Annotated in this window: 47 protein-coding genes; 25 read left to right on the top strand and 22 right to left on the bottom strand. The window is 61.5% G+C overall.

All coding sequences use genetic code 11. The features are described 5' to 3' along the window. Nucleotide 1: 1 nt before the first annotated feature. Entirely contained in the window at nucleotides 2-742 is a 741-nt protein-coding gene (ompR, locus tag LUU92_RS01265) for an osmolarity response regulator transcription factor OmpR (RefSeq protein WP_016979041.1), read from the bottom strand. 358 nt (nucleotides 743-1,100) lie between these two features. Here ompR and LUU92_RS01260 point away from each other — a divergent pair, with 358 nt between their 5' ends. The 7 genes from LUU92_RS01260 (at nucleotide 1,101) to tauD (ending at nucleotide 9,254) form a co-directional block, all read left to right on the top strand. Then, nucleotides 1,101-3,425, top strand: coding sequence for a Tex family protein (locus LUU92_RS01260; RefSeq protein ID WP_071492497.1), 2,325 nt, complete (start codon nucleotides 1,101-1,103; stop codon nucleotides 3,423-3,425). Beyond that, nucleotides 3,425-3,808, top strand: a complete 384-nt coding sequence (locus LUU92_RS01255; RefSeq protein WP_071492498.1) for a PaaI family thioesterase — start codon at nucleotides 3,425-3,427, stop codon at nucleotides 3,806-3,808. Before LUU92_RS01260 ends, LUU92_RS01255 begins: the two co-directional genes overlap by 1 nt. A gap of 214 nt (nucleotides 3,809-4,022) precedes the next feature. Next, nucleotides 4,023-5,606 carry a glutamate--cysteine ligase gene (gene gshA, locus LUU92_RS01250; RefSeq protein ID WP_071492499.1) on the top strand — a complete coding sequence of 528 codons (1,584 nt, stop codon included), beginning with the start codon at nucleotides 4,023-4,025 and terminating at the stop codon, nucleotides 5,604-5,606. Between the two features lie 189 nt (nucleotides 5,607-5,795). Beyond that, nucleotides 5,796-6,773, top strand: coding sequence for a taurine ABC transporter substrate-binding protein (gene tauA, locus LUU92_RS01245; protein ID WP_071492500.1), 978 nt, complete (start codon nucleotides 5,796-5,798; stop codon nucleotides 6,771-6,773). A gap of 16 nt (nucleotides 6,774-6,789) precedes the next feature. After that, complete coding sequence (gene tauB / locus LUU92_RS01240; protein ID WP_071492501.1) at nucleotides 6,790-7,569, top strand: taurine ABC transporter ATP-binding subunit; 780 nt, start codon at nucleotides 6,790-6,792, stop codon at nucleotides 7,567-7,569. Continuing rightward, nucleotides 7,566-8,402, top strand: coding sequence for a taurine ABC transporter permease TauC (tauC, locus tag LUU92_RS01235; protein WP_093121671.1), 837 nt, complete (start codon nucleotides 7,566-7,568; stop codon nucleotides 8,400-8,402). The genes tauB and tauC overlap by 4 nt, the downstream gene beginning before the upstream one ends. A gap of 15 nt (nucleotides 8,403-8,417) precedes the next feature. Then, entirely contained in the window at nucleotides 8,418-9,254 is an 837-nt protein-coding gene (gene tauD / locus LUU92_RS01230) for a taurine dioxygenase (protein WP_071492503.1), read from the top strand. Nucleotides 9,255-9,325: 71 nt separating this feature from the next. On the opposite strand, the gene mgrA is transcribed toward tauD, so the two are convergent. From mgrA to LUU92_RS01215, 3 genes are all read right to left on the bottom strand, one after another. After that, on the bottom strand, nucleotides 9,326-10,363 hold the full coding sequence (mgrA, locus tag LUU92_RS01225; RefSeq protein WP_071492504.1) for an L-glyceraldehyde 3-phosphate reductase: 1,038 nt from the start codon (nucleotides 10,361-10,363) through the stop codon (nucleotides 9,326-9,328). Nucleotides 10,364-10,471: 108 nt separating this feature from the next. After that, on the bottom strand, nucleotides 10,472-11,800 hold the full coding sequence (locus LUU92_RS01220) for an OprD family outer membrane porin (protein ID WP_093121675.1): 1,329 nt from the start codon (nucleotides 11,798-11,800) through the stop codon (nucleotides 10,472-10,474). 161 nt (nucleotides 11,801-11,961) lie between these two features. After that, on the bottom strand, nucleotides 11,962-12,852 hold the full coding sequence (locus LUU92_RS01215) for a LysR family transcriptional regulator (protein WP_257103043.1): 891 nt from the start codon (nucleotides 12,850-12,852) through the stop codon (nucleotides 11,962-11,964). Between the two features lie 120 nt (nucleotides 12,853-12,972). Between LUU92_RS01215 and LUU92_RS01210 the strand changes: the two genes are divergently transcribed. Further along, nucleotides 12,973-13,704, top strand: a complete 732-nt coding sequence (locus LUU92_RS01210) for an SDR family oxidoreductase (protein ID WP_071492507.1) — start codon at nucleotides 12,973-12,975, stop codon at nucleotides 13,702-13,704. 44 nt (nucleotides 13,705-13,748) lie between these two features. Next, the gene (locus LUU92_RS01205) at nucleotides 13,749-14,204 is read left to right on the top strand and encodes a DoxX family protein (protein ID WP_256575669.1); all 456 of its coding nucleotides are present in this window, start codon (nucleotides 13,749-13,751) and stop codon (nucleotides 14,202-14,204) included. A gap of 97 nt (nucleotides 14,205-14,301) precedes the next feature. On the opposite strand, the gene betT is transcribed toward LUU92_RS01205, so the two are convergent. Then, on the bottom strand, nucleotides 14,302-16,263 hold the full coding sequence (betT, locus tag LUU92_RS01200) for a choline transporter BetT (RefSeq protein ID WP_165447923.1): 1,962 nt from the start codon (nucleotides 16,261-16,263) through the stop codon (nucleotides 14,302-14,304). A 342-nt stretch (nucleotides 16,264-16,605) separates the two neighbouring features. Here betT and LUU92_RS01195 point away from each other — a divergent pair, with 342 nt between their 5' ends. Beyond that, nucleotides 16,606-21,687, top strand: a complete 5,082-nt coding sequence (locus tag LUU92_RS01195) for an NEL-type E3 ubiquitin ligase domain-containing protein (RefSeq protein WP_257103042.1) — start codon at nucleotides 16,606-16,608, stop codon at nucleotides 21,685-21,687. 5 nt (nucleotides 21,688-21,692) lie between these two features. Here LUU92_RS01195 and epsC read toward each other — a convergent pair whose 3' ends face one another. Beyond that, complete coding sequence (gene epsC / locus LUU92_RS01190; RefSeq protein ID WP_257103041.1) at nucleotides 21,693-22,619, bottom strand: serine O-acetyltransferase EpsC; 927 nt, start codon at nucleotides 22,617-22,619, stop codon at nucleotides 21,693-21,695. Between the two features lie 165 nt (nucleotides 22,620-22,784). Here epsC and LUU92_RS01185 point away from each other — a divergent pair, with 165 nt between their 5' ends. The 12 genes from LUU92_RS01185 to LUU92_RS01130 all read left to right on the top strand — a co-directional run bounded on the left by LUU92_RS01185 (nucleotide 22,785) and on the right by LUU92_RS01130 (nucleotide 34,663). Beyond that, a complete protein-coding gene (locus LUU92_RS01185; protein ID WP_071492511.1) occupies nucleotides 22,785-23,780 on the top strand; it encodes a D-cysteine desulfhydrase in 996 nt (331 codons plus the stop codon). Nucleotides 23,781-24,070: 290 nt separating this feature from the next. Further along, on the top strand, nucleotides 24,071-24,865 hold the full coding sequence (gene tcyJ / locus LUU92_RS01180) for a cystine ABC transporter substrate-binding protein (protein ID WP_071492512.1): 795 nt from the start codon (nucleotides 24,071-24,073) through the stop codon (nucleotides 24,863-24,865). Next, on the top strand, nucleotides 24,865-25,530 hold the full coding sequence (gene tcyL / locus LUU92_RS01175; protein ID WP_010214112.1) for a cystine ABC transporter permease: 666 nt from the start codon (nucleotides 24,865-24,867) through the stop codon (nucleotides 25,528-25,530). The genes tcyJ and tcyL overlap by 1 nt, the downstream gene beginning before the upstream one ends. 3 nt (nucleotides 25,531-25,533) lie before the next feature. Next, nucleotides 25,534-26,280 carry an L-cystine ABC transporter ATP-binding protein TcyN gene (gene tcyN, locus LUU92_RS01170; protein WP_071492513.1) on the top strand — a complete coding sequence of 249 codons (747 nt, stop codon included), beginning with the start codon at nucleotides 25,534-25,536 and terminating at the stop codon, nucleotides 26,278-26,280. A gap of 367 nt (nucleotides 26,281-26,647) precedes the next feature. Continuing rightward, nucleotides 26,648-27,412, top strand: coding sequence for a hypothetical protein (locus LUU92_RS01165; RefSeq protein ID WP_071492514.1), 765 nt, complete (start codon nucleotides 26,648-26,650; stop codon nucleotides 27,410-27,412). Between the two features lie 187 nt (nucleotides 27,413-27,599). After that, the gene (locus tag LUU92_RS01160) at nucleotides 27,600-28,841 is read left to right on the top strand and encodes an SfnB family sulfur acquisition oxidoreductase (protein ID WP_257103040.1); all 1,242 of its coding nucleotides are present in this window, start codon (nucleotides 27,600-27,602) and stop codon (nucleotides 28,839-28,841) included. A gap of 24 nt (nucleotides 28,842-28,865) precedes the next feature. Beyond that, complete coding sequence (locus LUU92_RS01155) at nucleotides 28,866-30,059, top strand: SfnB family sulfur acquisition oxidoreductase (protein WP_257103039.1); 1,194 nt, start codon at nucleotides 28,866-28,868, stop codon at nucleotides 30,057-30,059. Further along, nucleotides 30,059-31,438, top strand: coding sequence for an LLM class flavin-dependent oxidoreductase (locus LUU92_RS01150; RefSeq protein ID WP_071492517.1), 1,380 nt, complete (start codon nucleotides 30,059-30,061; stop codon nucleotides 31,436-31,438). Before LUU92_RS01155 ends, LUU92_RS01150 begins: the two co-directional genes overlap by 1 nt. Further along, on the top strand, nucleotides 31,435-32,250 hold the full coding sequence (locus LUU92_RS01145) for a MetQ/NlpA family ABC transporter substrate-binding protein (RefSeq protein WP_257103038.1): 816 nt from the start codon (nucleotides 31,435-31,437) through the stop codon (nucleotides 32,248-32,250). The genes LUU92_RS01150 and LUU92_RS01145 overlap by 4 nt, the downstream gene beginning before the upstream one ends. After that, nucleotides 32,247-33,362 carry a methionine ABC transporter ATP-binding protein gene (locus LUU92_RS01140; protein ID WP_257103037.1) on the top strand — a complete coding sequence of 372 codons (1,116 nt, stop codon included), beginning with the start codon at nucleotides 32,247-32,249 and terminating at the stop codon, nucleotides 33,360-33,362. The genes LUU92_RS01145 and LUU92_RS01140 overlap by 4 nt, the downstream gene beginning before the upstream one ends. Continuing rightward, a complete protein-coding gene (locus LUU92_RS01135; RefSeq protein ID WP_071492519.1) occupies nucleotides 33,352-33,996 on the top strand; it encodes a methionine ABC transporter permease in 645 nt (214 codons plus the stop codon). The genes LUU92_RS01140 and LUU92_RS01135 overlap by 11 nt, the downstream gene beginning before the upstream one ends. 40 nt (nucleotides 33,997-34,036) lie before the next feature. Then, nucleotides 34,037-34,663 (top strand): class I SAM-dependent methyltransferase, encoded by a 627-nt coding sequence (locus tag LUU92_RS01130; RefSeq protein ID WP_071492520.1) that lies wholly within the window; start codon nucleotides 34,037-34,039, stop codon nucleotides 34,661-34,663. Between the two features lie 116 nt (nucleotides 34,664-34,779). Here the strand turns inward: LUU92_RS01130 and LUU92_RS01125 are convergent, their stop codons facing one another. From LUU92_RS01125 to LUU92_RS01110, 4 genes are read right to left on the bottom strand one after another with little or no spacing between them, the layout of a single operon-like run. Further along, nucleotides 34,780-36,963 (bottom strand): glycoside hydrolase, encoded by a 2,184-nt coding sequence (locus tag LUU92_RS01125; protein WP_257103036.1) that lies wholly within the window; start codon nucleotides 36,961-36,963, stop codon nucleotides 34,780-34,782. 2 nt (nucleotides 36,964-36,965) lie between these two features. Beyond that, on the bottom strand, nucleotides 36,966-40,019 hold the full coding sequence (locus LUU92_RS01120) for an efflux RND transporter permease subunit (protein ID WP_093513589.1): 3,054 nt from the start codon (nucleotides 40,017-40,019) through the stop codon (nucleotides 36,966-36,968). Then, nucleotides 40,016-41,086 carry an efflux RND transporter periplasmic adaptor subunit gene (locus LUU92_RS01115; protein ID WP_071492523.1) on the bottom strand — a complete coding sequence of 357 codons (1,071 nt, stop codon included), beginning with the start codon at nucleotides 41,084-41,086 and terminating at the stop codon, nucleotides 40,016-40,018. Before LUU92_RS01115 ends, LUU92_RS01120 begins: the two co-directional genes overlap by 4 nt. Next, on the bottom strand, nucleotides 41,083-42,165 hold the full coding sequence (locus tag LUU92_RS01110) for an efflux RND transporter periplasmic adaptor subunit (protein ID WP_071492524.1): 1,083 nt from the start codon (nucleotides 42,163-42,165) through the stop codon (nucleotides 41,083-41,085). The genes LUU92_RS01115 and LUU92_RS01110 overlap by 4 nt, the downstream gene beginning before the upstream one ends. Nucleotides 42,166-42,286: 121 nt before the next feature. Here LUU92_RS01110 and LUU92_RS01105 point away from each other — a divergent pair, with 121 nt between their 5' ends. Then, nucleotides 42,287-43,447 (top strand): AAA family ATPase, encoded by a 1,161-nt coding sequence (locus LUU92_RS01105; RefSeq protein WP_214498294.1) that lies wholly within the window; start codon nucleotides 42,287-42,289, stop codon nucleotides 43,445-43,447. A gap of 134 nt (nucleotides 43,448-43,581) precedes the next feature. Here LUU92_RS01105 and LUU92_RS01100 read toward each other — a convergent pair whose 3' ends face one another. The 11 genes from LUU92_RS01100 to LUU92_RS01050 all read right to left on the bottom strand — a co-directional run bounded on the left by LUU92_RS01100 (nucleotide 43,582) and on the right by LUU92_RS01050 (nucleotide 52,851). Next, nucleotides 43,582-44,433, bottom strand: coding sequence for a transporter substrate-binding domain-containing protein (locus tag LUU92_RS01100; RefSeq protein ID WP_257103035.1), 852 nt, complete (start codon nucleotides 44,431-44,433; stop codon nucleotides 43,582-43,584). Continuing rightward, a complete protein-coding gene (locus tag LUU92_RS01095; RefSeq protein ID WP_257103034.1) occupies nucleotides 44,430-45,206 on the bottom strand; it encodes an amino acid ABC transporter ATP-binding protein in 777 nt (258 codons plus the stop codon). Before LUU92_RS01095 ends, LUU92_RS01100 begins: the two co-directional genes overlap by 4 nt. Next, entirely contained in the window at nucleotides 45,203-45,862 is a 660-nt protein-coding gene (locus LUU92_RS01090; protein ID WP_071492527.1) for an amino acid ABC transporter permease, read from the bottom strand. The genes LUU92_RS01095 and LUU92_RS01090 overlap by 4 nt, the downstream gene beginning before the upstream one ends. Next, entirely contained in the window at nucleotides 45,843-46,508 is a 666-nt protein-coding gene (locus tag LUU92_RS01085) for an amino acid ABC transporter permease (RefSeq protein WP_003187615.1), read from the bottom strand. Before LUU92_RS01085 ends, LUU92_RS01090 begins: the two co-directional genes overlap by 20 nt. A gap of 490 nt (nucleotides 46,509-46,998) precedes the next feature. Continuing rightward, entirely contained in the window at nucleotides 46,999-47,781 is a 783-nt protein-coding gene (locus LUU92_RS01080; RefSeq protein WP_071492528.1) for a MetQ/NlpA family ABC transporter substrate-binding protein, read from the bottom strand. A 128-nt stretch (nucleotides 47,782-47,909) separates the two neighbouring features. Next, a complete protein-coding gene (locus LUU92_RS01075; protein ID WP_058424836.1) occupies nucleotides 47,910-48,836 on the bottom strand; it encodes a sigma 54-interacting transcriptional regulator in 927 nt (308 codons plus the stop codon). A 49-nt stretch (nucleotides 48,837-48,885) separates the two neighbouring features. After that, the gene (locus tag LUU92_RS01070; RefSeq protein WP_071492529.1) at nucleotides 48,886-49,467 is read right to left on the bottom strand and encodes an alpha/beta hydrolase; all 582 of its coding nucleotides are present in this window, start codon (nucleotides 49,465-49,467) and stop codon (nucleotides 48,886-48,888) included. Between the two features lie 305 nt (nucleotides 49,468-49,772). Next, nucleotides 49,773-50,174: an ExbD/TolR family protein gene (locus tag LUU92_RS01065; RefSeq protein ID WP_010565408.1), complete on the bottom strand. Its 402-nt coding sequence runs from the start codon at nucleotides 50,172-50,174 to the stop codon at nucleotides 49,773-49,775. Between the two features lies 1 nt (nucleotide 50,175). After that, entirely contained in the window at nucleotides 50,176-50,898 is a 723-nt protein-coding gene (locus tag LUU92_RS01060; RefSeq protein WP_130898165.1) for a MotA/TolQ/ExbB proton channel family protein, read from the bottom strand. A gap of 51 nt (nucleotides 50,899-50,949) precedes the next feature. Further along, complete coding sequence (locus LUU92_RS01055; protein WP_071489784.1) at nucleotides 50,950-51,759, bottom strand: energy transducer TonB; 810 nt, start codon at nucleotides 51,757-51,759, stop codon at nucleotides 50,950-50,952. A 240-nt stretch (nucleotides 51,760-51,999) separates the two neighbouring features. Next, on the bottom strand, nucleotides 52,000-52,851 hold the full coding sequence (locus LUU92_RS01050; RefSeq protein ID WP_071489783.1) for a LysR family transcriptional regulator: 852 nt from the start codon (nucleotides 52,849-52,851) through the stop codon (nucleotides 52,000-52,002). A gap of 109 nt (nucleotides 52,852-52,960) precedes the next feature. Here LUU92_RS01050 and LUU92_RS01045 point away from each other — a divergent pair, with 109 nt between their 5' ends. After that, entirely contained in the window at nucleotides 52,961-54,145 is a 1,185-nt protein-coding gene (locus LUU92_RS01045) for a CynX/NimT family MFS transporter (protein ID WP_071489782.1), read from the top strand. On the opposite strand, the gene LUU92_RS01040 is transcribed toward LUU92_RS01045, so the two are convergent. Next, nucleotides 54,142-56,490 carry a TonB-dependent receptor gene (locus tag LUU92_RS01040; RefSeq protein ID WP_257103033.1) on the bottom strand — a complete coding sequence of 783 codons (2,349 nt, stop codon included), beginning with the start codon at nucleotides 56,488-56,490 and terminating at the stop codon, nucleotides 54,142-54,144. The genes LUU92_RS01045 and LUU92_RS01040 overlap by 4 nt on opposite strands. 155 nt (nucleotides 56,491-56,645) lie before the next feature. Here LUU92_RS01040 and LUU92_RS01035 point away from each other — a divergent pair, with 155 nt between their 5' ends. Further along, nucleotides 56,646-57,590 (top strand): LysR family transcriptional regulator, encoded by a 945-nt coding sequence (locus tag LUU92_RS01035; protein WP_092248643.1) that lies wholly within the window; start codon nucleotides 56,646-56,648, stop codon nucleotides 57,588-57,590. Nucleotides 57,591-57,671: the final 81 nt, after the last annotated feature.

The following is a 57,671-nucleotide window of genomic DNA, read 5'->3' as shown; positions in this document are numbered from 1 at the left end:
GTCAACTGGTTTTGTTGCCATCCGGCACAAACACATAACCTACGCCCCACACCGTCTGGATATACCGTGGCTTGGACGGGTCGGGCTCGATCATCCGACGCAGTCGGGAGATCTGCACGTCGATGGAGCGCTCCAGCGCATCCCATTCCCGGCCACGGGCCAGGTTCATCAGCTTGTCGCGGGTCAGCGGCTGTCGAGCGTTCATCACCAGGGCCTTGAGCACGGCGAATTCGCCGGTGGTGAGCATGTGCACTTCATCGCCACGCTTGAGCTCACGGGTCGCCAGCGACAGTTCGTAGTCGCCAAAGGTGACACTTTCATCTTCGCTGCCCGGTGCACCCGGTACCGGTGGGGCCTGCCGACGCAGTACGGCCTTGACCCGCGCCATCAGCTCGTCGGGGTTGAAGGGTTTGGCCAGGTAGTCATCAGCGCCCAGTTCCAGGCCCTTGATGCGACTCAGCTCATCGCCCTTGGCGGTGAGCATGATGATTGGAATCTGGTTGTTCGCGCCGCGCAGGCGCTTGCAGGCGGTCAGGCCGTCTTCACCGGGCAGCATGAGGTCGAGTACGACCAGGTTGAAGACTTCGCGCCCCAGCAGGCGGTCCATCTGCTCGGTGTTCGGCACCGCGCGGGCACGGTAACCCTTGGAGTTGAAGAAACGCTCCAGCAGGCTGCTGAGCCCCGGATCGTCATCAACGATGAGAATTTTTTCGCCTTCAGCAGTTTGTGCAGTGCTGCTCATTGGATGCTCCTCTTATCTCGGCGCGCATTATGGCCTAGCTGCCGTTATACGCACCGTGTGCATTGTTAGCAGATTTTTCCTCTACCGCCAGCGAACCCGCGCCCTACAACCGTTGGCGCAATCCCCCCCCAAGGACAGAACGCTGGTTATAATGCGCCGCCGCCGTGCAGGGCAACGTCAGATCGTTACCGTTTGCTGCCGAGGCTTTTTTCACCCGCTTGTCGCGAATTTTTCGATTTCGAGGGTCAATAGGCTGCCTCTTGACCCAGGCAGCGGCGCCAGTCGGGCCGCTCAACCAGCCTCCCAGGGCCTTGTTTTCCGGGCCTGCGAGCTGCTTTTCAGAATTTCAGGTGGTTTTATGGACAGCATCAACAGCCGCATCGCCGAGGAACTCGGTGTACGCCCACAACAGGTCGAAGCGGCCGTCGCTCTACTGGATGAAGGCTCCACGGTGCCGTTCATCGCCCGTTACCGTAAAGAAGTAACCGGCAGCCTCGACGACACCCAACTACGTCACCTGGAAGAGCGCCTGCGCTATCTGCGAGAACTCGACGAACGGCGCATCAGCATCCTCGCCAGCATCGAGGAACAGGGCAAGTTGACCCCGCAACTCGAGCGCGACATCAAGCTCGCCGACACCAAGACCCGCCTCGAAGACCTCTACCTGCCTTACAAACAGAAGCGTCGCACCAAGGGCCAGATCGCCCTGGAAGCCGGCCTGGGCGAGCTGGCCGACGGTCTGTTCAACGACCCGTCGCTGACCCCGGAAACCGAAGCCGCCCGTTTCATCGACGCCGAAAAAGGCGTCGCCGACGTCAAGGCCGCCCTCGAAGGTGCCAAGTACATCCTCATGGAACGCTTCGCCGAAGACGCCAGCCTGCTGGAAAAGCTGCGCAGCTACCTGAAGCAGGAAGCCATCCTCAGCGCCCGTGTCATCGCCGGCAAAGAGGAAGAGGGCGCCAAGTTCCGCGATTACTTCGAACACGACGAGCCGCTCAAGAGCATGCCGTCCCACCGCGCGCTGGCGATTTTCCGTGGCCGCAACGAAGGTATTCTCAGCTCCGCGCTGAAGGTCGGCGACGAATTGCCGGGCACCATGCACCCCTGCGAAGGCATGATCGCCCAACAATTCGGCATCCAGAATCAGAACCGTCCTGCGGACAAGTGGCTCGGTGAAGTGGTGCGCTGGACCTGGAAGGTCAAGCTCTACACCCACCTGGAAACCGACCTGCTGGGCGAGCTGCGCGACGGCGCCGAAACCGAGGCGATCAACGTGTTCGCCCACAACCTGCACGACCTGCTGCTGGCCGCCCCGGCCGGCCCGCGTGCCACCCTGGGCCTCGACCCGGGCCTGCGTACCGGCTGCAAGGTCGCCGTAGTCGACGCCACCGGCAAACTGCTGGACCACGCCACGGTGTATCCGCATGTGCCGCACAACAAATGGGACCAGACCCTCGCGATCCTGGCCGCCTTGTGCGCCAAGCACGCGGTGGACCTGATCGCCATCGGCAACGGTACCGCCAGCCGCGAGACCGACAAGCTGGCCGCCGAACTGATCAAAAAATACCCAGCCATGAAGATGACCAAGGTCATGGTCTCCGAAGCTGGCGCTTCGGTGTACTCGGCGTCGGAACTGGCGTCCAAGGAATTTCCGGACCTCGACGTTTCGATCCGTGGCGCGGTATCCATCGCCCGTCGCCTGCAGGATCCGTTGGCCGAGCTGGTGAAAATCGACCCTAAATCCATCGGTGTCGGCCAGTACCAGCACGACGTGTCGCAGCTGAAGCTGGCGCGCGGCCTGGATGCAGTTGTGGAAGACTGCGTAAACGCCGTGGGCGTCGACGTGAACACCGCCTCCGTGGCACTGCTGGCGCGAATCTCCGGCCTCAACGCCACCCTGGCACAGAACATCGTCAGCCACCGTGACGAAAACGGCGCGTTCAAAACCCGTGCCGCGCTGAAAAAAGTCGCGCGCCTGGGTGAAAAAACCTTCGAACAAGCCGCCGGTTTCCTGCGCGTCATGAATGGCGACAACCCGCTTGACGCGTCTGCGGTCCACCCGGAAGCCTACCCGCTGGTGCAGCGCATCGCCGCCGAGACCGACCGCGACATCCGTTCGCTGATCGGCGACGCCGCTTTCCTCAAGCGCCTGGATCCCAAGAAGTACACGGACGAAACCTTCGGTGTGCCGACCATCACCGACATCCTGCAAGAGCTGGAAAAACCTGGTCGCGACCCACGCCCCGAGTTCAAGACCGCCGAGTTCCAGGACGGTGTCGAAGACCTCAAGGACCTGCAACCGGGCATGATCCTCGAAGGCGTGGTGACCAACGTGACCAACTTCGGCGCCTTTGTGGACATCGGCGTGCATCAGGACGGTTTGGTGCATATCTCCGCGCTTTCGGAGAAATTCATCAAGGATCCCCGCGAAGCGGTCAAGGCCGGTGACGTGGTCAAGGTCAAGGTCATGGAAGTCGACATCCCGCGCAAACGCGTCGGCCTGTCGATGCGCATGAGCGACACCCCCGGCGAGAAAATCGACGGTGCCCGTGGCGCGCGCCCAGGCTCGGCACCGCGCCAGTCGCAAAACACTACGGCTCGCAAGGAAACCGCCACCGCAGCCCCAAGCAACAACGCCATGGCCTCGTTGTTCGCCAACGCCAAGCAGTTGAAGAAGCGCTGATGGAGATCCCGGCCGGCTTGACCCAGAGCGCCTTCAGCGAACTGATCGGCTGCCGCCTGCAACGCCTTGAAGAAGGCGTTGCCGAGGTGGCCCTGACCCTGGAGCCGCAACTGCGCAACCGCGCGGGCAAGCTCCATGGGGGGGCGATTTTCAGCCTGGTGGACATTACGATGGGGCTGGCCTGTTCCAGCGCCCATGGTTTCGACCAGCAGAGCGCGACCATCGAGTGCAAGATCAATTACATCCGCGCCGTGTCGGACGGTGACGTGCTGTGCACCAGCCGGGTGATTCATGCCGGCCGCCGCACGCTGGTGGTCGAGGCGGAGGTGTATCAGGACGAAAGACTTGTCGCAAAAGCACAGGGCACGTTCGCTGTCCTATAGCTCCCCACCCCCGATTTGAGTTAATTTCGGCGCTGCACTAACGGCGTCGGAATTTTCTCGCTGCGCTGTAGCCAAATTCATGGAGTGAAGTCGGCATATTCAGAGCGGGTCAAATCGACTCAAAACCAGGCGATCACGCCAGTTTCAACTTCACCCTTGTAGACCGTCCTGCCCACCCCCATATTGGGGCGACTGACGCGTGAAGGAATCCAACTTGAGCGAACTTCTCAACCGCCGCCTGGCTCTGCTCGGCAAGCGCGAACACCTCTCCCTGCTAGAGCAGTGCTTGCACGGCATCGAGCGCGAATGCCTGCGTGTCACCGGTGAGGGTCGACTGGCGCAAACGCCGCACCCCGAAGCCCTGGGCGCCGCGTTGACCCACGAACAGATCACCACCGACTACTCGGAATCGCTGCTGGAGTTCATCACTCCCGCCCTGCCCGACCCGGCCGATACCCTGAGCAGCCTGGACAAGATCCATCGCTTTGCCTATACCAAGCTCGGCAGCGAATACCTGTGGAGCCCCTCCATGCCGTGCCCGCTGCCGGCCGAGGAAGATATTCCGATTGCCTACTACGGCACCTCCAATATCGGCCAGCTCAAGTATGTGTACCGCAAGGGCCTGGCCCTGCGTTACGGCAAGACCATGCAGTGCATCGCCGGCATCCACTACAACTTTTCCCTGCCGGAGCAGCTGTGGCCGCTGCTCAAGGAAACCGAAGGGTTTGTCGGCACTGACCGCGACTACCAGTCCAACGCCTATATCGCGCTGATCCGCAATTTCCGCCGCTACAGCTGGCTGTTGATGTACCTGTTCGGTGCTTCGCCGGCCCTGGACGCCGGGTTCCTGCGTGGTCGTTCGCACCAGTTGGAAGTGCTCGACGCCGACACGCTGTACCTGCCCTACGCCACCAGCCTGCGCATGAGTGACCTGGGTTACCAGAGCAACGCCCAGGCGGGCCTCACGCCGTGCTACAACGACCTGGCCAGCTACACCGACAGCCTGCGCGAAGCGGTGGCAACGCCCTACGCGCCCTACGTCGAAATCGGTACGCACAAGGACGGTGAGTGGGTACAGCTCAACACCAACATCCTGCAGATCGAAAACGAGTACTACTCCAACATCCGCCCCAAGCGCGTGACCTATACCGGCGAGCGGCCGATCCAGGCGCTGATGGCCCGTGGCATCCAGTACATCGAAGTGCGCTGCCTGGACATCAACCCGTTCCTGCCCATGGGCATCGACTTGCAAGAGTCGCGCTTCCTCGACGCCTTCCTGCTGTTCTGCGCACTGAACGACAGCCCACTGTTCGCCAACAACGAGTGTGGCAACGCCACCTCCAACTTCCTCAGCGTGGTCAAGGAAGGTCGCCGTCCGGGCCTGCAATTGCAACGCCAGGGCCAGCCGGTGGACATGAAGGAGTGGGCGTCCGAGTTGCTGGAGCAGATTGCACCGCTGGCTGCCTTGCTGGACGAGAGCCACGGCATCACTGAGCACAGCCAGGCGCTCGACGCCCAGTTGGCCAAGGTCAACGATTCGTCCCTGACCCCGTCGGCCCAGGTGCTGGCGGCGATGGCCGAGCGTAAAGAGAGTTTTGCGCAATTCTCCCTGCATCAGAGCCAGTTGCACGCCGAGCATTTCCGCAAGGAGCCGCTGGCGGCTGAAGAGCAGGCGCGCTTTGAAGAGCTGGCGCGGACGTCGCTGGCGCAACAAGCAGAGCTGGAGCAGAACGAAGTGGGCGATTTCGATGTGTTTGTTGGGTCGTACCAGGCCAGCATCCTCGCCATCAGCAACTAAGTAAGCTCAAACCGGGGCAAATGTGGGAGAGGGCAAGCCCCTTCTCACATTTCACCTCATTTCAATTGACGATCAGCGCTCACGGTTCTTCTCATAAGCTAATTCGAAAATGTTATTTATTTTCGGGTTCTTAGATCATTTAGTCTCCTCGCACGCCGACCCTCGGCCGCCTGATTGAGGAGCTTCCCCTTGAAACTGTTAACCCCTCTGCGTCTCCTGGCCGCATTGTCCCTGGCCGGTGCCAGCCTGTTTGCCCAGGCGGCGGACGTGACCATCGCTTACCAGACCACCGTGGACCCGGCCAAAGTCGCCCAGGCCGATGGCGCCTATGAAAAAGCCACAAACGCCAAGATCAACTGGCGCAAATTCGACAATGGCGCCGACATCATCGCCGCCATCGCTTCCGGCGACGTGCAGATCGGCTACCTCGGTTCCAGCCCGCTGACTGCCGCGATCACCCGCAAGGTACCGGTGGAAACCTTCCTGGTCGCCACCCAGATCGGCGGCGCCGAAGCCCTGGTAGCGCGCAACGGTTCGGGCATCAACAGCCCGCAGGACCTGGTCGGCAAGAAAGTCGCCGTACCCTTCGTGTCCACCGGGCACTACAGCCTGCTGGCCGCGCTGAAGCACTGGAACATCGACCCGTCCAAAGTGACCATCCTCAACCTCGCGCCACCGGCGATCATCGCCGCCTGGAAGCGCGGTGATATCGACGCCACCTACGTATGGGATCCTGCCCTGGGCGTGGCCAAGGAAAACGGCAAGGTGCTGATCACTTCGGGCGAACTGGCCAAGTTCGGCGCGCCGACCTTCGATGCCTGGATCGTGCGCAAGGACTTCGCCGAGAAACACCCGGAAATCGTCACCGCGTTCGCCAAAGTCACCCTGGATGCCTACGCCGCGTACCGCAAAGACCCACAAGCCTGGCTCGCCGACAAAGGCAACGTCGACAAACTGGTGAAACTCTCCGGCGCCAAGGCCAGCGACATCCCACTGCTGCTGCAAGGCAACGTCTACCCACTGGCCGCTGACCAGGTGACCCTGCTGGGCGCACCGACCACCAAGGCTGTGACCGACACCGCCGCGTTCCTCAAGGAACAAGGCAAGGTCGACGCCGTGCTGCCGGACTACGCCCCTTACGTCAGCGCCAAATTCATCACTCACTGATCGGGAGTTCATTGCGATGGCCTTGCTACAACTGGAGCGCATCAGCGCACAGTACCCAGGCGCCACAGAACCGGTACTGTCAGACATTTCACTCGACCTGGGGCCCCAGCAGTTGCTGGTGGCTCTCGGCCCGTCCGGCAGTGGCAAGACTTCGCTGTTGAACCTGATTGCCGGTTTCGTCGAACCTTGCGCCGGGCGCATCACCCTCGATGGCGTGCCGGTCAAAGGCCCCAGCGCTGAACGCGGCGTGGTGTTCCAGGACGACGCCCTGCTGCCCTGGCAGGATGTGCTGGCCAACGTCGGCTTCGGCCTGGAGCTGGCCGGCGTGCCCAAGGCGCAACGCGAAGTACGCGCCCGGGAAATGCTCGCGCTGGTCGACCTGGCCGGGTTCGACAACCGACGCATCTGGCAGCTTTCCGGCGGCCAGAAGCAACGTGTCGGCCTGGCCCGCGCCCTGGCCGCCGACCCTCGTGTACTGCTGATGGACGAGCCCTTCGGCGCCCTCGATGCCTTTACCCGCGAACAGATGCAGGAGCTGTTGCTGCAAGTCTGGCGGCGCACGGCCAAGCCGGTGTTCCTGATTACCCACGACATCGAAGAGGCGGTATTCCTCGCCACCGATTTGATCCTGCTGGCGCCCAACCCCGGCCAGATCGTCGAACGCCTGCACCTGGACTTCGGCCAACGCTACGCCGCCGGTGAGTCGGCGCGGGCGATCAAGTCCGACCCACGCTTTATCGAAACCCGCGAACACGTGCTGGGCAAAGTGTTCTCCCAACGGCAGGTGTCCGCATGAGCAGCTACGAACTTCCCGCCACGGTGACCAAACCGGTGGCGCACGCAGTGGCCCCGGTACGACGCAGCCTGAGCACGCGCTGGATCAGCGTGTTGACCCTGGTCGCCTTGCTGGCCCTCTGGTGGGCCGTGACCGCCAGCGGCTTGATCGAACCGCTGTTCCTGCCGCCGCCGTCCGCCGTGCTGCAAAAGGGCTGGCTGCTGGCGACCACCGGCTATATGGACTCCACCTTGTGGCAGCACCTTGGCGCGAGCCTCAGCCGTATCGGCCTGGGCCTGGGCTTCGCGGTGCTGACCGCCGTGCCCGTGGGGATCGCCATCGGTTCCAACCGAATCGCCCGTGGCATCCTCGACCCGCTGATCGAGTTCTACCGGCCGATCCCGCCGCTGGCCTACCTGCCGTTGATCGTGATCTGGTGCGGCATCGGCGAGCTGTCCAAGGTGCTGCTGATCTACCTGGCAATCTTCGCGCCGATAGCCATCGCCACCGCCACCGGCGTGCGCACCGTCGACCCGGCCAGACTGCGTGCGGCGCAGTCGCTGGGTGCCACCCGTGCCCAGTTGATTCGCCATGTGGTCCTGCCGAGCGCCCTGCCCGACATCCTGACCGGCGTGCGCATCGGGCTGGGTGTGGGTTGGTCCACGCTGGTCGCCGCCGAGCTGATCGCCGCCACCAGCGGCCTGGGCTTCATGGTGCAGTCGGCGGCGCAGTTCCTGGTCACCGATGTGGTGGTGCTGGGGATTCTGGTGATCGCCCTGATCGCCTTCGCCATGGAAATGGGCCTGCGTGCCCTGCAGCGTAAACTGGTGCCGTGGCATGGCCAGGCACACTGAGTGAATGAGAACCGCATGAGCAGCCTGACCGTTACCCCATTAAGCACCGCCCTGGGCGCCCAGATCAGCGGTGTCGATATCACCCAGCCGCTACCCCCTGAACAGCGCGACGCCATCGAACAGGCGTTGCTCACCCACTCGGTGCTGTTCTTCCGCGGCCAGTCGATCACCCCGCAGCAGCAAGCGCGGTTCGCGGCGAATTTCGGTGACCTGCATATCCACCCGATCTACCCCAACGTGCCGGACCAGCCCGAAGTGCTGATCCTCGACACCGCCGTCACCGACGTGCGCGACAATGCCGTGTGGCACACCGACGTGACCTTCCTGCCCACTCCGGCGCTCGGTGCAGTACTCAGCGCCAAGCTGCTGCCGGCGTTTGGTGGCGATACGCTGTGGGCCAGCGGGATTGCAGCCTATGAAGCATTGTCCGAACCGCTGAAGCGCTTGCTCGACGGGCTGACGGCGACCCATGACTTCACCAAGTCCTTTCCGCTGGAGCGCTTTGGCAACACCGCCGAAGACCTGGCACGCTGGGAAGAAACCCGCAGGAAGAACCCGCCGTTATCGCACCCGGTGGTGCGTACGCATCCGGTGAGTGGGCGCAAGTCACTGTTCGTGAGTGATGGGTTTACCACCAAGATCAATGAGCTGGAACCGGCGGAGAGTGAAGCCATCTTGAAGCTCTTGTTCGCCCACGCGACACGCCCGGAATTTACCATTCGCTGGCGTTGGCAGGAAAACGATGTGGCGTTCTGGGATAACCGCGTGACACAGCACTACGCGGTGGATGACTACCGGCCGCAGCGGCGGGTGATGCATCGGGCGACGATTCTCGGGGATGTGCCGTTCTAAGGCCAGGCCCGTTAGTCATCACACCAGAAATCAAATGTGGGAGGGGGATTGCTCCCTCCCACATGGACTGTTTATTCAGCCGTGGATGGCTTTTCCCACAGGTTGATCCCGCCTTCCTGGGCAAACCGATCGATCTCCGCCAGTTCTTCCACGCTAAAGCTCAAGTTCTTCAACGCACCGACGTTCTCGATAATCTGCTCCGGCCGGCTTGCACCGATCAGCGCACTGGTCACCCGTGGATCACGCAACGTCCAGGCCAGTGCCAGTTGGGCCAGGCTCTGACCACGACGCTGGGCGATCTCGTTCAGCGCACGCACATGGGCGATGTTGGTTTCGGACAGGTGCTTGGCCTGCAACGAACCACCGCCCGGGCGATTCACCCGTGCATCCGCCGGTACGCCATTGAGGTACTTGTCGGTCAGCAAACCCTGGGCCAGCGGCGTGAAGGCAATCACCCCGGCGCCGAGCTCTTCGGTGGTGTCCAGCAGGTCTTTCTCCACCCAGCGGTTGAGCAGGTTGTAGGCCGGCTGGTGAATCAGCAGCGGCACTTTCCACTCTTTGAGCAGGGCGGCGATTTCGCGGGTTTTTACCCCTGAGTAGGACGAGATACCGATGTACAACGCCTTGCCTTGTTGCACAGCAGTGGCGAGGGCACTGGCGGTTTCTTCCAGGGGGGTGTCGGCGTCAAAACGGTGGGAATAGAAGATATCCACATAGTCGACACCCAGGCGTTGCAGGCTCTGGTCGAGGCTGGCCAGCACGTACTTGCGCGAACCGCCGCCCTGGCCGTAAGGGCCGGGCCACATGTCCCAGCCGGCCTTGCTGGAGATGATCAGTTCGTCGCGGTAGTGCTTGAAGTCTTCACGCAGCAAACGGCCGAAGTTGATCTCGGCGCTGCCGTAGGGCGGGCCATAGTTGTTGGCCAGGTCAAAGTGGTTGATCCCCAGGTCGAACGCGGTGCGCAGCAAGGCTCGCTGGGTGTCGATCGGGGTGCTGTCGCCAAAGTTGTGCCACAGGCCCAGGGACAGTGCGGGCAGCACCAGCCCACTGCGGCCTACGCGGCGATACGGGATAGATTCATAGCGGTTTTCGGCAGCAATGTAAGTCATCGAATCCTCTCTTGGACGTCGGCAAATAAGGCCTGGGAATAAGGGTATTCCCAGGCCTTTTAACCAGCTGAATCGCTTAAGTCTGCCGTTCCGTTCTACAGCAATTGCCTACCAGAGTGGAACGACATAACTCACATAGAAGCGGTTTTCATCTTGCACGGTGGCACCGCTGATGTCCGGGCTGGCGTGGGCGTTTTTCCAGGTGACACCCAGGCCTTTGAGGGTGCCGGTAGGCACTTGATACGCCACGGCGACGTTACGTTCCCATTCGCTGGTAGTGCCTTGCGCCGTGCGGATGTCATCGCCGTGGGCATAGGCGGCGGAGAACGTCAGGCCCGTGAGGCCAAGCTTACCGAAGTCATACTTGTACTGCGCAAGCCAAGTGCGCTCACCGGCGTGTTGAAATTTATTCAACTGCATGTTGGTCAGCGCCGGCGTGTCGGCGCCTGAGCCTGGGCCCTGGCGGTTGTCGCCGCTGTTCAGGCCGGAATCCAGGTAGGGGAAGTCGCTGTCGCCGCTGTTCTTCTGGATGCCCAGGCCGACGGTGTGGCCGTCCAGGCTGTAGCTCTCAAGCAGGCTGGCGGTGGTCTGGTTGATACGCCCCTTGCCCGTGCCGTCACCGTAGAGGCCGGCGGCTGCGTAGTCTTTGTCGCCATCGGCGTTGCCGCCCACGCCCAGGCTGCGGAACACCCGCAAGTCGGTGTCGATCGCGCCCACGGACAAGGCGTCATGCCGCTTGGCGCCGAGGAAGAACTGCTGGTAGTAATCCTCAAGGTTGGAGTACCACAGGCTGACCGTGGTGTTCTGGATGCCAGTGTAGTCCGCACCGCCGAACAGGAAGCGATCGCTCTCTTTGGTGCCACCGGCGGTGATCATGCCCTGGTCGCCGGTTTCGTTGCGGATCTTGGTCTTGAAGATATCGCCGCCGGTGAAGGTGAAGTCACTGAGGTCCTTGGACACCAGCTGTACACCCGTGTTGGTCTGCTGGTAAAGGCGCCCGTCGGTGTTGGCCAGCACCGGGTTGTTGCCGTAGAGCGTACCCAAGCGCAACTCGTCCTTGGCGAAACGCATCTTGAACGTCGGGCTCAACACACCGAACTGGTCGGCGGACTTGCCGTTGTCCAGCGGGAACATGCTGCCCGGGTAGCGGCCCTGGTGATCCTTGTCGTTGAGGTCGCCGCCGGAGTCCAGCTTCAACCCATAGAACGCCTGCAGGTCCAGGCCGAACCCCACCGGGCCTTCGGTGTAGCCGGACTTGAAGTTGAACTCGAAACCCTGGCCCCAATCGCGAATGCTGTGGGCCTTGGCGTTGCTGTTCACCACGTCACGCCCCTGCTGGTTGAGGTAGCGGTTGAGCAGGGTCACATCGGCGTGGCTGTCATCGATAAAATCGGCATGGGCGGACAGCATAAAGCTCGCCATGGCGGCACCCACCATAGGGCTTATCAACGTCTTCATTGGTACCGGTCTCCTTCACTGTTCTGAAATGAAAGCGTCAAACGCTTCACACAATTACGCAGTGACCAGATGACAGTTACGCGTCAAACCGTGGCGTGAACGGATGAAATTAAATTTAAGAAACCCTTCTATTACGCGGCTTAGCGGGCATTTTCGAAGACTTCGGCAAGCCAGTCGACGAACACCCGCACCCTCGGCGACAAGTGTCGGTTCTGCGGATACAACACCGACACCGGCATCGACGGCGGCGGTGTGTCAGGAAGGATTTCATGCATCACGCCCTGCTCGATCAATTCGGCCATGCGGTAGTGCGGGCACTGGATAATGCCCAACCCCGCCACTGCGCTGGCGGAATAAATCTCGGCGCCGAACACCGACAGCGCACCCTGGATACTCACTTCCTGCAGCTCGCCGTCCACCATGAACTCGAAGGGAAACAGTTTGGCCGTGGTGCGCGAAACATAGTTCACCGCGCGGTGCTCACTCAGCTCGGCCAGGCTCTTGGGTTCGCCGTATTTACGCAAGTAGGCAGGGCTTGCGCAGGTGACCTGGCGCAGGTTGGCGACGCGTCGGCCGATCAGCGCGGAATCACCCAGGGCGCCTGCGCGCAGCACGCAATCCACGCCTTCGGCGATCAGGTCGACAAAGCGATCCGCCTCGCTGATCGACAGCTCGACCTCCGGGTAACGCGCCATGAATTGCGGCAGTGCCGGCACCACAAAATACTTGGCCAGCGTACCGTGCAAATCCACGCGCAAACGGCCCTTGGGCGCCACGCTGCGAAATGCCAGTTCGGCCTCTTCCAGCTGCGCCAGCAACTGCAAACAGCGTTGGTAATACGCCTCGCCATCCAGGGTCGGGCGCACGTGACGGGTGCTGCGTTCCAGCAGGCGCGTGCCCAGCCACGCTTCGAACTGGTTGAGGGTGTGGGTCAGGGTCGCCCGGGGCAGATTCAGGTCATCGGCCGCCAGCGTGAAGCTGGAACGCTCGTAAATCCGCACGAAAACCTTCATGGCCTTGACTTGATCCACGCTGCACTCCGTCGCGCCGATTGTTGGCGATTATTGAACAGTCAAGGCAACTCTGGCGCATTTATCGCCCTGGGTAAACATGTGAACCTGCTGCCACCCACCGTTAAAGGAACCCAGATCATGACGACTCAAGTAGCAATCATCACCGGCGCTTCCCGTGGCATCGGCGCCGTCATTGCCAAGCAACTCGCCGCCGACGGTTACGCCGTGGCCATCAACTACGCCAGCAGTGCCACCGAGGCGTCGAAGCTGGTGGTGGAACTGCGCCAGGCCGGTCACCGGGCCATAGCGATTCAAGGCGACGTCGCCAACCCCGCCGACATTACGCGCCTGTTCGACCAGGCCGAGGCACAGTTGGGCAAGGTCGACGTACTGATCAACAACGCCGGCATCCTCAAGACCCTGCCCCTGGCCCAGCACAGCGATGAGCTCTACAACCAGAATTTCGATATCCACACCCGTGGCACCTTCAACGCCCTGCGTGAAGCCGCCACGCGCCTGAACGACGGCGGGCGCATCGTCAACTTTTCCAGCAGCACCGTCGGCCTCAATTTCCCCGGCTACGCGGTGTACATCGCCAGCAAGGCGGCGGTGGAATCCCTGACTCAAGTGTTCGCTAAAGAAATGCGCGGGCGCCGGATTACCGTCAACGCGGTGGCGCCAGGCCCGGTCGCAACCGAACTGTTCCTTCACGGCAAGACCGAAGAACAGATCCAGGGCATGGCCAAGATGCCGCCGCTGGAACGCCTGGGCCAACCGGAAGATGTCGCCCGCGTGGTGGCGTTTCTGGTGAGCCCGGCCGGTGGCTGGGTGAATGGGCAAATCCTGCGCGCCAATGGCGGGCTGGTCTGAGTCGTACATCTGGGCCAGCGATGTTCACTTTGTGGAATTCTTTCATGCCAACCTTATCGATCCCCGCACTCGCCCCGCTTTACCGCTTTGCCGAACCCCTTGCCTACGCGCTGCTGCGCGCAGGTTTCGGGGTAATCATGCTCACCCACGGCCTGCCCAAATTGCTGGGCCGTGCACATGGTTCGATGGCCGACCCGATGGCGGCATCCATCAACCTGATCGAGAACCGCCTGCACCTGCCGCAGCCGGAGTTGATCGGCCTGCTGGTCGCGTTGTTGGAAGCGGTGGGCGGGTTGCTGTTGATCCTCGGCCTGGGCACACGGCTGGTCGCGGCCATGATGACCGTGCAGATGCTGACCATTGCTTACTTATTGGGGCCGACGTGGGCATGGATCGACCGGGGCATCGAGTACCCGGTACTGATGGCGCTGCTAGCGTTGTACCTGGTGTTTCGCGGTGCAGGCCGCTACTCCCTGGACAATGCGTTGGGCAAGGGGTAGTCACTGCCGGCCAGCCCAGGTGTCAGAGCTGGTGATCGGCAGTGGCGTGTTCGGCGCGCCGTGAGTGGCACTGGCCCTGTACATCAGGGCCTGAACCTCAACGCACCAAGTGCAGGAACTGCAGGTGCCGTTCGTACTGGTCGAGGATGTCGTTGATGATCTGCTCCTTGGTGTAGCCCACCAGGTCGTAGTCCTGGCTGCCCTCGGCCAAGTGCACTTCCGCGCGGTAGTAGCGGCGGTTGTTGATCTCCTTGGAGCCCATGCCGCCACGGGCGAATGACGGCGTGAAGTAGCCGCGCATCTGCACCTGGTAGACGAAGGGATGTTCCTCGCCATGGCCGATTTCCAGGCTGACGCTGTCGTTGGAAGGGTCGGGCTGGGTGACCACACTCAGGCCCTTCTCGACGAACACCGCCGTTACCTCCTCAATCGCCGGACGCACGGTTGATTCCAGGAAGCGATACACCTCATCCCGCGACGGGAAATGCACCGCCTGGCTCAAACGCTGACGCCAGCCGCCTCGGCCCTTGCGCGCCGCCGAAACCGGCGCCAGCGAATGCAACTGGGCGATCTGCTTTTGCGACTCCAGGTAGAACGCCTTGTGCAGCCCCCACATCATCAGCAGCAGGATCATCGAGAACGGCAGCGAGGTCAGTACTACCGCTGACTTGAGCGAATCAATACTGCCGGCGAACAGCAAGGCGCTGGTGACCAGCGCGGTCATCGCCCCCCAGAACACACGCAGCCATTTCGGTCCGTCTTCATCGGCGTTGCCGCCCTTGGACGACAGGGTCGACAGCACCACGGTGCCGGAGTCGGCCGAGGTGACGAAGAACACGAAGCTGATAAACACCGTGACCGCGATGACGGTTTTGCTCCAGGGGTAGGTTTCCAGCAGCAGGTAGAGGCTCATCGACGGATCATCGATGGCCGACTGGCCGAGCGCGGCCATGCCGTGGTTGAGCACCTGGTCGATGGCGCTGTTGCCGAAGATCGACATCCAGGCCAGGGTGAAACCCAGCGGGATCAGCAGCACGCCGAACACGAATTCGCGGATGGTACGACCACGGGAAATCCGTGCGATGAACAGGCCCACGAACGGCGACCATGCGATCCACCAGGCCCAGTAGAACACGGTCCAGCCACCCAGCCAGTCGCTGGGTTTGTCGTAGGCGTATACGTCGAAACTCTTGGTCGGCAAGGCGCCCAGGTAGTCGCCGATGTTCTGGATCAGGGTGTTAAGCAAATGCTGGGTAGGCCCGGCGAACAACACGAACAGCAGCAGCGCACAGGCCAGCAGCATGTTGATGTCGGACATCACCCGCACGCCCTTGTCGACGCCGGCCACAGCGACCAGGATCGCGGCGCCCATCATCAGCGTGATGAGACCGACCTGGATCCACTGGGTATGGGCAATGCCAAACAGATAATCGAGACCGGAGTTGAGGTGCAGCACCCCAAAACCCATATCCGCGCCGAGGCCGAATACCGTGGCGATAATGCCAAAGCCATCCACCGCGTAACCGATGGGGCCATTGATGCGTTTGCCAATCAGCGGGTACAGCGCCGAGCGCAACGCCAGCGGCAGGTTATGCCGGTAGGCAAAGTACGCCAGGGCCATGCCCACAAACGCGAACACGCCCCAGCCATGCAGGCCCCAGTGCAGAAACAGGATCTGCATGGCCTGGCGCGCAGCGTCGGCGTTCATCGGCGCGCCTTGCGGCGGTTGCACCAGGTGCGTCAGCGGCTCGGAGACGCAGAAGAAGAACAGCGTGATGCTGATCCCGGCGGCGAACAGCATGCCGGCCCAGGACAGGTAACTGAATTCGGGCTCGTCGTGGTCGGCACCGAGTTTTATCTTGCCGTAGCCCGATAGCGCGGTGACCACCACGAAGACCAGATACAGGGTCATCGCCAGCATGTAGTACCAGCCGACCGTGTTGGCCGCCCAGTTTTGCGCCGCCAGCAGCCAGGCACCGGCCTGTTGCGGGATAGCGATGACGGTGATGCCGAACAGCAGGATAAACGTCGCGGCAAAGTAGAAGACCGGCGCATTCATGCGCACCAGGCCGCTGGATGGGGTGGACGATGCACTCATGAACGATGCACCCCAAGGATGAGGGATATGGCTGTGAAAAACGGACTCAGCAAAGGTAAGCCTCCTGTTGTGAGCGGGCAGCGAACCACCGGGTTTAACTTGAACGAGCATTCAAGTTAAACATGGATAGGCGGTCTGGGACTAATCGCAGGGCTGAGTGGTAGGTGATTCCTACACAAGCTCAAGGAAAGGTATGACGGATCGCGCTGAAAAACGTTCAGCACGCCTTTCAATATGTGCAGCCTGCCTCCTGTTGCATTCACCACAATCGAATGACCACTGCCCACCTGAGGTCATTCAGCCATGCCAGAGACATTGAAGCATTTTGATTTTATCCGGCAACAATTGCCGCCATGGTTGCGGAGCACGTCACTGCAACGTTTTGCGGCGTTGAAAAAACAGCGCCCAGACTTCACGGAACTCTATCGCAATGCCCCTGGCTCGGAGCAGCGACTGCCCTTCAAGCACGCCCTGGACACCCACTGGGCCAGCCAGAACGCACTGGACACGCTATTCGAGACACTCACCGACATTAAGGCCTTCGCCGAGCCCTTGCTGAAAAATGCCCTGCGTGACTACGGCGCTATTGATGTGTTGAATACTTCGATCCGTCTATACGCGCCGGCCACACTGCCCTGGTGGACGTTCGGGACGCACCCGGGTGTCTCCGTCCGGACAACGACGCTGCTCGACGCCGCCTTGCACAACTTTTCAGCTTCGGAAACCTTTGTCGATTACGCTTTCCTTGCAGCAGAGGATGCCCGTGGGCAGCGTGAGATACTCACGTTCAAACACAGGGTGACAGGTCAACCCCTCACCGCCGACCATTTCAAAACCGTGTGCCGAAACCTGGATATCGGTGCGCGCTATGTGCAAAACCTCACCCTGACAGTGGGGTTCGGCAACGCCTCGGTCGCCACCTCCTTCCGACAAAAAGTCATCCACAACCTGAAAGCCGCCCTCAACAGTGCCGCTCACGTGGCGCTCGCCAAAAAAGACATCACCGAAGACAGCTACACCCTCATTCAGTCGCTGCTCCAAAGAGACGGCCCGCTTCAACTGGGCGGGCAAACGATGGACGTCTACGCGCTGAGCCTGCTGGATACACGCCTGTTGGGCATTTTCATCATTGCGCCCGCACGGTTGGACGCAGCCCTTCATAAAATCCTGGTCTATATCCCTGATGACCCCGCCCACCCTATCAAGGACTACAGCTCGGCCCCGGCCTTCGTCAAAGAGCTGACCGGTCAACTGCGTGACCGCACGCCTTCCGACGACCCATCCCGCCGCAGCTACCAGCAGTTCTTCAGCCAATTCGTGGCCCATCAGGAACGTGGGCGCTTTTTTTACCAACTCAATCAGTTGCTCTCCACTGTGCGCTGGCACGACAGAGAACCTGGGGACAGCCGCCCCAACTGGCGCCCAGAGCCGGTAGAAACCCCCAACCTGCAATTTCGCACCCTGGCTGTTCGTGACGATATTCAAAACCGTGGCGACGATCCGGGCCAGGATAATCTCTGGCACTATCTCTACCGCGTCAAACTGAACAAATGCGTGAACGACGCCCGAGAGATTGCCATCTCCACAGCCTACGCCGATCGCATGGCACGCTGGGAGTGGTGGGATAACCTGGAGAAAATGCTCTCGGACATTTTCAATGCCGCGCTCCTGGTCATCACTCCGTTCGTTCCCTTGCTGGGGGAGTTGATGTTGGCCTACACCACCTACCAGATGCTCGACGATGTATTTGAAGGCATCGTCGATTGGGCCGAAGGCTTGCAGCGCGAAGCGGCAGAACATCTGCTCTCGATCGCAGAGAACGCGCTGCAGCTCGCGCTATTCGATGCGGGAGCCAGAGTGGGTGAAATTGCCAAGGTGAAACTGTCCACGTTTGTCGAGCAACTCCAACCCGTACAGACACCTTCCGCACAGACGCGCCTCTGGGCCCCTGACCTCGCGCCTTACCAACATACCAACCTGCGCCTGCCCGAGACCTCCATTGCGCACGAAAATGGCCTTCACCACCATCAGGGCAAGCAGATTGCGAAAGTGGAAAACCAACACTATGAAGTCCGCAAGGACCCTGTCACCCAAACGTACACCCTTGCCCATCCCAAACGCACCAGTGCCTACCAGCCTCCCGTGGCGCTCAATGGCAGCGGCGCGTGCGTGCTGGCCGGTGAACAGCCAAGGACCTGGAACAATGCTCGCCTGCTGAGACGCCTCGGGCCACAGACAAACGGTCTGACGGCCGGTGAACTGGAGCAGGTACGGCAGATAAGCGGTGTCGAGTTCGGGGATTTACGCCATATGTATGTCAACAATGAACCCACCCCACCCTTGTTGGCCGATACCCTCAAACGCTTTAACAGTGAGAAGGGCATCAGAGAGGCCGGAGACGCTATCCGTACAGGCCAGCCCCTTGACCCGTCGTCGGACTGGTTCGAACAAATGGTCACCGAGCTTGAGGGCTGGCCTCGCGACAAAGCCTTGCTGGTGTACCCGCGCGGCGATTCATCAGGCACGCCCCGTCGTTATGGCAATGCACAAGCAACAGGCGCCGATACCCTGAGCCTGAACATCGCCGATGTCATGTCAGGCAGGCTGGCGGAAAAAGTCGTGGACTACCTGGATGAACCACAACTGACCCAGTTACTCGGCAAACAGTTGCCTGAAAATGAGCGCGTACAAGCGCTGCGTGAACGGCTGGCCGCGTATGTCGAGCAGCAAAGCGCCTCCCTCGCTCACAGCGATTACTCCCGCCAGGAGGCCAGCGACGAGCCCTCTATCCAATTGCTGCGCAGCCAGTACCCGGACCTCCCCCTGAGTATCGCTCAGAGCCTGGTTCGCCATACCCGTCGTCGCCACCTGAGCATTATGAGTGAAAAGAAACGCCTTCCATTGGAGGTAAAAAACCAAGCGCGGGAGCTGGATTTCGAAGTCCGCAGTACGCGCATGTTCGAACAGCTTGTCCAGGGTACCCCGCCCTCGACACACACCGAAAACCTGGCACTCAATACCCTCAGAATTCACTCAGACAGTTTTGCGAATCTGCGTATCCAGGTGCGTGAACGAACCTCCACCGGCGACCTGAGAACCCAGGTCGGCGCAGAGGATGCCGCACACCTCAAGATCCTGGTGCGTAACCGAAAAGGCCAGTATCGGGTGTTCGACGCCGAAGGCAAGCTGATACACGGCCCAACTGACTTCTACAATGCTGTATTCCAGGCATTGCCGCCCGAAAGTCCCTTGCGCGATAGCGACACACTGCGCACATGGCTGATTGAAAAAAACAAAGCGCCCACCGAACGGCGCTTGACCCTCGCCGAGGCGCCTATCCCCACCCATCCTGAACGTGAAACACTGACTCTGCTCGGTGGCGGTAACAGCATGAGCCGCGTGGTCGATGTCGAGGTAAATCCCGTTACGGTGCAGGGGAATATCAAACACTGGCTGCCGGAGATGTCCGAGCAAGGCGTGAAACGCTTCGCTGAAAAAGCCGAGAGTGAAGAGGGGCGATTACAACTCGAACACCTGAAAGCCGAAGGCAAAGCCTTGGACAAGGCGCTACACACCTATTTGCAAGACAGTACCCGATTTCCTTATCGCAACTCGCTGGAAGAGGTGCTTGCCAGGAAGGCATTTACCAAGAAGTTGAAAGAAGCCTGGCGCAAGGGATACACAAAACTGCACGACGAGTTCAATACGACAGGCAACGATGTGCACCTGTACTTGAGTGATACGGCGTTGCCGACTGAACTCCCCGTGCTGCCCTTTGAGTTGGGATTGGTCACGCACTTGCATATGAAAGACAGTGGGTTTGCCGCTGAACATACGCCACTCCTGGCGCATTTCCCTAAATTGAAGGCGCTTGATTTAGCGGATAACCGTCTGGTCACGCTGCCCGAGGCCATCGGAAACATGCGCTCGCTAAAAGCCCTTGACGTGAGCAACAACGCTATTGCCTTGGACAATACCGCTGTCCAGCAGCTGAAAAAACTGCGGCGGTTGCAGGGGCTGGATCTTTCAAAAAACCCTTTGGGGCGAGTACCGGATATTAGTCATATGCGCGACCTGGAGGAGTTGGACTTGTCCCACACCGGGATCAGCGAATGGCCCGCGGGCCTCTTTGCGCACGAGCGAGACGAGACTTTTAACCTGTACCTTCGCGGCAATCCCATCATCACAATTCCAGAGGTTGCCAAGGAGTCCGCAGAGGCATTTACCGTGGCGTATACCTGGCTGGACCGCGCAACCCTAACACCTGAAGCCAGGGCCCTTTGGGACGAGCACAAAACTGACTTTGGGTTGGACCCTTATCGCACTTACCGGCCCAAGGGCGATGGCGAATTCTGGGTGGATGATTTGGACGATGACAATCAGGTGCGTTTTGCCGATATCTGGTTTGACTTGGAGCATGAAGAGGGCTCGCAGGGTTTCTTTGAGGTCATCAAGAAACTGGAACCACCCGAGGCTTTCGAGGACCCGATGGACGAGGTGCGTTACGAACAAAACCGAGAAATCCTGACCAAACAGGTGCGGCTTATGCTGTCGAGCATGCACGAAGACAAAATGTTGCGTCAGGAGCTGTTCAGAATGTCGAGCTTCCCAGGGCTATGCCCGGACGCAAGCCGCCAGATATTCACCGAAATGGGGATTCAGGTCACCGCCACCAGGGCCAAGCGATACAGTCGAACGCCCGCTGAACATGAAGAGAAAATCACTCGTTTAGCCCAGGGCGCCGCGAGGCTCAAGATGGTGAACGATGTCGCCCGGGCGGACATCGCCAACCGCCTCAAACCTGTCAATCAAGGTGGCCAGGGACTGCGACTGTCCACCGATGTTGTTGACGGGCAGCCCGGCAGCGTCGACGAGGTGGAGGTTTACCTGGCCTACCAGACACGCCTGTCGGAAAGCCTCGAACTGCCCTGGGTCAGCGACAGCATGACGTATCGAAACACCGCCAACGTACCAATGTCTTCCATCATCAATGCGCACAAAGCCGTGAAAGACTTGAGTGAAGGCGACGGACTGGTGAACCGCATGTTGCAGGAACCGTACTGGGAGCCCTTCCTGAAGGAACGCTACGCAAAAGACTACGCAGCCAACGAAGAAAACACTGCTCGACAGTTGGAAGGCCTGGAGCAACTGGATACCGAACAAAAAGCGTTTGCCCAGGCGCAGGATCTGAGCGAGCAGGAGAAAACGCAAAAACGTGAGGCACTGAAGTCCCTGGTCGAACAGTTACAGATCGAGGATCGAGTCGTCCCGGACCAGGTCATGTCCGAGGACCTGTACAACCAGCTCTACAATGACCTGGCGGAACGTCGCATGGAGTGGCTGCGCGAGCAGACCCACCTGTCACTGAGTCGGCTTGAACGCTGACATGCTCACTTTTGCGTGCCGTCATCATGCTGCAGGTTCGCCTGGGTGATATTCGCCCCCGCCGGCACGCTGCGGGTCAGCCACACGTTGCCGCCAATGGTCGAGCCCTTGCCGATGGTGATGCGCCCCAGGATGGTCGCGCCGGCGTAGATCACCACATCATCCTCGACAATCGGGTGGCGCGGGTGGCCCTTCTGCAACTGCCCGTCCTCATCCGCCGGGAAGCGTTTGGCGCCCAGGGTCACGGCCTGGTAGATGCGCACCCGCTCGCCGATGATCGCGGTTTCGCCGATGACCACGCCGGTCCCGTGGTCGATAAAGAAACTCGGGCCGATCTGTGCGCCGGGGTGGATGTCGATGCCGGTGGCCGAGTGGGCGATCTCGGCACTGATGCGCGCCAACAGCGGCAGACCGGCGCGGTACAGGTGGTGGGCCAGGCGATGGTGAATCACCGCCAGGATGCCGGGGTAGCACAGCAACACTTCATCCACACTGCGAGCGGCCGGGTCGCCGTGGTAGGCGGCCAGTACGTCGGTGTCCAGCAGGCTGCGCAGGGACGGCAAGGCCAGGGCGAAATCCTGGATCAGGCGGATGGCGTGGTCGTTAACGGCGCTGTCGTCCTCGCCGCTCTGGCGCGCGGCGTAGCGCAGTTCCAGGCGCGCCTGGCCGAGCAGGGCATTGAGCGCCACATCCAGGGTGTGGCCGACGTAGAAGTCTTCACTTTCTTCACGCAGGTCCACCGGGCCCAGGCGCATGGGGAACAACGCGCCACACAACGACTCCAGGATCTGCGCCACCGCTTCACGCGAAGGCAACTCGCGGCCACCATGCTCACCGCTCAAGCGGCCATTGCGCGTTCGCCACTGGTCCCGGGCGCCGCGCAACTGGCTGACGATGGTCTGTAATTGCCAATGACTGGAACGCTCACTCACGGTTTTCACTCCTGACGTAATGGCGCTCACTTTACGGTATGCACCCTGGCCGCCCTTAAGAACCAATGGTGCAATACTAAGAACCATCCGGAATAAGCGATTGGCGGTTGCCCGATGAAAAGTGCCTGCCTATAGTCGCCCCATCCTCATCAACCGTGCGTAGCCATGATCAAACAACAGCTCGACCGTTTTAACCGCCTGGAACTGCTGGGTGGCGCCACCGCCCTGGAAAAACTCGAGCGGCTGTCGGCCTGGTCGGGCAGAGACATCTACGTCAAGCGCGACGACACCACACCGCTGGCCATGGGCGGCAACAAGCTGCGCAAACTCGAATACCTGGCCGCCGATGCCATCGCCCAAGGCGCCGACACCCTGGTGACCGCTGGCGCGATCCAGTCCAACCACGTGCGCCAGACCGCCGCGCTGGCCGCCAAGCTCGGCCTGGGCTGCGTCGCGCTGCTGGAGAACCCCACCGGCACCGAAGACCCCAACTACCTGGGCAACGGCAACCGCCTGCTGCTGGACCTGTTCGACGCCAAGGTGGAGCTGGTGGAGAACCTCGACAACGTCGACGACCAACTCAGTGCCGTCGCCGACCGCCTGCGCAGCAACGGCAAGCAGCCATACCTGGTGCCCATCGGCGGCTCCAATGCCCTCGGCGCGCTGGGTTACGTGCGCGCCGGGCTGGAGCTGGCCGCGCAGATCGAAGCCAGCGGCATCGAGTTTGCCGCCGTGGTGCTGGCGTCCGGCAGTGCGGGCACCCACAGCGGCCTGGCGCTGGCGTTGAGCGAAGTGCTGCCGCAGTTGCCCGTGATCGGTATCACCGTATCGCGCACCGAAGAAGCACAGTTCCCGAAAGTGCAGGGCCTGGCCGAACGCACCGCCGAATTGTTGGGTGTGGATATTCCCGAGGCCTTCAAGGTGATCCTGTGGGACGAATATTTTGGCCCGCGCTATGGCGAACCGAACGCCGGCACCCTGGCGGCGGTCAAATTGCTGGCGAGCCAGGAAGGCCTGCTGCTGGACCCGGTCTACACTGGCAAGGCCATGGCCGGCTTGCTGGACGGTATCGGGCGCCAGCGCTTCGAGGATGGCCCGATCATTTTCCTGCATACCGGTGGCGCGCCGGCGTTGTTTGCTTACAAGAGCGCCTTCAACTGAATCAACGCGGACTAAATGTGGACCAACATGTGGGAGGGGGCTTGCCCCCGATGACGGAGTGTCAACCATGACTTCTGTGACTGCTACACCGCTATCGGGGGCAAGCCCCCTCCCACATTAGAACTTCTATATATTTCTTATTGGAATATCAGATTTAATTTATATTATTTTCAAGTCTTAAAAACCGGCTTTATAGTCGCGCCGTAGGCGAAGACGCGCTACGCGCTTTAAGGCAGGATACGACTACTGCGTCACCTGCTTCGCACACCATAAAAACACAGGGGCTCTTCATGACTATTTCTGTATTCCGTCGCACGTTGCTGGTTGGCACTCTGGGCCTGGCACTCGGGGCTGGCCTGATCGGCCAGGCAGTCGCGGGTGAACAACTGGGCAACATCAAAAAAGCCGGCGAGATCAAGATCGGCCTGGAAGGTACTTACCCGCCGTTCAGCTTCGTCGATGAAAGCGGCAAGCTCAGCGGTTTCGAAGTGGAACTGTCCGAAGCCCTGGCCAAGGAGCTGGGCGTGAAGGTCAAGCTGCAAGCGACGCCATGGGACGGCATCCTCGCCGCCCTGGAATCCAAGCGCCTGGACGCCGTGGTCAACCAGGTGACCATCTCCGAAGAACGTAAAAAGAAATACGACTTCTCCCAGCCTTACACCGTCTCCGGTATCCAGGCGCTGGTCCTGAAGAAAAACGTCGACACCATCAAGACCGCCGACGACCTGGCCGGCAAGAAAGTCGGCGTAGGCCTGGGCACCAACTACGAACAATGGCTCAAGGACAATCAACCCAAAGCCATCATCAAGACCTACAACGACGACCCGACCAAGTTCCAGGACCTGCGCATCGGCCGTATCGACGCCATCCTGATCGACCGCCTGGCCGCCCTGGAATACGCCAAGAAAGCCCCGGACACCGCCGCTGCCGGCGACGCCTTCTCCCGCCAGGAAGCCGGTATTGCCCTGCGCAAGGGCGAGCCAGAACTGCTTGATGCCGTGAACAAGGCCCTCGACAAACTGCGCGCCGACGGCACCTTGAAGAAGCTGTCCGAGAAGTACTTCAACGCTGACGTCACTCAATAATGGAAGCAGGTTTCCAACTCGCGCTGGACTCCGCGCCCTTTCTGCTCAAGGGCGCGTATTACACGGTGATCCTCAGCCTCGGCGGGATGTTTTTCGGCTTGCTGCTGGGCTTCGGCCTGGCCTTGATGCGCCTGTCGCGCTTCAAGCTGGTGAGTTGGCTCGCCCGAGTCTACGTGTCGTTCTTTCGCGGCACGCCCTTGCTGGTACAGCTGTTTTTGATCTACTACGGCTTGCCGCAAGTGGGCATCGAGCTGGATCCTATCCCGGCAGCCATGATCGGCTTCTCGCTGAACATGGCCGCCTACGCCTGTGAAATCCTGCGTGCCGCTATCGGCTCCATCGAGCGTGGCCAGTGGGAAGCCGCCGCCAGTATCGGCATGACCCGCGCGCAAACCCTGCGCCGGGCCATCCTGCCGCAGGCAATGCGCACAGCCTTGCCGCCGCTGGGCAACAGTTTCATTTCGCTGGTCAAGGACACGGCGCTGGCCGCCACCATCCAGGTGCCCGAGCTGTTCCGTCAGGCGCAACTGGTGTCGGCAAGGACCTTCGAAATCTTCACCATGTATCTCTCCGCTGCCCTGATCTACTGGATTTTGGCGAGCATCCTGGCGCATTTGCAAAACCGCCTGGAAGACCGGGTCAACCGGCATGACCTGGAGTCCTGAAGCATGATCGTGGTTGAAAAACTGACCAAACAATTCAACGGTCAGGTGGTGCTCAACGGCATCGACCTGGAGGTCAAGGAAGGCGAAGTCATCGCCATCATCGGCCCCAGCGGTTCCGGCAAGACCACCTTCCTGCGCTGCCTGAATTTCCTCGAACAACCCACCAGCGGCCGCATCAAGGTGGGTGACATCGAGATCGACACCAGCAAGCCGATCAACCAGCAACAAAGCCTGGTGCGACGCCTGCGCCAGCACGTGGGTTTTGTGTTCCAGAACTTCAACCTGTTCCCCCACCGCACCGCGCTGGAAAACGTCATCGAAGGTCCCACCGTGGTCAAGAAGATGCCGCACGATGCCGCGGTCGCACTGGGTCGCAAGCTGTTGGCCAGGGTAGGCCTGGCAGGCAAGGAAGACGCCTACCCACGGCGTCTGTCCGGCGGCCAGCAGCAGCGCGTGGCGATTGCCCGTGCGCTGGCCATGGAGCCGGAGGTGATCCTGTTCGACGAACCCACCTCGGCGCTGGACCCGGAGCTGGTCGGTGAAGTGCTGGCGACTATCCGCAGCCTCGCCGAAGAAAACCGCACCATGGTCATCGTCACCCACGAGATGAGTTTTGCGCGGGATGTGGCCAACCGGGTGATTTTCTTCGACAAGGGTGTGATCGTGGAACAAGGCGAAGCCAAGGCGCTGTTCGCCAACCCCAGGGAAGAGCGTACCAAACAGTTCCTGAGCAAGTTTCTCGCCCACTGAAGCTTTGGGTAGGCGCTGGCCTGCGATACAGCCACCTCGGTGAACCTCTCACACCGGGGCGATGCCTTCGCAGGCAAGCCAGCTCCCACACAAGCCTGTTCCTACACGAGGTGCTCATTCCAACCAGCAAAACACCCCACGGCATCCGTCCGAATATCCCCGCCTCAGTCAGACCCTTCTGAATCTCTCCAACACCGCCGTTTAGCCCTTTGCCGCCATTGACGCCCCCCGGCCAACCCTCTTATCTAGCGCCCAGAGGATTGGATCCTATCCCGGCTACTCACTGAATCGTTTCGTTCGGCCCACCGCGCACACCTGCGCCAAAGGTCCGGAGCGATTGCTGCTGGCTGCATCAAGGAGATTACTTATGACGCACCCCCTGCTCACCGCCCCGACACTGCCCCAGGCCGTCGGCAATGGCATCAATGCCCTGGCCGCCGCACACTTGCAGGTTGACATCCCGCCGTATCCCGGCATGGATGAAGGCGACCTGATCGAGCTGTTCTGGAACAACTGTTTCGCCGCTTCACGTCGGATCACCACAGGCAAGATCGGCGAGTTCACTCACCTGCGAGTACCAGAGAGTTTTGTGCTGGAGGGGCCGACGCAGGTGCATTACCAAGTCATGCAGGTCGGCCACGGCCCTGCTCGCTCAGCCGTGACGCGAGTGCGTGTAAAGACCCTGTGCCCAGGCGGCCAACCCTCGCCCCTTTGCGGTGACGAAAACCAGAACCTCGCCCCCGTGGGCCTGCCCGATATCATCCGCCGCTACGGCGTCAATGCCAGCCAGGTTCGGCGCGGTATTCCCCTGACCATCGAGCCTTACCTGCACATGACCACCGGCGATGCCATCACCTTGCGCTGGGGCGATGTACGCCTGGATCTGCCGAAGATCCGGGCCAGGGAAGTCGGCCTGGCGGTACAGGTATGGGTACCTTCGACGGTGATTATCGAAGCGGGCGACGACTGCCGGCTGGAAGTCACGTACTGCATTCTTGACCGCGTCGGCAACAATTCACGCTGGGCACCCGCGCGCACCTTGCGCATCGCAGCGGGGGCACAGCCCCGCCCGGCCGGGACCGCGCTGACCTATCAGCCACGAGCGCTGGGATCGCCCTGTGAACCTGGGTGACAGACCTTCTATGCATATTCCCAAAAGTTAGTTTATTTAAATATTTAACACGCTTAGGGTATATACACCGGACCACCGGACATCTCTGATTTTTCTGTTTTTATTTCATTGAATGCGAGGTCGGTATGGTCAGGATTACCCCGGTGCGCAACGCCAGGGCATTACGTGCAGCCAAGGAGCGGCGCTGATGTCTAACTTGGCTCTAACACCCCCCCAGAATGATCTGGACGTAGCCCCCCTGCTGTTGCCGGCCACCGTGCTGCGCAACGACGCAGAGGCGCTGAAAGCTGCCCATGAGCTGGCCGGGGCGGCACGCCTGCAAGCCGCCAGGCGCGACCAGCAACGCAAGCTGCCGTGGGCGCAGATCGAGCAGTTCACCCGCAGCGGGCTGGGCAGTATTTCCATTCCCCGTGAGTACGGCGGCCCGCAGGTGTCGTTCGTGACCCTGGCCGAGGTGTTCGCGATCATCAGCGCGGCCGACCCGGCCCTCGGTCAGATCCCGCAGAACCATTTCGGCATCCTGCACCTGTTGCAGGGCGCCGCCACCGAACGCCAGAAAAAACAGCTGTTCCAAAGCGTGCTCGACGGCTGGCGCATCGGCAATGGCGGCCCGGAACGCGGCACCAGGAATACCCTGGAGCTCAAGGCGCGCATCACCGCCAACGGTGACGGTTACGTAATCAGCGGCCAGAAGTTCTATTCCACCGGCGCGCTGTTTGCGCATTGGGTCGCGGTCAAGGCGTTGAACGATGATGGCAAGCAGGTCATGGCGTTCGTGCGCCGAGGCACTGAAGGGCTGCGCATCGTTGACGATTGGTCCGGCTTCGGCCAGCGCACCACCGCCAGCGGCACGGTGCTGCTGGATCAGGTGCCGGTGGAGGCCGAACTGGTCGTGGAAAACTGGCGCATCGGCGAAACCCCGACGATACAGGGCGCCGTCTCGCAATTGATCCAGGCGGCCATCGACGCCGGCATCGCCCGTGGCGCGCTGGATGACACCATCGCGTTCGTACGCGAACGCTCGCGCCCCTGGATCGACGCCAAGGTCGAACGTGCCAGCGATGACCTGTATGTGATCGCCGACATCGGCAAGCTCAAGATCGAACTGCACGCCGCCGAAGCCTTGCTGCGCAAAGCGGGGCAAGTGCTGGACCAGGTCAGCGCCGCGCCGATCACCGCGCAGTCCGCCGCGCGTGCCTCCATCGCCGTGGCCGAGGCCAAGGTGCTGACCACCGAAGTGTCGCTGCTGGTCAGCGAAAAGCTCTTCGAACTGGCCGGCAGCCGCGCCACCCTTGCCGAATTCAACCTCGACCGTCACTGGCGCAACGCCCGGGTGCACACGCTGCACGACCCGGTGCGCTGGAAGTATCACGCCATCGGCGCCTATCGCTTGAACGGTACCTTGCCGGCTCGCCATTCCTGGATCTGACCGACCAGACATCTGGAGAACATCATGACTTTCTCTCATCCCGTCGCGGTCATCACCAGCGACGAACAAGCCCTTGTTGTCGCCAGCGACCTGGCCGAAGACTTTCGCCGCGACAGCGCCCAGCGCGACCGCGAGCGCCGCCTGCCCTTGCCCGAGCTGGATGCGTTCTCGCGCTCCGGCCTGTGGGGCATCAACGTGCCGAAGGCATACGGCGGCGCGGGCGTATCCAATGTCACCCTGGCCAAGGTCATTGCCTTGATAGCCCAGTCCGATGCATCCCTGGGCCAGATCCCGCAAAACCATTTCTACGCCCTGGAAGTGCTGCGCGTAAACGGCAGCCCGGCACAGCAAAAACGCCTGTACACCGAGGTACTCGCCGGCAAGCGCTTCGGCAACGCCCTGGCGGAACTGGGCACCAAGACCGCCCATGACCGCGTCACCAAAATCACCCGCGACGGTGACGGTTTCCGTATCAGCGGCCGCAAGTTCTATTCCACCGGCGCGATCTACGCCCAGCGCATCCCCACTTCGGTGGTGGATGAACACGGCGTGCAGCAACTGGCCTTTGTGCCACGCGACAGCGAAGGCCTGAGCGTGATCGACGACTGGAGCGGCTTCGGCCAGCGCACCACCGGCAGCGGTTCGGTGGTGTTCGATAACGTGTGGGTGGCCGCGCAGGACGTGATCCCGTTCCAGAGCGCCTTCGAACGCCCGACCACCGTCGGCCCGCTGGCCCAGATCCTTCACGCTGCCATCGACACCGGGATCGCCCGTGCGGCCTTTGAAGATGCGCTGCACTTTGTACGCACCAAGACCCGCCCGTGGATCGACTCCGGCAACGACAAGGCCACTGAAGACCCACTGACCCTGAAAAGCTTCGGCCACTTGAGCATCCGCCTGCACGCCGCCGAGGCGCTGTTGGAGCGCTCGGGCGAGTACCTGGACCGCGCCCAGGCCGACAGCAACGCCGAGACCGTCGCTGCCGCCTCGATTGCCGTCGCGGAAGTACGCGCCTTGAGCACCGAAATTTCCCTGGCCGCCGGCAGCACCCTGTTCGAACTGGCCGGCAGCCAGGCGACCCTGGCTGAACATGGCTTGGACCGTCACTGGCGCAACGCCCGGGTGCACACCCTGCACGACCCGGTGCGGTGGAAGTACCACGCGGTGGGTAATTACTACCTGAATGATGAAAACCCGCCACTGCGGGGGACCATTTGATGGCGAAGAAAAAAATCCTGCTCAATGCCTTCAACATGAACTGCATCGGGCATATCAACCACGGCCTGTGGACGCATCCACGGGACACTTCGACCCAGTACAAGACGATCGAGTACTGGACCGAGCTGGCGCAAACCCTGGAGCGCGGGCTGTTCGACGGTTTGTTCATCGCCGATATCGTCGGTGTGTACGACGTGTACCAGAACTCGATTGATGTGCCGCTCAAAGAGTCGATCCAACTGCCGGTGAATGATCCGTTGCTGTTGGTCTCAGCCATGGCCGCCGTCACCAGAAACCTCGGCTTCGGCCTCACCGCCAACCTCACCTACGAGCCGCCGTATTTGTTCGCCCGGCGCATGTCCACGCTGGACCACCTGAGCCGTGGCCGTGTGGGTTGGAACATCGTCACCGGCTACCTCGACAGCGCCGCCAAGGCCATGGGCCTCACTGAACAAGTCGAGCATGACCGCCGCTACGACCAGGCCGATGAATACCTGGAGGTGCTCTACAAACTCTGGGAAGGCAGCTGGGAAGACGGCGCGGTGCTCAACGACCCCAAGGCGCGGGTGTATGCGCAGCCGGGCAAGGTGCACAAGGTCGAGCACCAGGGTGAGTTTTACCAGGTGGACGGGTATCACCTGTGCGAGCCCTCTCCACAACGTACGCCGGTGCTGTTCCAGGCCGGCAGTTCGGAGCGCGGGTTGCTGTTCGCCGGGCGCCATGCCGAGTGCGTATTCATCAGCGGCCAGAACAAGGCGGCGACCAAGGTCCAGGTGGACAAGGTGCGCGCCAGCGCGGTCGAGGCCGGGCGCAACCCGGATGACATCAAGGTGTTCATGGGCCTCAACGTGATCGTGGGTGCCACAGAAGCGTTGGCCTGGGCCAAACACGCCGAGTACCTCAGCTACGCCAGCCCGGAAGCCGGCGTGGCGCATTTCTCGGCATCCACCGCCATCGACTTTGCCCAATACGAACTGGACGAGCCGATCCAGTACGTGAAGAGCAACGCGATCCAGTCGGCCACCAAGAACCTGCAGAACAACGACTGGACCCGACGCAAATTGCTGGAACAGCACGCCCTGGGCGGGCGCTACATCACCCTGGTCGGCTCGCCCGGACAGGTCGCCGACGAGCTGGAATCGTGGATCAGCGAGACCGGCCTGGATGGCTTCAACCTCACGCGCATCGTCACGCCGGAAAGCTATGTGGACTTCATCGACCTGGTGGTGCCGGAGCTGCAAAAGCGCGGGTCGTACAAAACTGAATATGAACAGGGAACGCTGCGGGAAAAAGTCTTCCAGGGCAGCGCCCGCCTACCCGAACAACACACCGGTTCCACCTACCGACAAATTGCTTCTCTGACTGGAAATACCCAATGAAAAAGACACTGCTCACTCATCCAGTCAAAGCACTGGCCCTGGCATTCGGACTGTTCAGCTCAGCGGTATTCGCCGCCGATGCGCCGTTGAAGATCGGCACCACCGCCGCCTTTGCGATTCCTCTGGAAGCCGCTGTAGCCGAAGCCGGCAAGCAAGGCCTCAAAGTCGAGCTGGTGGAGTTCACCGACTGGATCGCACCCAACGTCAGCCTGGCTGCCGGCGATATCGACGTGAACTATTTCCAGCACATCCCGTTCCTGGAAAACGCCAAGGCCGCCGCCGGTTTTGACCTGGTGCCCTATGCGCCGGGCATCATCAACAACGTCGGGCTGTATTCGAAGAAGTACAAAAGCATCAGCGACCTGCCCCAGGGCGCCAGCGTGGCGATTGCCAACGACCCGATCAACAGCGGTCGTGGCCTGCAACTGCTGGCCAAGGCGGGGCTGATCACGCTCAAGCCGGGCGTGGGCTACAAGGCCACCGAAGAGGACATCGTTTCCAACCCGAAGAAGATCAAGATCCTGCAGGTCGAGGCCGTGCAACTGGTGCGCGCCTATGACGATGCCGACCTGGTGCAGGGCTACCCGGCGTATATCCGCCTGTCCAAGACCTTCGATGCCGAGTCGGCGCTGCTGTTCGACGGCCTCGACCATCCGGAGTACGTGATCCAGTTCGTGATCCAGCCCAAAAGCAAGACCGACCCACGGGTGATCAAGTTTGTGGATATCTACCAGCATTCGCCGGTGGTGCGTGCCGCCTTGGATAAATCCCTCGGCAAGCTCTACCAAGTCGGCTGGGAAGATAAAAAATGACCGCCGCCCATGCCCAACTGCGTGACCTGGGCCTGCCGCCCAGGGACGCCGAGCAGAGCGAATTGCACCCGAACCTCAATCGCGCGCATGTGCGTTTCATCAACCTGGGCAAGACCTACGACGGCACGGTGCATGCGTTGCAAGGCATCGACCTGGCGATCCAGCGCGGTGACGTGTTCGGCATCATTGGCCGCAGCGGCGCCGGCAAGTCATCGCTGATCCGCACCATCAATCGCCTGGAACAACCCAGCAGCGGGCGGGTGCTGATCGATCAGGTGGACATCGGTGAGTTTGATGAAGACCGTCTGGTGGCCCTGCGTCGACGCATCGGCATGATCTTCCAGCACTTCAACCTGATGTCGGCCAAAACGGTGTGGCAGAACGTCGAGTTGCCGTTGAAAGTGGCGGGCGTGCCGAAGCAGCAGCGCGAGCAAAAAGTACGCGAGCTGCTGGAACTGGTGGGGTTGCAGGACAAGCACACGTCTTACCCGGCGCAGCTGTCCGGTGGGCAGAAACAACGGGTGGGCATTGCCCGTTCGCTGGTGCACGACCCCCAGATCCTGCTGTGCGACGAGGCCACCTCGGCCCTCGACCCGGAGACGACCCAATCGATCCTCGGCCTGCTGCGCGAGATCAACCGGCGCCTGGGTTTGACCATCGTGCTGATCACCCACGAGATGGCGGTGATCCGCGAAATCTGCGACCGCGTGGTGGTGCTGGAACATGGGCGCATCGTCGAGCAAGGCCCGGTGTGGCACGTGTTCGGCAACCCGCAGCATGAAGTCAGCAAAACCCTGCTGGCCCCCCTGCAACACGGGCTGCCGGACGAGTTGCAAAGCCGTTTGCAGGCCAAACCGGCGACTGCCAATGCCTCGGTGGTGCTGCGCCTGCGCTTCACCGGCAGCGATACCGACGAGCCGGACCTGGCCGCACTGTTCGGCGCCCTAGGCGGGCGCGTGCGCTTGCTGCAAGGCGGCGTGGAACGCATCCAGGGGCATGCCCTAGGCCAACTGCTGCTGGCGGTCAATGGCTCGCCCCACAGCGCGGAAGAACTGCGTAACCGCGCCGGCAATTGGGCACAACAGGTGGAGGTGCTGGGCTATGTGGTTTGATCGTTTAGTGCAGGGCGCCATCGACACCTTGTTGATGGTCGGCGTGTCATCGCTGATCGCGCTGCTGGTGGGCATCCCGCTGGCGGTGTTCCTGGTGACCAGCGACAAAGGCGGCATCTACCAAGCCCCGGCGCTGAACCGCGTGCTGGGGGCGTTCGTCAATCTGTTCCGCTCGATTCCGTTCCTGATCCTGATGGTGGCGCTGATCCCGTTCACTCGGCTGATCGTCGGCACCACCTACGGCGTATGGGCAGCGGTCGTACCCTTGACCATTGCCGCCACGCCGTTCTTTGCACGCATTGCCGAAGTGAGCCTGCGCGAAGTCGACCACGGCCTGATCGAAGCCGCACAAGCCATGGGCTGCCGCCGCTGGCACATCATCTGGCACGTGCTGTTGCCGGAAGCGCTGCCGGGGATCGTCGGCGGCTTCACCATCACGCTGGTGACCATGATCAACTCATCGGCCATGGCCGGCGCGATTGGCGCGGGGGGCTTGGGGGATATTGCGTACCGGTATGGGTATCAGCGCTTTGATACGCAGATCATGCTCACGGTGATCGTACTGCTGGTGATTCTGGTGGCGGTGATTCAGGTGGGTGGGGATCGCCTGGCGCGGGGGCTCAATAAGAGGTGAGGTATAGTCGGGTCATCGAAGACGCCCGGTATTACCCGTCATGACACTCAAACCCGACGACCTTAAGCAGATCACCTCCGCCACCCTCGGCCACTACAACAAAGTGGCCGAGGACTTCCGTGAAGGCACCCGCGATCACGATGTGAGCCAGAACATCGATGCCCTGCTGCGGCATATCCAGGGTCCGGCACCGTTTACTGTGCTGGATTTCGGCTGCGGCCCAGGGCGTGACTTGCAGACCTTTACCCGCATGGGCCATATCGCGGTGGGGCTCGACGGCTCGGAGCGGTTTGCGCAGATGGCGCGGGAGGACAGTGGCTGCGAGGTGTTGCAGCAGGATTTCCTCAAGCTCGACCTGCCTGTCGAGCGCTTTGACGGGATCTTCGCCAATGCGGTGTTGTTTCATATCCCCAAGCAGGAACTGCCACGTGTGCTCAAGCAATTGCATGGGGCTTTGAAGGCGGGCGGCGTGTTGTTCAGTTCCAACCCTCGGGGTGACAACCAGGAAGGCTGGAATGGGCCACGGTACGGGTCTTATCACGACCTGGCGGCGTGGCAAACACTCCTGACGCAAGCCGGGTTTGTGGAGTTGGAGCATTACTACCGGCCGGCAGGCTTGCCCAGGGCGCAACAGCCCTGGTTGGCGAGTGTGTGGCGCAAGCGGTAGATTTTCGTTGCCTGGTCTGACGCCATCGGGGGCAAGCCCCCTCCCACAGTTTGATGTGTGAATACAGTCAACATGTGGGAGGGGGCTTGCCCCCGATGACGCCTGCTGAGGCAGCCTTACTCCACCCGATACACCAGCGGTTTTTCACCCACCCCATATGCAGTCACACTGCGCCCGGCATAGCCCTCCTTTTCCTCGACAGCAAAATTCGCCACCAACCGCGTGCCATCGGCAAAGGTGGTTTGCTGCACCTGCCTGTCCGCCGTCAGCCAACGAAAATCCGTCATCGCCTGGGTCGCCAAACGCTGGTGCAGCGGCCGGAAGAACCGATCCTGCCGCTGGATCACCGGCAGCCGCTGCTTAACGGTCGAGGCACTCAGGTGATACAGCGGCGGCACGTTGTAGAGCAGTTGCGTCAGCTCATTCTCGACCCGCACATTGCTCAGTTTGAGACTGTCGAACAGCCAGTGGTGTGTGGTGATCACCGAGCCGTGGAACACCGCCTGGTACAACGGCAGCCGCATGCTCGGCTCAAAGTAGATCGTACGAAACGGCTCTTTGAGCGGCACCGGCTTGAAGAACACCGTCGGCTGCTCCGGCGGGTACCAATTGCCCACGTAGTAAGGCGATTGCTTGTCCTGGGTCATGGCCTGGTCACCCCAGCCAATCACCGGCGTCTGCATGCCATGGGCGAACAGAATGCCTTGGGCGGTGATGGCGTTGCCGTCTTCGGAACCGGTTGGCAATTTGAGCACCGTGTTGAGCCAGCGCGAGGCGTCGATATTGCCCTCGGCGTTTTGCGCCTGAGTCATCCCGGCGCCGTCGCGGTAGCTGTCGAACACCATGCTGGTGGCATAGGCATCGAGGAACCAGGCGTTGAAACCGGCCTTGGCCTGCACGGCCTTCACACGGGCTTCGAGCAAAGGCCGCACGCAACGTGGGTCGGTGTAGTGACCGGACTGCTGGAAGCCGGTTTTCAGCGTGCCACCCTTCAACATAATCGCGCAGTCGCGGTAAGCCCTGCTGCCCAGGTGGGCGGTGGTCCAATCCGGATTTTCCGTGGCAGACAACGCGGTTTCATAGGAATCGTAGGGCGCCATCAGGTAACCCGCCTCAACCCCGGCGCGGATCGCCTCGGGGTGCCACAGGCCGCCCTCCCAGCCTTCGCCCAGGGTCAGCAGCAAGCGTGAAAGACCTGTATCACGCAGCGACTGGATCGCCCGGCTGCCCCAGGCTTGGGGGTTGTCGCTCAGCGCACCGGCGAACGCGACGGCCAACTCGCTGCGCAGCTCACCATAACGTGCAGCGAGGCGCGTCATATCCGGCTCTTGCACCTGCCAACTCTGCCGGGCCTTGCTGTTGATTGCCGCATTCAGCCCCCGCAGCAGCGCGGTCTGCTCATAGCGATTCAAGGCCGTCGCCTGCCCCAGGATCTTTGTCGACTCCTTGTCGAGCAAGCCTTTGAGTTCATGGCCACGCAGGCGCTTGAGCAACAACGGCCAGTCACGGACATCCTCTGGCGCCAGCAGGTCATTACCCCACAGGTAGACATGGCTGGCACCCAGCAACTTCTCGGCCTCGGGTGTCTGCCGCAGTTTTTCCGCCAGCGGTTCATAACGCCCTTGCTCCACCAGCCATTGGCGGTAGCGCTTGGCGCCGGCCAAGGGATCGGCCTCCCCCAGGTGCAACAGCAGGGTCATCGGCGCATCAGGGTCGAGCGTGGTGAACTCATGGGCCACGGACAGCGCCATCCCTTCCTGCCAGCGCAGGCGATTGTTGTAGGGGTTGGTCAGCAACCAGTTCAAGGTGAAGCGCCCGTGGTCCAGGCCCCACAGCGGCAGGCTGAGGTCCTGGGTGGTGTTGAGATCACCTTGATCCTGCAAAAACGCGTTCCATACAGCGTTGTCGGCGGGCACGTAATGCCCTTCGGCCAACGGCCACATCAGCCCGTTGCCCAGGGCGCTGGCGGGTTGCTGAAGGATAGGTAGCTCGCCAGGCCCACGCGCGCGCAGGGTCAACTTGAGGTCGCGCTGTTCAAGACTGGCGCTCACCCGGAAGGCGCCGTCATCCCACTGCCAACTGGCCTGTTGATCGCTCCGCACAAGCTGGCTGACGGCACGCGCCGGCAAGCCGCTGGAAGCTTGTACCGTCGCCTGCCCGTGGGGCGTCACGCGGATGGCGAGGGTGGCCGGGTCGAGTTCGACCCGCCACAGGAGGTTTTCCAATACGGTGCTGGCAAAAGCCATGGGTGACAGCAACAGTGTGCAAATCAACAGACCGTGGCGCAGGGAGTGAGGCATGTTCAGCTCTGCTCTGGTTTGGGCTCCCGGATCTTGTACCAAGCCACATAAAGCGCAGGCAAAAACAAAAGTGTTAACAAAGTCGCGATGATGATCCCGCCGATCATCGCGTAGGCCATCGGCCCCCAGAACACCTCACGGGCAATCGGGATCATGCCCAGGCTCGCCGCCGCCGCCGTGAGCAGGATCGGCCGGCGCCGATGCTCGGTGGCTTCCACCACCGCATCCCACGGCGTATAGCCGGCCACCTCATACTCATGAATCTGCGTCACCAGGATCACTGAGTTACGGATGATGATGCCGATCAACGCCAGGATGCCGAGGATCGCCACGAAACCCATGGGCGTGCCCGTAGGGATCAACGCCAGCACCACACCGATCAGCCCGAGCGGCGCGACGCTCGCCACCAGGAACATCTTCTGCACGCTGTGCAGCTGGATCATCAGGAACGTCGCCATGAGAAACAGCATCAACGGCACCACGCTGGCAATCGGCCCCTGGGCCTTGCCGCTTTCTTCCACGGTGCCGCCGGTAGCGACCTTGTAGCCCACCGGCAGGCCAGCGCTGAACTTGTCGATTTCCGGCTTGAGCTGCTTGACCAGGTCCGTCGGCTGCATCTCATCGCGCACCGAAGCCTTGATGGTGATGGTCGGCTTGCGGTCGCGACGCCACACCAGTGGCTGCTCCAGCTCGTAACGCACGGTGGCGAAGGCCAGCAGCGGAATCGACGTACCGTTGGGCGTGACGATCTGCAGGTTCTGCAAGGTTTCCGGCGTACCGCGCTCAGCGTCTTCGGCACGACCCACCACGTTGATCAGGTAGATATCGTCATGCACCTGGGTCACCGAAGCGCCGCTGACCACGCTGTTCATCAACTGCGCCACGTCTTCCGACGACAGCCCCAGTTGGCGCGCCTTGTCCTGGGCGATGTCGATGCGCAGCACTTTGCCCGGCTCGTTCCAGTCGTAGATGATCTCGCCCAGGTGAGTGTTCTTGTCCAGCAAGGTCGCCAGTTCGATGGCGTGCTTGCGCACCTGGTCGGTGTCTTTGCCCGACACGCGATACTGAATCGGCCGGCCCACTGGCGGGCCCATTTCCAGCGGCTGCACGTAGCTGCCGATCCCGACGAAATCATCACGCAGGCGCTTTTGCAGGCGCGCGATCAACTCGCCACGCTCTTCCAGGCCCTTGCTCACGATGACCAACTGCGCGTAGTAGGGGTTTTCCAGTTGCTGGTCGAGGGGCAGGTAGAAACGGATCGCGCCCTGGCCGATGTACGTGCTCCAGCGGGCAATGTCCGGGTCGTCCTTGATGATCGCTTCCAGGCGGTCGACGGCCTTGCGCGTCTCGTTGATCGAGGCGTTTTGCGGCAGGTTGAGGTCGACGAGGATTTCCGGGCGGTCCGACGAGGGGAAGAACTGGTTCTGCACGAACTGCATGGAAAACACCGACGCCGCGAACAGCGCCACGGTGATGCCAATCGCCCACCAGCGGTTACGCATGGCCCACAGCATGCCGCCATTGAAAGCCCGTCCAATCCGCCCCGGCTCTGCGTTGTGAGGTTTGACGTTGGCGCTCAGGATATGCACGCCGATCACCGGCGCAAACAGCACCGCCACCACCCACGACACCAGCATCGCCACGGCTATCACCGCAAACAGGGTAAAGGTGTACTCGCCCGCCGAGCTGGCGTTGAGGCCGATCGGCACAAACCCCGCGACGGTCACCAGCGTACCGGTGAGCATGGGGAACGCCGTGGAGGTGTAGGCGTAGGTCGCCGCCTGCTCCTTGGTCTCGCCTTTTTCCAGGCGTGTGATCATCATCTCGACGGTGATCATCGCGTCGTCCACCAACAGGCCGAGGGCAATGATCAGCGCGCCGAGCGACACACGCTGCATGGTGATGCCGCTGTATTCCATGAACACGAACACCAGGGCCAGCACCAACGGAATCGAGCACGCCACCACCAGTCCGGCGCGCATGCCGAGGCTGATAAAGCTCACCACCAGCACGATGATGACGGCCTCAAACAAGGCACTGGTAAAACCGCCGACCGCCTCTTCCACCACTTCCGCCTGATCGGACACCTTGTGCACGCCGACGCCCACTGGCAGGTCGGCGGTGAGTTCGTCCATGCGCTCGTGCAGGGCCTTGCCGAACGACTGGATATTACCGCCCTTCTGCATGGCAATCGCCAGACCGATGGCCGGCTTGCCGTTGAACCGGAACATCGGCCGCGCCGGGTCCACATAACCCCGGCTGATGTCCGCGATATCCGCCAGGCGATAGAAACGGTCATTGAGCCGCAGATTGACGTTGGCCAGGTCCTTCTCCGAGGCGAACTGCCCCGAGGTGCGCACCGAAATCCGCTCCGGCCCGGCCTCGATCACCCCGGCCGGCGTCACCGCGTTCTGCGATTGCAGGCTCTGCACCACCTGGCGCTGGTCAATCCCCAGCGCCGCCAGTTTGCGCGTGGAGAAGTTCAGGTAAATCACTTCATCCTGCTGGCCGATCATCTCGACCTTGCCCAACCCCGGCACCGAGCGGATCTCGGCGCGCACCTGCTCCACGTAGTCACGCAACTGGCGCATCGACAGGCCATCGCCGGTAAAGGCGTACACCGAGCCAAATACATCACCGAACTCATCGTTGAAAGACGGCCCCTGCAAACCCGGTGGGAAGCTGCCACGAATGTCGTCGATCTTCTTGTGTACCAGGTACCAGATATGGGGGATGTCCTTGGCGCTGGTGGTGTCCTTGAGGAACACGAATACCGTGGACTCGCCCGGCCGGGTGTAGCTTTTCACGTAGTCGAGGGAGTCCAGCTCTTCAAGCTTTTTCTCGATGCGGTCGGTGACCTGCTTGAGGGTTTCTTCCTGGGTCGCGCCCGGCCAGCGGGTCTGGATCACCATGGTCTTGATGGTGAAGGAAGGGTCTTCCTCACGGCCCAGGTTCATGTACGAAAACACGCCCATCAGCAGCGCGACGAACATCAGGTACCAGACGAAGGACTGATGCTTGAGGGCCCAGTCGGATAAGTTGAAGCTCCCTTTCATCGCGGGCTGTCCTCGTCGATTTTGACTTTTTGCCCAGGTTTCAGGCTGTTGACGCCGGCGGTGACGATGCGCTCGCCAGGTTTGACGCCGCCGTTGAGCAAGGCGCTGTCGGCATCGCGGCTGATCACCGTGATATCACGCGGTTGTACCGTCTGGCTCTGGGTGTCGAGCAGCCAGATGCGGGTCTTGCCGTCGACGTCCTGCAAGGCGCTCAGGGGCACTTCGATGCGCGGGGCGATGGCGGTGCTCAACGTTACGCTGATCGCCGTGCCCAGGCGGAACGCGGGCGGCGTGTCGGCCAGGGTCAGGCGCGCACGTCGGGTGCGCGTGGCGCTTTGGGCCTGGGGTTCGATCTCGCGCACGATAGCGGTGGTATGCACGCTGGGGTCGAGCTGCCCGGCAACCAGGAACACCACGTCCGGTGGCAAGCGCTCGGCGAGGCCGGCGGGCAGGTCGATCACGGCTTCCTTGATATCCGGGCGCGCCAGGGTGACGACCTGCTGGCCGGCACTGACCACCTGGCCGGCCTCGGCATTCCAGGCGGTGACGATACCGGCGTGGTCAGTGCGCAGTTCGGCGTAGTTGAGCTGGTCCTTGGCTTGATTGACGGAGGCCTGGGCCTGATCGAGCGAGGCCTGGGTGGTCTTCAGGTCGGTCTGGGCGATATCCAGCTGGGCCTGGGCGCCGACGCCACGGTTGAACAGCTCCTGCTGGCGGCGCGCATTGGCCTGGGCGTTGATGTATTGCGCCTGCACGCGGGCCAGGTCGCCCTGGGCCGAGCGCAGTTGGTTCTGTTGGTCGGTGGGGTCGAGGACGGCGAGCAAGGCGCCCTTCTCCACCTCGGCGCCCACGTCCACCGCGCGGCGGGCAATGCGGCCGGGTACGCGGAAGCCTAAATTACTTTCGTAGCGCGCCTGGATGGTGCCGGCGAAGCGACCGAGGTTTTCCTGGTCTTGCGACTTCACTTCCATGGACAGGACCGGGCGCACGGGCTCGGGCGGCGGTTCTTCCTTGGAGCAGGCCACCAGCAGCAGGCTGGCGGCGAGTATCCCCGTGAGGCGTTTCATGGCTGCGCTCCTGGCTGGGCGATCTCGACAATCATGCCGGGATGCAGCAATTGCCCGCCGGCGACCACAACTTTTTCGCCGCCCTTGAGGCCGTCGCCAATGATGACTTTGCCGGTGAGGTAACGTGCCACGGTGACTTTGTGCAATTGCGCCTTGCCGTCGCCGTCGACCAACCACACAGCGGGTTCGCTGAGGTCTTTGGTCAGCGCGGCCCACGGCAATTCGATACTGGCCTTCGCCGGGCCATTGGCGGTGGCGCTTACCACCGAGCCCAGCTCCATGCCTTTGGGTAAGGCCTGCAGGGCGATTTTCACCTGCACAGTGCCGGTGTTGGCGGCCACGGCGGGGGTGACCTCACGGACCTTGCCCACGGCCTTGATGCTGGGGTTATCCAGCAGGCTGACGGTGATCGGCGCATCGGGCGGCGGCTCCACCAGCAGGGACTCATAGACGTTGAACACCGCATCACGCTCGCCATCGCGCGCCAGGCTGAAAATCGGTACGGTGGCCTGTACCACCTGGCCGACTTCGGCCTGGCGTGCGGTAATCACCCCAGGCGCTTCGGCGATCAGCGCGGTGTAGCCGAGTTGCTCGCGGGCGTTGGCCAGTTGAGCCTGGGCGGCAGCCAGGGCGCTCTGGCTGCTGCGTAACGCGGCCTGGGCGGAATCGTATTCGCTGCGGCTGGTGTAGCCCTTGGGCAAGAGTTTTTCCTGGCGCACGAAGGCGGCGGCGGTCTGCTTGACCCGCGCCTGTTCGGCTACGACCTGGGCCTGCGCGGAATCGACGTTGGTCTGCAAGTCCTTGGGGTCGAGCTTGGCCAGCACTTGCCTGGCGGTCACGCGGTCGCCCACATCCACCATGCGTTGGATGATTTTGCCGCCCACGCGGAAGGACAGATCGGTTTGCACCCGAGCCTGGATATCCCCGGTCAGCGTGACCGCCGCCGCGAAATCCGCCGGCTGCACGGTCTGCACGAACACCCGCGAATGGGCCTTGGGTTCAGCCTTGTCCTCGCCACAGCCGCTCAACAGCGCCAGTAGGCCAAGGCCGAAAATACAGGTGGAAATGCGAGCGCCCATGCAGGCTCCTTTTGCGTGATGCCGACGTGCCAGTGTGTATGCGACTGTGAGCTTAGTTCAGGGTTCCTTATCTGCATGGAGGCTCCCATACTCCAATGGTTCCCAAGGCGACTGGATGCCCATGCTCAAGACCCTCGCGGTGGCCAATTACCGCTCGATCAATAAATTGGTAGTGCCCCTGGACCGACTCAACCTGGTCACCGGCCCCAATGGCAGCGGCAAGTCCAACTTGTACCGCGCCCTGCGCCTGCTGGCGGAAACCGCCCAGGGTGGGGTGATCAATGCGCTGGCCCGTGAGGGTGGGCTGGATTCGACCTTCTGGGCCGGGCCGGAGACCATTAGCCGGCGCATGCGCAGCGGTGAGGTGCCGGTCGAGCCCATCGTGCGTCAGGGCGTCAAACGCTTGCGCCTGGGCTTTGCCGGGGAAGATTTCAGCTACGCCATTTCCCTGGGGCTGCCGGAAAAAACGCTGTCCTATTTCTCGCTGGACCCGGAAGTGAAGAAGGAATGCATCTGGGCCGGCCCTATCTACCGCCCGGCCAGCCTGCTGGTGCAGCGTTCCGGGCCGATGGTGCGGGCGCGTGAGGGCCGCGCCTGGGATGTGCTGGCCCAGCACACGCCGAACTACCACAGCCTGTTTGATCAGGTTGGCAGCCTGCGCGGTTCGCCGGAGGTGTTGCTGCTGCGCGAAAGCATCCGTGGCTGGCGCTTTTATGATCACTTTCGCAGCGATGTCGACGCGCCGGTCCGCCAACCTCAACTGGGCACACGTACGCCAGTGCTACATCACGACGGGCGCGACCTGGCGGCGGCGTTGCAGACCATTCGTGAAATCGGCGATCCCGAGGCATTGCAGCGCGCAGTCAGCGACGCTTTCCCCGGCGCACGCTTGAATATCCAACCGTTGCAGGGTGGGCGCTTTACGATTGAGTTTTATCAGGAGGGCTTGCTGCGGCCGCTGTCGGCGGCGGAGTTGTCGGACGGCACCTTGCGTTACCTGCTACTGATCGCGGCGCTGCTCACACCTCGGCCGCCGACCATGATGGTGCTGAACGAGCCAGAGACCAGTTTGCACCCGGACCTGCTACCGGCATTGGCGCGCTTGATCATCCAGGCGTCCCAGCACTGCCAGGTGTGGGTGGTGTCCCATGCCAGCCGCCTGATTGCGGCATTGCAGCAGGATGAGGGCTGCAATTCGATTGTGCTGGAAAAGGTGTTGGGGGAGACGCGGATCGTCGGGCAGGGAATATTGGATGCACCCGCCTGGCATTGGCCGGAATAGGCGGTTGCTGTGCCGGCCTCATCGGGGGCAAGCCCCCTCCCACATTTGACGGTATTCACACATCAAAATTTGTGAACCCAACCCAGTGTGGGAGGGGGCTTGCCCCCGATGAGGCCAGAACAATCAATCAACAATCAGCCCTGCCACTTCCCGCCTTCAACAATCACACTCTCCGGCTTGGTGTCATCGCTCAGCTCTTTACGCACATACTGGTCGTACAGCTTGAGCAGGAATTTCTCCTCGCCCAACTTGGCCAGCTCGGCATTCACCCAGTCGCGCAGTTCGATGTTGCCCTTCTTCACCGCGGGTGCAATCGGCGCTTCATCACCCAGCTTTTCTTCCAGCACACGATAGCCCGGGTTCTGCTTGGCCCAGCTGAACAGCACAAGGTTGTCCTGGGCATAGGCATCACCACGGCCGGCAGACAACGCCTGCAACGACTCGGAGTTTTTCTCGAACTTGAGCAGTTTCCAGTCCGGGTGGTTCTTGGTCAGCCAGATATCAGCCGTGGTGCCGGTGGTAACGATGGTGGTGCGGGTCGCCAGGTCATCCAGGCTTTTCACCGCGCTGTCGTTGGGCACCAGGGCCTGTACCGCGACTTTCAGGTTGGGGTTGGTGAAGTCCACCGCTTCCTTGCGCTCGGGCGTTACGGTCATGTTGGCGAGGATCAGGTCGACCTTGTCGCTTTGCAGGAACGGGATACGGCTGGCCGGTTCGACGGCGACGAATTCGACTTTGTTTTCATCGCCCAGCAGGTCCTTGGCGAATTGGCGGCCGATGTCGGTATCGAAACCGACGTAGCGCCCGGCTTCGTTGACGAAACCAAAGGGCGGCTTGTCGGTGAATACACCCACGATCAGCTTGTCGCGCGCCTTGATCTTGTCGAGGTAGCTTGCGGCGGCAACCGGTTTTGCAGGCTCTTCGGCCTTTTTATCGCAGCCGACGAGCAGGGCGACGGCAAACAGTGGCAGCAGTAGTTTTTTCATATCAGCTCCAGTTCCTGGGTTTTCTTGGGCAGTGTTGAAACAAAGGAGAACTTCTCCAGGAACTGCTGCGCGCGTGCGGTTTGCGGGTTCGTAAAGAATGCCTCGGGGGTGTTGTGTTCGAGGATGCGACCGGCCTCCATGAACACCACGCGGTCGGCGACGGCGCGGGCGAAGGCCATTTCGTGGGTGACGATCAGCAGGGTCATGCCATCGCGGGCCAGGCCCTGGATCACTTCGAGCACCTCCTTGACCATCTCCGGGTCGAGGGCAGCGGTGACTTCGTCAAACAGCATGACCTGGGGGTTCATGCACAGCGAACGGACGATGGCGATGCGTTGTTGCTGGCCGCCGGAGAGCTGTCGCGGGAAAGCGTCGCGCTTGTCCGCCAGGCCGACGCGGTCCAGCAGTTTCTCGGCCTGTTCGCGGGCTTCGCGGGGGTCGCGTTTTTGCACTTTCAGCGGGCCGAGCAGGATGTTGTCGAGCACGCTCATGTGTGGGAACAGGTGGTAGCTCTGGAACACCATGCCCACGTCCTGACGCACCTGGCGCCAGTCGGTGTGTTTGTCCAACAGCTCTTTGCCGGCGAAACGCAGGCTGCCGCTGTGCGCGACTTCCAGCCCATTGAGGCAACGCAGCAAGGTGCTTTTGCCACAACCGCTGGGGCCGAGAATCACCACCACTTCACCGCTTTGCACGCTCAGGTCGATGCCCTTGAGCACCTGCGCCTCGCCAAAGAATTTGTTGAAACCCTGGAACTCGATCAATGCGTTCATGCCTGGCCCCAGCGCCGTTCCAGCACCTTGGAGGCGGCCGACAACGGGTAGCAGATAAAGAAGAAAAACAGGAACAGCACGCCGTAGATCAACACGGACTCGTAGGTGCGTTCGATGATTTGCTGGCCGACCTTGATCACGTCCACCACACCGATCAGCACCGCGAGGGAACTGGTCTTGATAATGCGCGTGTAGACATTGATGGTCGGCGGCGTCATGCGCTTGAGCGCTTGCGGCAGCAGCACGTAGCCGTACAGCTGCGGGTCGGACAGGCCAATCGACAAGCCCGCTTCACGCTGGCCACGGGGCAGCGAATGCAACGCGCCGCGCACCACCTCGCCCACTTCGCTGGCGCCCCACAGCGACAGCACCAACACCGCGCACCAGAAGCTCGGAATGCTCAAACCAAAGAAAATCGGCAAGCCGAAAAACACCAGGTACAGCCACACCAGCACCGGGATCGCGCGGAACAATTCCAGGTACACCCGCAGCACGCCGTTGATCAGGCGGTTGTTCAACGTGCGCAGTACGCCGTACAGCACGCCGCCGACGGTGCTGAAGGCGATGCTCAAGAACGAAATCGACAGGGTTTGCGCAGCGCCCTTGCCCAGTTGCGGCAACGACACCCACAGCAACTCAAGACCCGAACTGGCCATGCTGGAGCCTCCTTTCCAGGCGGCTGAGCAGCAGCGACAGCGGCAAGAACAGCAACACGCAAATCAGCGTCAGCACGGCGAGCATTTCGTAGGTCTTGTAGTAGAGCGCTATGTAGCTCTTGGTGGTGTAGAGAATCTCCGGCACCGCCACGGCGGAGACCACGGTGGTCTCTTTGAGCAGGAAGATGAAATTGGCGAATAGCGCTGGCAGGCTGAGGATGCCGGCCTGGGGCAGGATCACGTGGCGCAGCAGTTGCCAGTCGGACAGGCCGATGGACTTGCCCGACTCGATCTGCGCCAGCGGCACCGCTTCCACACCGGCGCGCAGCACTTCGGTGAGGTAGGCGCCGCCGAGGAAGGTCATGGTGATGATCGCCGCCCAAAACCCGGAGATATTGAAGCCCAGGGCCGGTAGCGCGAAGTACACGAAAAACAGCTGGATCAGCAGCGGCGTGTTACGCGCCAGCTCCACATACAGCGCCACCAGGCGCGACAGGTAAGGTGTGCGAAACACCAGCAGCGCGGCGTTGATCAGCGCCACCAGCAGGGAGGTGGCAATGGCGATCAGGCCCACTTGCAGCGTCACCCCCACGGCCTTCAGGAACGCCGGCAGGGTGCTGAGGATAAAAGCGAAATCGAAGGTCATTTCCAGTCCATGACGCCGCACGGGTAGTGCAGCGAGCGCAATCCGATCCGGTGTGGGTAACGCCGGGTAGCGCGAACTTTAAAGGTATAAAAATCAAAGTTTAAATACCCAAATAGCATATTGATATCACCCAAAAAGATAACCGCCGGATTCGCGGGTTTGGCGGGTGAGGGCTATGGTTTGGAGGTCTGAGATTCGAGGGATCGAACCATGAAGGAAGTGAAACCGATGGATCCGCAGGAGTTGGTGAAGTGGTTGATGGCGTTGCGCAGGGCGATCAATAGCAGAGCTCTCTAGATCAAAGCGGATCAAATGTGGGAGGGAGCTTGCCCCCGATGGTGGTGGCACAGAAAAAATGTGCTGACTGAACCACTGCTATCGGGGGCAAGCCCCCTCCCACATTTGGATTGCATTCCACATTCAGGGCATAAAAAAACGCCGACGCTGTACAGCCGTCGGCGTTCAAACCTTGAAGGGGGTTTGGGTTACATCAGAACGCAGGCACTACAGCACCGTTGTACTTCTTCTCGATGAAGGCTTTGACTTCCGGGCTGGTCAGGGCCTTGGACAGCTTCTGGATCGCATCGCTGTCCTTGTTGTCCGGGCGAGCCACCAGGAAGTTCACGTACGGCGAATCGGCGTGTTCGATGATCAGCGCATCCTTGGCCGGGTTCAGGCCGGCTTCCAGGGCGTAGTTGGTGTTGATCAGGTCCAGGTCAACCTGGTCCAGCACGCGTGGCAGCAGGGCCGATTCCAGCTCCTTGAATTTCAGGTGCTTGGGGTTGTCCTTGATGTCTTTTGGCGTGGCCAAGGCATTGGTCGGGTCTTTCAGGGTGATCACGCCGGCTTTCTGCAGCAGCAACAGGGCGCGACCGCTGTTGGAACCTTCGTTGGGGATGGCCACGGTGGCACCATCTTTCAGATCTTCAATTTTCTTGATCTTTTTCGAGTAGCCGCCGAACGGTTCAACGTGCACGCCGACCACTGTCACAAGGTTGGTGCCCTTGCCTTTGTTGAAGTTTTCCAGGTACGGCAGGGTCTGGAAATAGTTGGCGTCCAGGCGTTTCTCGGCAACCTGTACGTTTGGCTGTACGTAGTCGGTGAAGACTTTGATTTCCAGGTCCACGCCTTCTTTGGCGAGGGTTGGCTTGACCAGTTCGAGGATCTCGGCGTGCGGGATCGGCGTGGCGGCCACCACCAGTTTTTCGTTGGCCTGGGCGAAGCTTGCAGTCAGGGCAGCCGCCAGTGCGGTAAACAACAGAACCTTTTTCATGCAGTGTCCTTATCGGAATTCCGGGGGCGTCTCTGACGACCGTTTTTTATGTAGTGTGCCAGCGAAGTGCTATCGCGGCGTGGGAGGGACAATACCTAGATTTTTTATTCCCGAACAATATCTTTTATTCACGTTGATATTCCATTTTGTTCATGCAGGAATTTACTTAACGTTTCCCGCTCGGCGGGGCTGGCGCGCTCGAAAATCCGCCGCACCTGTTCCAGCGCAGAACCCGCCACCGGCAGATTCAAATGTTCGGGCAAAATCTCATCCCCACTGCTGACCAGCAGGGCAAAGTGAATAACGTTTTCCAGCTCGCGGGTATTGCCCGGCCAGCTGTGGTGTTCCAGCACACGCTGCGCGGCATCGCTGATCAGCGGCACCGGCAGGTCCAGGCGCTGACTGTAGATGCCCAGGAAGTATTCGGCCAGGGACAAGATGTCACCGACCCGCTCGCGCAGCGCCGGCAAATCCAACCGACCTTCGCTCAGATAGTGGAACAGGCGCTCATGGAACTTGCCGGCCGCCACGGCCTGGGCCAGGTCGATGCTGGTGGCGGCGACCAGGCGCACATCCACCGGGCTCGGCTGATGGGCACCGACACGGGTGACTTCGTGGTTTTCCAGCGCGGCCAACAGTTTCACCTGGATCGGCAGCGGTAAATCGCCGATCTCGTCCAAGTACAAGGTGCCGCCATTCGCCGAACCGAACCACCCTGCCCGGCTGCTGGCCGAACCACTGTGGCTGCCGGCGGCATAACCGAACAATTCGGCATCGGCATAGGTCGGGCTGATCGCACCGCAATTGACCGAGACAAACAGACCGGTGCGGTCGCTGCCCCGGTGAATATGCCTCGCCAGCAACTCCTTGCCGCTACCGGTCTCGCCGCGGATCAACACGGGCAAGGCACGGGGTGCGAGGCTTTCGAGGTCTTCGCGCAGCTGCCGCGAACGCGGGTCGACAAACACCAGCGCCTTGGCGCGGATGCTCAGTGGGCTTTTTTCCGCGTCGGGAAAGGTCAGCAATGGCTGGCCGTAGGTTTCATGCAGACTCATGGCAGGCTCCCGCCCCCAATCCACTCAAGGGACGGGGCGTTGAAAAAATTCAGGCAGTACGCCGGGCGTGATGCTCAAGGCGGCTTTGCAGGCGATAGAGGTAGGCGAACCCCTGTTCCCAGCGCTGGTGGCCGGACTTCACATTGATGTGCCCCGCCCCCGACAGAATGCCGGCTTCGGCGCCCCAGTTGCGGGCCAATTCCAGGGCTCGCGGGGCGCTGACAGCACTGTCGTTGTCGGAGCTGACCACCTGGCTGGGGAACGGCAACAGGTCGGTCGGGATCGGCGCAAAATTACGCAACGCAGGTGAGCAGGCGGGCCGTTCGACATCGGCCGGGGCCACCAGCAAGGCACCGCGCACCTGGCGCAGGAAGTGCACCGGCGCGGTGGCCGCCCAATGCGCCACCGTGATGCAGCCCAGGCTATGGGCGATCAGGATCACCGGCGTGCTGTCGGCTGCGATGGCCTCGGCCAGCGCAGCGACCCAATCTTCTCGACGTGGCGTCAGCCAGTCGGCCTGCTCCACGCGGGCGCTGTTGGGCAGGCTGGCCTGCCAGTGACTTTGCCAATGATCTTCTGGCGATCCTTGCCAGCCCGGCACGATCAGATAACGAATCGACTCGCTGTGCATGGGTGTGCCCTCCTGCAGCGTTTAACGTTGCTGAACAGTATAGGGACGGGTGTTATATTCGTTAAGGAATAAGAAGCTATTTATTAATAACCAAAAATTCAAAATTAATGAAGTTCAAAATGTGGGAGGGAGCTTGCTCCCGATGGCGGTGTATCAGTTACAGATTGATTGGCTGACATACTGCAATCGGGGGCAAGCCCCCTCCCACATTTGGATTGCATTTCAAGTAGCGGATTGAATCGCAGGCAAAAAAAGGCCGCACCCTGCCAAGGAAACGGCCAAAAACTTGTCGAGGCTTGTGTAACTTAACGAGCGGTAATCACCGACAGCTTGGTAATGCCCGCGCGTTCGATAGACGCCATGGCTCGCGCCACTTCGCCGTAGTTCACGCCATCATCCGCCTGCAGTTGCACCCGCACATCGGGGTCCTTGGCCTTGGCCGCCTGCAGGTTGAACTCCAGCAAGTCCGGCTGGATTTCGTCCTTGTTGATAAACAGTTTGCCGGCGCCGTCGATGCTCACCACTAGCGGGTCTTTCTGCTCCACCGGCGCGACCGCCTCAGTCTTGGGCAGGTTGATCGGAATCGCGTTGGTCAAAAGCGGCGCGGTGACGATAAACACCACCAGCAGCACCAGCATCACGTCCACCAGCGGCGTGACGTTGATCTCGCTCAGTACCTCATCGCTGTCTTGCGTGGAGAAGGCCATGTCAGGACGCCTCCTTCACTTTCTGCGGGTTAGCGGCAGTGGTTTTGTTCAGGGTCGGGTGCAGCAGCACACGGAAGGAATTTTTCTGCGCCAGGCTGTAGAAGTCGTGGGCGAAGTCATCGAGGTCGGCAGCGGTCAGCTTGAGGCGACGCAGGAAGTAGTTGTAGACCAGCACCGCCGGCACGGCGACGGCGATACCGACGCCCGTCGCAACCAGTGCCGCACCAATCGGGCCGGCCACCGTTTCGAGGCTGGCGGAACCGGCGGCACTGATGCCCTTGAGCGCTTCCATGATGCCCCACACAGTACCGAACAGGCCGATGAACGGCGAGGTGCTGCCGATACTGGCGACCACGGCCAGGCCGGTTTCCAGGGAGCGCCGCTCTCGCACGATCTGCTGGCGCAGGGCTCGCTCAAGGCGGTCCTGGTGGTTGATCGCCTGGCTCAGGTCCGTCGCGTGTGGGGTTTCGCCCACCTGGATCGCGGCGTAGCCGGCCTGGGCCACGCGGGCAGCGGCACCCGGCTGGGTTTGCGCCAGCTCGGCAGCCGAGTCGAGACTCGACGCCGCCCAGAACTGTTTATGGAACTTGCGATCCTGCGCCTTGAGGCGACCGAACTGCACGCCCTTGAGCAGGGCCAGGCCCCAGGTGGCGACCGAAAAAACCACCAGCAGCCAGATCACCGCGCTTTCGATGGATTCAAGTGGAGATGCTAATGCCATGATGTCTTCCCTCTGTGCAGGTCGCGGCGCGTGCAACACACCGCAGCCGAATAATTAGTGAATCTTGAAATCGATCGGGACGCTGACCCAGCCGTCCTGGGCCACCTCGCCCTGCTTGGCCGGCACGAAGCTCCAACGCTTCACGGCGGTCAGTGCGGCGTCATCGAGCTGCTGGCGACCGCTGCTCTTCTGGATCTGGATCTCGCCCGGCTTACCGCTGGCCAGTACATGCACCCTGAGCAACACCGTGCCTTCCCAACCACGCCGCTGGGCCAGTGACGGATACTCCGGCGCCGGGTTCTTCAAGTACGCGGCGTTGGCCGAAGCGGGCGTAACCGGAGCCGGCGCCGGTGGTGCTGGAGGCGCAGGCGGCGCGGGAGTCGGTGGCGCAGGCGGTTGCTCGGGCGGTTTCGGTGCAGGCTTGGGCTCAGGCTTTGGCACTGGCTTGGGTTTGGGTTTAGGAATCGGTTTTGGCGGCGCCGGCTTGGCGGCCAATTCATCCACCACCGGCGGCGGTGGCTCGACCACAGGCGGCGGCGGTGGCGGCACGGGCGGTGGCGGTTCCACCACCGGGGGTGCCGGCTGGGAAAATTCGATGGTCATCGGTGGAATTTCCGGCGGCACGATCGGCAACACCGGGGTCGGCTTCTGGCTCACCCAGTAGATCACCGCACCGTGCAGGGCCAGCACCAGCAGGCCGAGCAGAATACCTTCGCGACGGCTGGAGAAACGCTTCGGAGTCCTCTGCGTTCGCAGTTGTCCCAACGGCGCGCGGTGCGGCCGGCCAAGGTCGACCAACTCACCACCCGGTGCCTGGCGCCACGGCGCCTCGTGTGCACTGGCGGCGGTCTGGACATTGCCCATTGATTCACTCCCTACGGTTTTTAAGCAAAAAAACCGACAGGCCTGCTTGGAAGGCCGTCGTGGGCTGAATCATCGGCGCCAGAGGCTTATCTCTTAAAGTAACCTTTAAAGTTATACATAGACCTAAAACGAATAAATGAAACATGATGAAACGCCAAAGCCCCGTCCTGCGTGGGCTGGCGTCCAGGCGATGTTTTTCAATGCTTTCCGGGCATGAAAAATATTCGGCAAAGGCATCGTTCAGGCCGGGCTGTTAGCACACAAATCCAGCAATTGGCGTTGCAGGCTCTGCCCCGCCGCGCCGAGGCCAGTGCGTCCGTACAACGCCAGCCGCACGCCCTGCACCGCAGGCAAACCGCTGTCCGCGCCCAATACGACATGCCCGGCCTGCACCACACGCCGGGGTAACAGACTGATACCCAACCCCGCCGCCACCGCCGAACACACACTGGCCAGGCTCGCGCTGGAGTAACCGATGCGCCAGCGCCAGCCCCCCACTTCCAGATGTTGCAGCATTTCATTGCGGTACAGGCCCCCCACCGGAAAAGCCACCAACGGCAAAGGGTCGCGCCCCAGGGATGGCGTACTGCGGCTGTCCACCCAACACAACGGCTCTGGCCATGAGGCCAGGCAGTCGTCGCTGTCGCCCATCTGCTTGACCAGCAATACGTCGAACTCACCGCTACGGTACTGGCGCTGCAACTCGGGGCCAAGACCGCTGGTGACCTCCAGGCGCACCCTGGGGTACGCCAGCACAAAGGCCGATAACAGAGGCATCAGGCGTTCGGCAGCGAAGTCTTCCGGCACACCGAGGCGCAGCACGCCGTCGCTTTGCTGGTTGATCAATACGTCGGCGGCTTCCTCATGTAACGCGAGGATGCGCCGCGCATAGGCCAGGAGGCGCTCGCCTTCCGCCGTCGCCACCACACGACGTTGGTCGCGATCCAGCAGCTGGCACGCCACCGCCTCTTCCAGGCGGCGGATCTGCTGGCTGACGGTGGACTGGGTCAAGTGCAGGCGCTCTGCCGCGCGGGTGAAATTGCCGCAGTCCACCACGGCGACAAAGCTGCGCAACAACACGGGATCGAACATCGTGCTTACCATTCCATTTGCCACTGGTAGGCATGGTTATATTTAATTTCAGAATACCTCGGCGACTGTGGATACTTCACGCCTCATTTGCACACTCCGCAGGTTCTGCATGTCGCTTAACTCCTCAACCGCAGGCCGGTTCGCCGGCTGGGGCCTGCTGGTGGTCCTGGGCCTGAACCTGCGGCCGATCCTCAGTTCCATCAGCCCGTTGCTTGGCGAAATCCGCCTGGCCACCGGCCTGAGCTTCCAGAGCAGCGCCCTGCTCACCAGCCTGCCCGTGGTGTGCATGGGCCTGGTGGCGCTGGTGGGCGTGCGTGTTGAAGCGCAGCTGGGGGAACGACGCGGCATCGCCCTGGGCCTCATGATGATCCTGTTGGCGTGCCTGGCCCGCTGGCTGATGGGCCAAGGGTCGACATTGCTGGTGACTGCGTTGCTTGGCGGTGCCGGTGTGGCACTGATCCAGGCGTTGGTGCCGGCGATGATCAAGCGTGAATTCCATCACCGCGTGCCGGTGGCGATGGGCGTTTATTCGGCCTCGTTGATGGCCGGCGGCGGCCTGGCGGCGCTGCTCAGTCCGGTGGCGGCCACGTATTTCCAGCAATGGGAGGCCGGGCTGGGTGTGTGGTTGTTACCCGCGTTGGCGGCGCTGCTGCTGTGGGCCTGGTTGCCACTGGGTGCGGCAAAAAACGCGAACGTCATCCCTGCCTACAAGGGGCTGCGCAATCGCCGTGCCTGGCTGCTGGCGCTGTATTTCGGCCTGGTGAACTGCGGCTACATGAGCCTGGTGGCGTGGCTGCCGGCCTACTATCAGCAACTGGGTTGGGGCGTGTTGCCCAGTGGTTCATTGCTGGCGTTCATGACCATCTTCCAGGTGATCGCCGCGCTGTTGATGCCGGTGCTGGCACAACGCGGGATCGACCGTCGGCCGCTGCTGTGGATCAGCCTGTTGGCCCAGACCATCGGCTATCTGGGCCTATTGATCGCGCCGTTGCAGTTTCCGCACCTATGGGTGGCGCTGTGCGGCTTTGGCCTGGGAGCATGTTTTGCCCTGAGCCTGTTGCTGACCCTCGACCACCACCGCGACCCGCGCCAAGCCGGCCAACTGGCGGCGTTCGTGCAAGGCGTGGGCTTTTTGATCAACGCGATTTCGCCGTGGATGACCGGTTGGCTGCGCGAACTCACCGGCAGCTTTGTCAGCGCCTGGGTGGTGCTGACCGTGACAACGGTGGCGATGCTGGTGGTGACCCGCGTATTCAGCCCGGCCACCTATCGCACCGCCAGCGTACCGGCCTAAAAGTCGTAGCGACCGGTTACACCCAGGGTGCGAGGCGTGCCCAGCAAGCCTTCATAACCGCCGTTACCGCCGGTCCAAAGGGTGGTGTAGTAGGTTTTGTCGAAGGCGTTTTTCAGCCACAGCGACACATCCCACTGCCCCTGCTGATAGTTGCCACGCAAACCGGTAGACACGTTCACCACCGCGTACGCCGGGATCTGCCCGTAGTCCGAGTCCTCCACTGTCCCCACGGCCTTGGAGCGGAATGCATAGCTGGCAGTGACGTAGGGTTCCAGACCGTTGTCCAGGTTCCACTTGTACTCGCCATTGGCATTGGCGATCCATTTCGACGCGCCCACCACCTGATGCCCTGTCAGGTCACAGGAGGCCGGGGCACCCGGGCGCAAGCTGACTTCCGGTGGGCACGGGGCGTCCTTGTAGGACAGGTAGCTCACATCGTTGAACGAGCCATTCACGTTCAGCGTCAGTCCTTTGATGGGAACCAGGGTGCTTTCCACTTCCACCCCACGCGAACGTACGGAGCCTGCGTTGGTCAGGTACTGCACCCGGTTGTCCTGATCATAGGCGTTGGTCTGGTAGCCATTGACCTGGGTCCAGAACAGGTTGGCATTGAGTTGCAGGCGTCGGTCCCACAGCGTGCTTTTAAAGCCCAGTTCAGCGTTGTTGGCCCTTTCGGTGCCGACCAGCAGCGAATCCGCGCCGGCCGTTGGCGCCGAACCCACCGCCAGGTTGACCCCACCGGATTTCTCGCCATGGGACAGGGTCGCATAGCCCAGCAGGTTTTCATTGAAGCGGTAACTGAGGTTCAGCAGGCCCGAAGGGCTGGTGCTGTACTGGTTGAGGTCTGCGGAGTCGTAGGCCCCGGCACGCCCACGCCGAGCCGTAGCGGCCGCGCCCGTGACAGCCGCGCCACCCACCGGCGCATTGCGAGTCACCCAGGCGCTTTTCTCTTCATAAGTACCCCGCAGACCGGCGGTGAAATCCAGGCGCTCGGTGAGGTGCCAGGTCCCTTGGGCAAACAGCGCGAAGCTGTCGGTGCGGATGTGCCCGTTGCCCACACTGCTCACGTTGGCGAGCGCCCCCGTCGCCGTGCCGTTCCAGATGTCGGCCTGGGGTCCGTAATAGGCGAAGGACTTGTTGTTCAGGGAGTTACCGAAGTAATAGGCACCCAGCACGTAATCGAAAAATCCGCCGGTCGGCGAAGCCAGGCGAAACTCCTGGGACCACTGCTTATCTTCCACCGACACCCCGGCGTTATAGGACGCCGGCACATTGAGGCCATCATCATTGCGCGGTGTGAAATTCCACCAGCGGTAGGCGCTGACCGAGGTCAGGGTGAAATCACTCGGCAGCGTCCAGTTGGCTTCCAGGGACGTACCGCCCTGGAACACCGTGACATGCTGGTCGTTGTCCAGATTGACCTTGCGGTGGGTGCCGTCCACCAGCGTTGCGCCAGCCGCCGCAGCGCGTGACTCATAGAGGTTGGTGCCATTGATCGTGGGCCCGGTGCTGTAGAGCACGCGGGTGCCGGCGCTGGAATCCTCTTCGTTGTAATCGCCAATCCAGCGCAGGTTGAACGTATCGCTCGGCTTGTACAGCAGTTGCCCGCGAAAGCCCTGGCGTGAACCACCATTGAGATCATGGCCGTCGTGCTCGTTCTTGATGTCGCCATCGCTGCGCGTGCGATACGCCGAAAAACGTCCCGCCAGATCATCGGTGAGCGGGCCGGAAACCGTGCCCTTGGTCTGGAAATAGCCATCTTCGCCCAACGACGTCTCGATGCTGCGCTCCGGGGTAAAACTGGGCGCACGGGTACTGATATTGATGACCCCGGCAGTGGTGTTCTTGCCGAACAACGTACCCTGGGGGCCGCGCAATACCTCGAGCTGTTCGATGTCCATCAGGTCGAACACCGCCATCCCCGGCCGGCCGAGATAGACGTTGTCGATATACAACCCCACGCTGCCTTCCAGGCCATCGCTGGCCGGGTTGTTGCCCAGGCCACGGATTGACACGCTGGACTGGCGCGCATGCATGTAGGCAACGTTGACGCTGGGCACCAGTTGTTGCAAATCCTGGATGCGGTAGACCCGTTGGCTCTCCAGTGCCTGGCCGCCAACCACGCTCATCGGCGTCGGCACCTCCTGCGCGCTTTCGGTACGACGGCGTGCCGTCACCGTGACGGTTTCCAGTTGGCCGCTGGCGCTTTCGCCCTCAGGTTCAGGGGAGATCACCTCGGCCGCGTGACTGGACGACCAACTGGCGCTGCCGGCCAGCAACAAGGCCAGCGGCAGACGCTTGAGCCTCCAGGAAGAGCAAGGTACAGCGGGCTTGAACACACTCATAAGCGGCTCCGTAACCAGGAAATACTCATCGATACATATTCCCCAAGGTTATTTATTTATGTTTTTTAGAACATTTACTGCATAAGAGATAGCCTTTATAAGGAGTCGACCTAATGCATAGCCAATGCATTTCCCCGATATTTTTGATGTGAAAAATGCATATCGATTTGCGCCAGCTCCGCCACTTCATCGCCCTCGCCGAACAACGCAGTTTTGTGGCGGCGGCGTTGACCGTGAACCTGTCGCAATCGGCGTTCAGCCGCAGCATCCAGGCCCTGGAACATGCCGCCGGCTGCCAACTGGTGGACCGCGGTCGCAAGGACCTGGCGCCCACCAAACAAGGCCAGGTGCTACTGGAGCATGCCCGGCGCCTGGTCAGCGGTGCCCAGCAACTGGCCAACGAGATCAGCCAGTTCAATGGGTTGGAGGCCGGTGAGCTGCGCTTTGGGTGTGGCCCCGCACCTGCGGCCGGGTTGATTCCCCGCGCCATTGGCAGCTTTATCGGGCGCTACCCGAAGGCACGCGTGCTGTTCCAGGTAGATGACTGGCAAAGCCTGGGCAAGCGCCTGCTCAGCGAGGAGTTCGAATTCTTTGTCGCTGATACCCGTCACTTCGAAGCCAACCCTGACTATCACACCCATCGCTTGCGTCCACGCCGCTGGAATTTCTGCTGCCGCGCCGGCCATCCCCTGGCCGGTCGCGAGAGCGTGAGCGCCGCAGAGTTGATGAGTTATCCACTGGCCGTGACGATCCGCCCGCCCAACCTGCGCAAGGTCATCGTCGACCTCAGCGGACGCCCCGATTACCTGCCCAATGTGGAGTGCGAAAACGGCTACAGCTTGATGGGTGTGGTATTGCGCTCCGATGCCATTGGTATCGTCAGTGCCAACAGCGATGTGCTGCACATGGCCCGAGGCGAATTGGTGTGTTTGAAGATCGACGGACTCGCCGAAGACCTGGAGGAGCGTTTCACCCGCTACGGTATCGTCAGCCGCGCAGGGTACCGGTTATCACCACTGGCGGAGGCGATGATCGAGCAGATCAAGGAGATTGATGCGCTGGATGAGGATGTGTGTGCGCTGGAGAATTTCGCTGTCTGAACTGATGCCATCGGGGGCAAGCCCCCTCCCACTTTTTGAATGCATTTCAAGTGTGGGAGGGGGCTTGTCCCCGATAACGCC

This window comes from Pseudomonas extremorientalis, assembly GCF_024584605.1.
Taxonomy (GTDB): Bacteria; Pseudomonadota; Gammaproteobacteria; order Pseudomonadales; family Pseudomonadaceae; genus Aquipseudomonas; species Aquipseudomonas extremorientalis.
This window is presented reverse-complemented; position numbering and strand designations above follow the sequence as displayed.

Coding starts and splice junctions, on each gene's coding strand:
- LUU92_RS01040 (WP_257103033.1), bottom strand. CDS start 56,490: ATGAGTGTGTTCAAGCCCGCTGTACCTTGCTCTTCCTGGAGGCTCAAG.
- LUU92_RS01260 (WP_071492497.1), top strand. CDS start 1,101: ATGGACAGCATCAACAGCCGCATCGCCGAGGAACTCGGTGTACGCCCA.
- LUU92_RS01035 (WP_092248643.1), top strand. CDS start 56,646: ATGCATATCGATTTGCGCCAGCTCCGCCACTTCATCGCCCTCGCCGAA.
- LUU92_RS01105 (WP_214498294.1), top strand. CDS start 42,287: ATGCTCAAGACCCTCGCGGTGGCCAATTACCGCTCGATCAATAAATTG.
- LUU92_RS01205 (WP_256575669.1), top strand. CDS start 13,749: ATGCCAACCTTATCGATCCCCGCACTCGCCCCGCTTTACCGCTTTGCC.
- LUU92_RS01155 (WP_257103039.1), top strand. CDS start 28,866: ATGACTTTCTCTCATCCCGTCGCGGTCATCACCAGCGACGAACAAGCC.
- tauB (WP_071492501.1), top strand. CDS start 6,790: ATGGCCTTGCTACAACTGGAGCGCATCAGCGCACAGTACCCAGGCGCC.
- LUU92_RS01185 (WP_071492511.1), top strand. CDS start 22,785: ATGATCAAACAACAGCTCGACCGTTTTAACCGCCTGGAACTGCTGGGT.
- LUU92_RS01050 (WP_071489783.1), bottom strand. CDS start 52,851: ATGTTCGATCCCGTGTTGTTGCGCAGCTTTGTCGCCGTGGTGGACTGC.
- LUU92_RS01055 (WP_071489784.1), bottom strand. CDS start 51,759: ATGGGCAATGTCCAGACCGCCGCCAGTGCACACGAGGCGCCGTGGCGC.
- ompR (WP_016979041.1), bottom strand. CDS start 742: ATGAGCAGCACTGCACAAACTGCTGAAGGCGAAAAAATTCTCATCGTT.
- tcyL (WP_010214112.1), top strand. CDS start 24,865: ATGGAAGCAGGTTTCCAACTCGCGCTGGACTCCGCGCCCTTTCTGCTC.
- LUU92_RS01220 (WP_093121675.1), bottom strand. CDS start 11,800: ATGGTGGGTGCCGCCATGGCGAGCTTTATGCTGTCCGCCCATGCCGAT.
- LUU92_RS01065 (WP_010565408.1), bottom strand. CDS start 50,174: ATGGCCTTCTCCACGCAAGACAGCGATGAGGTACTGAGCGAGATCAAC.
- LUU92_RS01070 (WP_071492529.1), bottom strand. CDS start 49,467: ATGCACAGCGAGTCGATTCGTTATCTGATCGTGCCGGGCTGGCAAGGA.
- LUU92_RS01115 (WP_071492523.1), bottom strand. CDS start 41,086: ATGAAACGCCTCACGGGGATACTCGCCGCCAGCCTGCTGCTGGTGGCC.
- LUU92_RS01150 (WP_071492517.1), top strand. CDS start 30,059: ATGGCGAAGAAAAAAATCCTGCTCAATGCCTTCAACATGAACTGCATC.
- LUU92_RS01110 (WP_071492524.1), bottom strand. CDS start 42,165: ATGGGCGCTCGCATTTCCACCTGTATTTTCGGCCTTGGCCTACTGGCG.
- LUU92_RS01120 (WP_093513589.1), bottom strand. CDS start 40,019: ATGAAAGGGAGCTTCAACTTATCCGACTGGGCCCTCAAGCATCAGTCC.
- LUU92_RS01090 (WP_071492527.1), bottom strand. CDS start 45,862: ATGGCCAGTTCGGGTCTTGAGTTGCTGTGGGTGTCGTTGCCGCAACTG.
- LUU92_RS01140 (WP_257103037.1), top strand. CDS start 32,247: ATGACCGCCGCCCATGCCCAACTGCGTGACCTGGGCCTGCCGCCCAGG.
- tauC (WP_093121671.1), top strand. CDS start 7,566: ATGAGCAGCTACGAACTTCCCGCCACGGTGACCAAACCGGTGGCGCAC.
- LUU92_RS01085 (WP_003187615.1), bottom strand. CDS start 46,508: ATGACCTTCGATTTCGCTTTTATCCTCAGCACCCTGCCGGCGTTCCTG.
- tcyN (WP_071492513.1), top strand. CDS start 25,534: ATGATCGTGGTTGAAAAACTGACCAAACAATTCAACGGTCAGGTGGTG.
- LUU92_RS01080 (WP_071492528.1), bottom strand. CDS start 47,781: ATGAAAAAGGTTCTGTTGTTTACCGCACTGGCGGCTGCCCTGACTGCA.
- tcyJ (WP_071492512.1), top strand. CDS start 24,071: ATGACTATTTCTGTATTCCGTCGCACGTTGCTGGTTGGCACTCTGGGC.
- LUU92_RS01135 (WP_071492519.1), top strand. CDS start 33,352: ATGTGGTTTGATCGTTTAGTGCAGGGCGCCATCGACACCTTGTTGATG.
- tauD (WP_071492503.1), top strand. CDS start 8,418: ATGAGCAGCCTGACCGTTACCCCATTAAGCACCGCCCTGGGCGCCCAG.
- LUU92_RS01130 (WP_071492520.1), top strand. CDS start 34,037: ATGACACTCAAACCCGACGACCTTAAGCAGATCACCTCCGCCACCCTC.
- LUU92_RS01045 (WP_071489782.1), top strand. CDS start 52,961: ATGTCGCTTAACTCCTCAACCGCAGGCCGGTTCGCCGGCTGGGGCCTG.
- mgrA (WP_071492504.1), bottom strand. CDS start 10,363: ATGACTTACATTGCTGCCGAAAACCGCTATGAATCTATCCCGTATCGC.
- LUU92_RS01195 (WP_257103042.1), top strand. CDS start 16,606: ATGCCAGAGACATTGAAGCATTTTGATTTTATCCGGCAACAATTGCCG.
- LUU92_RS01075 (WP_058424836.1), bottom strand. CDS start 48,836: ATGAGTCTGCATGAAACCTACGGCCAGCCATTGCTGACCTTTCCCGAC.
- LUU92_RS01125 (WP_257103036.1), bottom strand. CDS start 36,963: ATGCCTCACTCCCTGCGCCACGGTCTGTTGATTTGCACACTGTTGCTG.
- betT (WP_165447923.1), bottom strand. CDS start 16,263: ATGAATGCGCCGGTCTTCTACTTTGCCGCGACGTTTATCCTGCTGTTC.
- LUU92_RS01095 (WP_257103034.1), bottom strand. CDS start 45,206: ATGAACGCATTGATCGAGTTCCAGGGTTTCAACAAATTCTTTGGCGAG.
- LUU92_RS01100 (WP_257103035.1), bottom strand. CDS start 44,433: ATGAAAAAACTACTGCTGCCACTGTTTGCCGTCGCCCTGCTCGTCGGC.
- LUU92_RS01255 (WP_071492498.1), top strand. CDS start 3,425: ATGGAGATCCCGGCCGGCTTGACCCAGAGCGCCTTCAGCGAACTGATC.
- LUU92_RS01165 (WP_071492514.1), top strand. CDS start 26,648: ATGACGCACCCCCTGCTCACCGCCCCGACACTGCCCCAGGCCGTCGGC.
- LUU92_RS01160 (WP_257103040.1), top strand. CDS start 27,600: ATGTCTAACTTGGCTCTAACACCCCCCCAGAATGATCTGGACGTAGCC.
- LUU92_RS01145 (WP_257103038.1), top strand. CDS start 31,435: ATGAAAAAGACACTGCTCACTCATCCAGTCAAAGCACTGGCCCTGGCA.
- LUU92_RS01210 (WP_071492507.1), top strand. CDS start 12,973: ATGACGACTCAAGTAGCAATCATCACCGGCGCTTCCCGTGGCATCGGC.